We start from the raw sequence: 54,414 nt of genomic DNA on the forward strand, positions 1-54,414 counted from the left end.
CACGACTGCTACGGACCTGCACGCGCTAAATTGTTCATGGCGCGGCCGGAGCTGGACGAAGCTCAAATGAACGACGTGACCTGGATCGGTTCGAGGTTTTTCACGGATACCGGCGGCTACTACGACAGCTACCGTTCCAGCACGGCGCGCGAGTCATGGCCCTATGACGACACCCGCGACGCAGGGCTTGCGCAGGTGGCCAGTGGCGGCGGCTACCCGACCTGCAGGCAGTGGTGGGCCGATGGCAGCAACGGCCTGCGGGCACGGCTGCTGGGCCAGGTGGACCCCAGCCTGTTGAATCGCTTGGCGGGCTGGGCCGGGTTCCTGAGCCGTACCGAGGTGGACGATTCGGTGGTCCGTACCATCGCGTCACCGCGACAGCAGAAGCTCAACCAGGGTTCGGTCTATACCGACTACGGCGGCCAGATCGACAAGACCCTGCCGAACATCGTGACGCGGGCCACGGGGGATGTAGGAATGGCGGTCGGGGCACTTGCCGCATTTCCCGCCATGGACGTGGTGCGCCAGGCGCTGCCCATGGTGCTTGCCTTGCTCAAGATGGCACTGGTCATCTGCATCCCGCTCGTACTGGTCGTCGGAACCTATGACCTGAAGACGGTCGTCACCGTCAGCGTCGTGCAGTTCGCGCTGTTCTTCACCGATTTCTGGTTCCAACTCGCACGCTGGATCGACAGCACCATCCTCGATGCGCTCTATGGGTGGGGCTTCGGCTGGAACCGGCCACACACTAACTTCGATCCGCTGGTGGGGTTGAACAATGCCTTTGGCGACCTGCTCCTGATGTTCGTCATGGGCACGATGTTCCTGGTCTTGCCGGGCTTTTGGCTTGCGAGCCTTACCTGGGTTGGGATTCGGGCCGGGCACGTCATCCAGGGGCTTTCAGATGGCAGCAAGAGCGCCGGCCAAGCAGGCGGTAAGGGCGCTGGGGCCCTTACCGGAGGTAAGCTGAAGTAGCGCGGTGCCGATCAGTCGTCGGTGTACAACTCGTGCGACGTATCGTTGTACAGATTGGGATCGTAGCCGGGTGTCTTGCGCAGTTCGGTGAGGTCGGTGAACGGCCACTCGTCTTCTTCCGATGTATTGGCAGCCGCCGCCCATCCCGCCACCACGACTCCCAGCAACACGAGTGCGAACCAGAAGGCGGCGTAGAGCAGCGCGCCCAGCACAGCCAGCTTGACCACCCACAGCAGCACTGTGGCACCAACCGAAGGCACCCCTTTGGCCACCAACCAATTCGATACCCGCCGTTCGCCACGCGCATAGACGCGCCATCCCCGGCCAAAGGTACGGCCGAGGCGTTCTGCGGTACTGGTGCGGGTCGTCGTGTTCATGGTCGTCTCCTGCTACTGAGGAATGCCTATTCCTGTTTGCTCCACTTCATTCCGTTTCGGGCTTCAATGTGTTTTCTTGCTGCTTCAGGACGCTTCGTCATCCGGTTCCACCGGGCCGGGGTCGGGCTCCACGCCGATGCGGTAGGTGGCAACGAAACGCGGCCAGTCCACATGGTCAACCAGGTCGATGTCCTCGACAACGCTGACCTTCGTTCCCGCACGCTCGAACAGGGCGATGCTCGCGGCGGGATAGTTGTTGCGCGACGGATAGAGCACCCCGTCGAACAGCGGCTGGCCGTCGTCGCCGACCATCGCATGCACCTGGGCGGACACCTGCTGCGTGTGCGTGTAGTCGCGGCTCGCCAACTGCTCCAGATTCAGGCCGAAGTAGCCCGCCATGACGCCCGGCGCCGTGAGGTCGGCCAGGAGCACGTCGTCCAGCACGCCCACGGCGCGGACCATCCGGGCGTGGACCTCCTTCAGGGCGATGGAGCGCTTCGTGTCTTCAAGCCACTGGTGCTTGTGAAACACCGACTCCATCAGCGCCGTGGGCAGGTCGCGCCCCAGGTAGAGCACGCCGTAGGCCCCCGCCGGGTCATCGTAGCGATTCGTGCTGCTGCGACCATAGTACAGCGGGCTGCCCCGATAGACGACGCGGCTCACATGCTGGAGCAGTTCACCGGCATCGATCAGGAACGAAGGCAGCTCGTGGCTCATGGCGATCTCGCTTCAATGCACCTGGACGCCCAGCACGTTGAACACGGCCTCGGCCACGTCATCGATCGTGCCATGCGTCACCGCATCCACCGGCGAGCGCCCACCCAAGCCTTCGAGCGGTTCGGACAGTGCGCGGTAGATCGTCCAGTGATCGATACCCTCGACCTCCTGAAGCACGGTTTGGGTCAACTGCTGTTTCACCGGGTCGAGCTGCCAGTCGGGCAGCTTCTGACCGCGCGGCCCCACGTTCAGCGCCAGCAGCCGACGCGCGAGGATGTCCTTGTAGATCTGCTGGCGCGACTTGTCCGCCAGCTTGGCGAACTCCGCGGGCGGCAGGTTGTGCGGCTGGTTGAAGGTTTCCAGCAGCACGGCGCGGCCTCGCTGGACGTCGGTTTCATTCGGTGCCCAGCGCGTGTCGGCGCGCAGCGCGGCCGCCTTGCGTGCAAGGGCCTGCCCAACGGTCTCCCCCTCCAAGTTGGCGGGCAGTGTCACCGCTTCCACACGCTCGTGGACGAACGCCTGCAACTCGGCCGCGAAAGCCGTGGCATCCCGGATTTCGACGGTATCCGCGAAGCGGCGTACATCTTCCACCGTGACGCGCGGCAGACGGTCGGCAATGAATTCAATGGCAGTGGGCATGGTCATCTCCCGAGTAGGTTTGGGACAGGATTCACTCTAGTCGCCTTTGTCGCGTTTGTCAACTTAGTCGCCTGAATGAGAACAACCTACCTGGGGTCGTCTCAGAAAACGGAAAATAAAGCACGCTAAGCGTGCGTGGAGGCTGGCACCCAGCGGTACAGCGTCGGAATGGACACGCCGAGGTTCTTGGCCACGTCCTTGGGCGGCACCCCGCTGGCCAGCAGCTTCTTGGCCGACTCGATCTTGCTGTCGGTCATCTTCGGCTTGCGGCCGCCTTTGCGGCCGAGCTGCTTGGCGACTTCCAGCCCGGCGCGGGTGCGCTCGACGGTCAGCTCGCGCTCCATTTCGGCAAGGCTCGCCATGACGTGGAAGAAGAACCGCCCGGATGGTGTGCCGGTGTCGATGGAGTCGGTGAGGCTCCTGAACTGGACACCGTGCTTGTGCAGATCGCCGACCAGATCGACCAGTTGCTTGACCGACCGGCCCAGCCGGTCGAGCTTCCAGACGACCAAAGTATCGCCTTCGCGCAGCATTTCGAGCGTCTTGGCCAAGCCAGGCCGGTCTGCCCGCGTGCCACTCACCTTGTCCTCGAAGACCTTTTTACATCCGGCCTTGCTCAAGGCTTCGCGTTGCAGCTCCAGGTTCTGATCCTGCGTCGAGACGCGCGCATAGCCAATCAACATGGCTTGTCTCGCGCCCGGTCGATGCGTTCCTGCATCGCCTGCATCACTTCTTCGTGGGTGTACGATCTGGCGTTGGCGTCGGTGGCTTGCCGCAGGGCTTCCTCAACCTCGCGCGTCATCCGCTCGTAATCCTCCGGCCACAGCGCTTGCTCCATGCGCAGCGACGCCTGACCCAGCAGGTGCAGCAGGCTGAACAGCCGCATGTCGTTGGTGGCGACGATGCGCTCCCGAATCTGCTCCTGAATAGCTTCGCTAGCCCGATGCGCTTGTGGTGTGGCAGTCCCCTCGTAGTCAGCGGGGAATTCCGCTTCCTCGGCAATCCTTGCCCAGGCGCTGGCCAGCGCCTCGATGGTTGACGTGCTCATTTCCGCCGCTCCTGTGCTCTTTGGCGAATCAACCGGCCAAGGGGCCTCGACGCGAAAACCAGCAGCATCACGCCTATCGGATACCAGGTCGAGAAGACCACCAAGGCATCGAAGGCTGGCCGTCCGGTGTTGGTAGGCAGTACGGCGGTCACAGCCATCAACCCGCCGACCGTCCAGATGATGCGCCACACGTAGGGCATCACGCGGGGCACGTAGCCGTCATCGAAAGCGGTCTGGTAGTAGCGGCGCAGGCCGCGCTCGGCAAGCGCCTGGCGCTGCCGCTCCGACAGCGCATCCGTCCGGCCATACCAGCGCCGGAATGGTGGACAGCGCAGCAGCAAAGGGGTGAAGAGGATCATCACCGCCACGATCGCGACACCCCACGCCATGACGGCGCCGGCATCGGGCCGCTTGGCGTTCTCGATCACGGGCGCGAAGACGCCCGGAGCACCGATCATCCAGAACAGCGCAATGTGCTGATGGAAGGAGAGCTTCATTTGCTCATCCACTTGCGCAGCAGGCGCTTTTTCAGGGAGGCGCGTTCTTGCGGGTTGCGTCCCTTGTGATTGGCGATGCGATCCGCCGTGGCGGCCTGGCGCTTGACGGGCCAGTAGGAGCGGCCATCCTTGCCCATCGACCAGACGCTGCTGGCCTGGTTTTCCAGCAGGGGCAGATGGGCGCTCAGGGCTTCGGGCGACGCGCTGGTCAGCGCCGTGCGCTCACGGGTGCGCCAGCGCTGATGCCAGAGCTTCTTGTCCTCGCGCTCGCTGCCGCAGGTCGTGTGCCCGACGATGGGTGTTTTGCGGCGGCTGCGGCTCATAACGTAGTGGTCTCCAAGAACATTCAGGACTGATCCCAGGCGTCGATGGTCAAGACCTGATCGGCAGGACAGGCGGCTACGCGGTCGGGAACTGGATGGTGTTCAGTCTCATGCCGACCCCATTCGATTGATCGCGTCGCTTGCGGCACGCTGCGACGCAAGGAGGTTTGCGACCTGGTTTAGCAGCCGTGTCCGCTGCATGTCTGTTACCTATCTCCCCGACCGCTCATTGGACCAACTCCAGAGATTGGGCTCTATCGCTCAGCCAATACGAAACCGGCATTGGCTGATGCCACAACCGAGACGAACACAAATGGCTCGGTACCTGTATTTCGCGCCCCGTGCACTTGGCCCGGTCTTGCCACGGCTATCTCACCTTCCCTGAGGGCACGAACAATCCCATTGCCCTGAAAGTAATCAGCCATTCCCGACAAAACAGTCCACGTGTCTTGGCCGTGAGGATGAATGTGAGCCGCAATTTCCTGCCCGGGATGGACATGCCAAACCACGATAATTGAGTCTCGGGTTTCAAGCACAACGGAACGAATAGGCTCGCCTTCGGACGGCTGAACATACTCGGCTACAGAAAATATTCTCGATTCAACAGTCATCGGAGATCCCTCTTTCACAGTGCCCCCAGACAGGCTGGATATGAGTTCTAACTCGAATTCTAACTCGAATTTGAACGGGAGGCTGGTCGTGCGGTCGTGCAGTTGCCGATGAGCGTGTCGGCTGCTGCCTCCTTGCCCACCAGCGAACTCTCGTCCGTTGCGGCCATCCAGAAGGTCTTGCCCGAGCGCGGCTCATAGGTCGCGGGATCGAACACGCCAGAGGGGCCGAACATCGGCGGCTTGATTGGTCATGGCTCCATGCCTTTGTCGTTACGGTCTTCATCGTCGGCATCCTGACGCACGGCGGGCAATTGCTGGAGCAACGCCGGCAGCCATTCCTGTACCGTCTCCCACACCACATCGAGGTTGATGTCGAAATAGCCGTGAGCCATGCGATTACGCATATTGCGCATGCTGCGCCACGGCACGTCGGCATGCGCCTGGGTGAACTCGACGTAGCCATCCATCACCTTTGTGGCCGCCTCGCCGATGACGATCAGGCTCATGATGACGGCCTGCTGGGTGCGCTTGTCGGCCAAGAAGTCGTCCTTGGCCATCCCTTCCACGAAGCTGCGCGCATCGGTTGCGGCCTGCTGAATGTGGTCGAGGTAATCGGGCAGGCGGTTCTCGCTCATATCGGTTGCGCCTCCGCGAGCACCTTGGCCCGGAACTTCGGCGGCAGGTCGCCGGGAGTCAGCAGATCGACGTCAACGCCGAGCAGCGATTTCAGTTCTTCTTCCAAATCGCCCAAGTCCAACAACGTGGCACCGGGCAGCGCATCGACCAACAGGTCGAGGTCGCTGCCATCCCGGTCGGTGCCATGCAGCACCGAGCCGAAGACGCGCGGGTTCGCGGCGCGAAAGCGGCCTACCGCTTCACGCACTGCGCTTCGCTTCATGTCAAGCACAACAGACGGTCGCATGGGCATCCTTTCTTATCGAAACTCGTTGAGATGATATGCAATCAAGAATAGAATTTCAAGAACTATTTTCGAGAATCGCAATGCCTTGATTCCCGTGCCGCGCCTGTGAATTTCACCCGCTCGACGAGCGCAACACCGACGCCGCCTACGCCAAGAACCGGCGAATCGACCTCAAACTCACGAACCGCTGAGCGACGCGTCACCGCGCTGCTGCGCCAGCCAGTCGCGCGGGGCGCAGCCCATGCGCACGCGGAAGGCGCGCGCCAACGCGTTCGGGCTGCCGTAGCCGACGCGGTCGGCCACCACCGCCACCGGACGCCCCTGCTTGAGCAGGGTGCAACTGACGTTCATCCGCCAGTCGGCCAGATAGTCGCCCGGCGTGACGCCCACCGCGTCTTTGAACGCGGCGGCGAAGCGCGCGCGTGACATGCCCGCCTGCGCCGCCAGCGCCTCGAGCGACCACGCGGTCTGCGGCGCATCGTGCATGGCGGTTATGGCGCGCGCGAGTTTCGGGTCGGCCAGTCCCGCCAGCAGTCCGGTGGCGCCAAGCCGCCCATCCATCAGATAACGCAGCAACTGGATCAGTAGCAACTCGCACAAGCGGTCGATGGCGGCCTGCCGACCGCACTGGTCGCGCTCGGCTTCGGCAAACAGCAGCTCTAGCGTCGGCCCGAGGCCGGGCAAGTCCGCCAGCGGAATCAGCAGCATCGACGGCAAGGCCATGGCCAACGGATTGCCCGTCGAAGCGCCCAGATCGACCTCCGCACACAACAGCTCAGCGGTATCGCCGGGGGCGGCGACAAAACGATGCGACGCCACGCGCGGATAAAACAGCAGGCTCGGCTCGGTAACCAGCAGATCTTCATGCACGGGCGAACGCGCCGTAATCGGGCCGCGCCGCACCAGATGGATATAGCCATGCGGCGCCGCGTAATGATGCTGCCCACAGAAGGCGCCGCTGTGAAAAACGCGCGCCGAAAGCGAGTAGTGCCGGAGCAAGCCGGCCAGTCGATCCGCCATTCCACTCTCCATATAAGACGATAGGTTACGTATTTGATACTTTACGTGCCATATCGTACCAAACAAAGGGCGATCATGCCCACGTGCTCTTGCACCTCACCCACTACGGAGATAGACATGACCCAAATCGCCCCCCTGACCATCGACACCGCTGACGCCGCTACCGCTGCCACACTCAAGGCCGTCAAAGCCAAGCTCGGCGTGGTGCCGAACCTGCTCGCCACGCTGGCCCACGCGCCGGCAGCGCTCAACGGCTACCTCGGCCTGTCCGAAACGCTGGGCACCGGCCGCCTGAGTGCCACCCAGCGCGAGATCGTTGCGCTGGCTGCCGGTCAAGCCAATCGCTGCCAGTACTGCCTGAGCGCACACACCCTGATCGGCAAAGGTGCCGGACTGTCGGCAGAGGCCATCGCCGCGGCCCGCACCGGCCAGGCGGCCAACGCACTTGACGATGCAATTGCCGGCTTTGCCCGCGCGCTGGTCGAGCAACGCGGCGTGGTGTCGGCCGACGCCATGGCCAACTACCGCCGCGCGGGGCTCGACGACGGCCTGATACTGGAAGTGATCGCCAACATCGCGCTGAACACGCTCACCAACTACACCAACCACATCGCCGACACCACGGTGGATTTCCCCGTGGTCGCCGTCTGATCTCCATAGGCATATAAGGAGAACACAACGAAAATCGCACTCACCGGCGCTCTGCTCGCCAGCGCCCTCGTCCTGCCACTGGCCGTCACGGCCGGCGACTTTTCGCCCTATGTGGACAGCCAGGGCGGCATCAGCCGCCCCACAGACTTCCGCACAAACTTCGTCCACCTGGGCTCATATGCGGTGTTGGACGAAAAATCCGCCTCTCGCGGCCTGCACGATGTGTACACCGAAAAGGCCTCGGCCGAGCACTACCGCAAGACCGGCAAGTTCCCGGACGGCGCCACGCTGGTGAAAGAGATCCGCAAGCTCGAAACCAGCGCCATGACCACCGGCGACCCTGTGGTCTGGGGTTCCGATGCGGCCGTGTGGTTCGTGATGGTCAAGGACGCCAAAGGCCGTTTCGCCAGCAACCCCTTGTGGGGCGACGGCTGGGGCTGGGCGCTGTTCAAGGCCGACGCCCCCGCCAAGAATGTCGCCGTCAGCTACGCAGCCGACTGCATGGGCTGCCATGTGCCGGCGGCCAAGACCGACCGCGTATTCATCCAGGGCTATCCGACACTGACCCAGCACTGACTTGCTTGTCACTTTCAGAAGGCGACAGCACGAAATATCAAAAGTCGACCGCACGGTCTTTTCTGACGTTGGAGTCGCCTCAGAAAACGGAAAATAAAGCACGCTAAGGCGTAGTTCCCTCGGGCTACACCGCGTCCGCACTGCGCGGTTCTTTCTTCCCTTGCAGTGACGCAATCAGCGGGCAGGAAACGTTCCCCTTCCGCGCATGGCAGGCGCACACCAAATCAGACAGCACGGCCTCCATGCGCGCCAGGTCAGCCATCCTCTCGCGCACGTCCTTGAGCTTGTGCTCGGCCAGGCTGCTGGCTTCCTCGCAATGGGTGCCATCCTCCAGCCGCAGCAGCTCGGCGATCTCATCCAGGCTGAAGCCCAACCGCTGGGCTGATTTCACGAAGCGCACCCGCGTTACATCCGTCTCGCCATAGCGGCGAATGCTGCCGTAAGGCTTGTCCGGTTCCGGGAGCAAGCCCTTGCGCTGATAGAACCGGATGGTCTCCACATTGACCCCGGCCGTCCTGGCGAAAACGCCAATGGTCAGGTTCTCCAAATTGTTTTCCATATCGCTTGACTCCGTACATAACTACGGAAGTAAGCTTAAGCTATCCAATTCAGATTCGAAAGGACAAACGTATGTCTGAACCTCAAAACGGGCGCGGCGCGCTCTTCACTGGCGGGCTGGCCGCCATCCTCGCCTCGGCTTGCTGCCTCGGGCCGCTGGTTCTGATCGCCTTGGGGTTCAGCGGCGCTTGGATCGGCAACTTGACGGTGTTGGAACCCTATCGCCCCATCTTTATCGGCGTGGCGCTGGTGGCGTTGTTCTTCGCCTGGCGGCGCATCTACCGGCCGTCAGCCGCCTGCAAACCGGGTGAGGTTTGCGCGATTCCCCAAGTGCGAGCTACTTACAAGCTCATTTTCTGGGGCGTGGCCGTGCTGGTTTTGGTCGCGCTCGGATTTCCCTACGTCGTGCCATTTTTCTATTGATCACAGGAGTTCACCATGAAAAAGCTGCTTTCCGCCCTTGCCCTCGCTGCCGTTGTTGCCCCCGTGTGGGCCGCCACCCAGACCGTTACGCTGTCCGTACCGGGCATGACCTGCTCGGCCTGTCCGATCACTGTCAAGAAGGCGATTTCCAAGGTCGATGGCGTCAGTAAAGTTGACGTGACCTTCGAGACGCGCGAAGCGGTGGTCACCTTCGATGATGCCAAGACCAGCGTGCAGAAACTGACCAAGGCTACCGAGGATGCGGGCTACCCATCATCAGTCAAGAACTGATCATGAAAGACCCGAAGACACTGCTGCGGGTCAGCATCATTGGCACAACCCTCGTGGCGCTGTGTTGCTTCACCCCTGTTCTGGTCATTTTGCTCGGTGTGGTCGGCTTGTCCGCGCTGACCGGCTATCTGGACTATGTGCTGCTGCCTGCGCTGGCGATTTTCATCGGCTTGACCATCTACGCCATCCAACGAAAACGCCAAGCCGATGCCTGCTGCACACCGAAATTCAATGGAGTAAAAAAATGACCGAAATCACCGTGAATGGCATGACCTGCACATCCTGCGCCACCCATGTCAAAGATGCTTTGGAAAAGATTCCCGGCGTGAATGCCGCTGTGGTGTCCTATCCAGAAAGCCGCGCGCAAGTCATGGCAGACACCGCCGTGAGCCACAACCAACTGCTGGCCGCCATCGCCGCATTGGGTTATCAAGGCTCGATCCGGGTTGGTGATTTCAAAGATGAACCAAAAATCCGTGATGCACTTGAGGGCGCCGGTTTGCATATCGCCATCATTGGCAGCGGCGGGGCCGCGATGGCGGCGGCGCTGAAGGCCGTCGAGCAAGGCGCGACGGTCACGCTGATCGAACGCGGCACCATCGGCGGCACCTGCGTCAATATCGGCTGTGTGCCGTCCAAGATCATGATCCGCGCTGCCCATATTGCCCATCTGCGCCGGGAAAGTCCGTTCGACGGCGGTATTGCGGCAACTGTGCCTGCGATTGACCGCAGCAAACTGCTGGCCCAGCAGCAGGCCCGTGTCGATGAACTGCGGCACGCCAAATACGAAGGCATCCTGGACGGCAATCCAGCCATCACCGTTTTGCACGGTGAAGCGCGTTTCAAGGACGACCAGAGCCTGGTCGTCCGTTTGAACGAGGGTGGCGAGCGCGAGGTAACGTTCGACCGCTGCCTGGTCGCCACCGGTGCCAGTCCGGCCGTGCCGCCGATTCCGGGCCTGAAAGAGTCACCCTACTGGACTTCCACCGAAGCGCTTGTCAGCGACACCATTCCCGCACGCCTGGCCGTGATCGGTTCGTCGGTGGTGGCGTTGGAACTGGCGCAAGCCTTTGCCCGGCTCGGCAGCCAGGTCACGATCCTGGCACGCAGCACCTTGTTCTTCCGGGAAGACCCGGCCATCGGCGAGGCCGTGACAGCCGCTTTCCGCGCCGAGGGCATCGAGGTGCTGGAGCACACGCAAGCCAGCCAGGTCGCCCATGTGAACGGCGAATTCGTGCTGACCACCGGACACGGTGAATTGCGCGCTGACAAGTTGCTGGTTGCCACCGGTCGGGCACCGAATACGCGCAGCCTCGCGCTGGACGCGGCGGGGGTCACTGTCAATGCGCAAGGGGCCATCGTTATCGACCAAGGCATGCGCACGAGCAACCCGAACATCTACGCGGCCGGCGACTGCACCGACCAGCCGCAGTTCGTCTACGTGGCAGCGGCCGCCGGCACCCGTGCCGCGATCAACATGACCGGCGGCGACGCAGCCCTCAATCTGACCGCGATGCCGGCAGTGGTGTTCACCGACCCGCAAGTCGCCACCGTGGGCTACAGCGAGGCGGAAGCGCACCACGATGGCATCGAGACCGACAGTCGCACGCTGACACTCGACAACGTTCCGCGAGCGCTTGCCAACTTCGACACACGCGGCTTCATCAAGCTGGTCATCGAGGAAGGTAGCGGACGGCTCATCGGCGTGCAGGCGGTGGCCCCGGAAGCGGGCGAACTGATCCAGACGGCGGTGCTCGCCATCCGCAACCGCATGACGGTGCAGGAACTGGCCGACCAGTTGTTCCCCTACCTGACAATGGTCGAGGGGTTGAAGCTTGCGGCGCAGACCTTCAACAAGGACGTGAAGCAGCTTTCCTGCTGCGCTGGATAAAAAAAGGAGGTTTTCAATGAGCGCCTACACCGTGTCCCGGCTGGCCCTTGATGCCGGGGTGAGCGTGCATATCGTGCGCGACTACCTGCTGCGCGGATTGCTGCGTCCGGTGGCGTGCACCCCGGGCGGCTATGGCCTGTTCGATGATGCCGCCTTGCAACGGCTGTGCTTCGTGCGGGCGGCCTTCGAGGCGGGCATCGGCCTGGACGCGCTGGCGCGGCTGTGCCGGGCGCTGGATGCTGCGGACGGCGATGAAGCGGCCGCGCAGCTTGCCGTTCTGCGCCAGTTCGTCGAGCGTCGGCGCGAAGCGTTGGCCGATCTGGAGGTGCAGTTGGCCACCATGCCGACCGAGCCGGCACAGCACGCGGAGAGTCTGCCATGAACAGCCCCGAGCGCTTGCCGTCCGAGACGCACAAACCGATCACCGGCTACCTGTGGGGCGCGCTGGCCGTGCTCACCTGTCCCTGCCATTTGCCGATTCTCGCCATTGTGCTGGCCGGCACGACGGCCGGCGCGTTCATCGGAGAGTACTGGGGTATCGCAGCCCTCACGCTGACCGGTTTGTTCGTCCTGTCTGTGACACGACTGCTGCGGGCCTTCAAAGATCGATCATGAGCGCTTCCCATTGAGACAAACCACGCTGTCGCTACGTTGCCTCATGCCGGCATCAAATTCGGCTGAGTAGCTTCTCGCCATCTGGACGTAGCTCACCCTTGGGTGAAACATGCCGATACAGGGTCTGCCGCGTGACGCCAAGTTCCTGGCACAGGTCGCCGACCTTGGTCTCTGGCTGACCCATTGCCGCCATCGCCAGCCGCAGCTTGGCGGCGGTCATCTTGAACGGCCGGCCGCCTTTCCGCCCGCGCGCGCGGGCCGAGGCTAGGCCGGCAATCGTGCGCTCCGCGATCAACTCGCGCTCGAACTCGGCCAGGGCGGCGAAGATGCCAAAGACCAGCTTGCCGGCGGCGGTCGTGGTGTCGATGGCCGCGCCGTGCCCGGTTAATACCTTCAAGCCGATGCCGCGCCCAGTCAGGTCGTGCACGGTGTTGATGAGATGTCGCAGGTCGCGTCCGAGCCGATCCAGTTTCCACACGACCAGTGTGTCGCCAGTTCGCAACGCCTTCAGGCAGCTCGTCAAGCCGGGCCGATCCTCGCGCATGCCGGATGCCTGGTCCTCGTAAAGATGTACTGGATCGACCCCGGCGGCAATCAGCGCGTCGCGCTGCAAATCGGTAGCCTGGGAGCCGTCCGCCTTCGATACCCGCATGTAGCCTATCAGCATGTCGTACCTGTCACATATACGTTCGTTTTGTCGAACCATTGCATCGCCCTTTGTGATTGGCGTATAAACACACAAACACCTATTAGCGGAGAACGCTATGAATACCATTCGCTGGAATGTCGCCGTCTCGGCCGACACCGACCAGTCGCTTCGGATGTTTCTGGCCAGCCAGGGCGGCGGCCGTAAGGGCGACCTGTCGCGCTTCATCGAAGAAGCGGTACGGGCACACATCCTGGAGCTGAGCGCTGAGCAGGCCAAGGCCGCTAACGCCCATCTGAGTGAGGCAGAATTGACCAACGCGGTTGACGAAGCGCTCGACTGGGCACGTAAGCGCTGATGCGGGTCGTGTTGGATACCAACATCCTGTTCAGCGCCCTGATCTCGCCACATGGCGCGCCCGATGCGATCTACCGTGCCTGGCGGGCGGCGCGTTTCGAGGTGGTGACCTCGCGGATGCAACTCGATGAAATTCGTCGAGCCAGCCGCTATCCCAAGCTTCAGGCCATCCTACAGCCCGCCAAGGTGGGCGCCATGATCAATAACCTGCAACGGGCTGTGGTACTGGAGCGCCTGACCATCGAGGTCGAAGCCGATGATCCGGATGACTCGTTTTTGCTGGCCATGGCCTTGGCGGGCGATGCGGACTACCTGATAACCGGTGATCGCCGCGCCGGCCTGCTGCAACGCGGGCACATCGAACGCACGCGGATCGTCACGCCCGCCGTGTTCTGCGTCGAGGTGCTGTGATCAATGCCGGTCGGTTTTCTGACTCAAGAGCAACGCGACGGTTTTGGCCGCTATGTTGATTCGCCCAGCCGTGAAGAGCTGGAACGTTACTTCCACCTGAGCGATGAAGACCGTGAAGCCATCCAGGTGCTGCGGGGTAACCATAACCGTCTGGGTTATGCCGTTCTGCTGACCACCGTCCGCTTCGTTGGCGTTCTGCCGGACAAGCCCGCCGCCGTGCCGGTGGAAGTCCTGCAGGTGCTTTGCCGACAACTGGCGATTCCAGACCCCGACTGCCTCCAGCGCTATAGCGATCATCGCCGCTGGATACATGCCACCGATATTCAGAACCGCTTTGGCTATCGTCATTTCACCGATCCGGGCATCGGCTTTCGCTTGAGCCGCTGGCTGTATGCCCTCTGCTGGACGGGCACCGACCGGCCGGGAGTGCTGTTTGAGCGAGCCACCTCGTGGCTGTTCACACAGAAAGTCCTCCTGCCTGGTGTGTCTCAACTAGAGCGCTTTATCGCCCAGTTGCGCAGTCGGGTCGAAGAACGCCTCTGGTTTACGCTGGGCCGCAGCGTGACTGAGGAACAGCGATTGCAACTGCAAGACTTGCTGACGGTGGCCGAAGGCAACCGCAGCTCCCGGCTGGATCAATTGCGCTCCGGCCCGGTCATGGTCAGTGGCCCCGCGTTGATTCGGGCACTGCGCCGGCTCGATGACGTGCGCGGCATCGGCATCACCTTGCCGGCGGCGGCGCACATCCCTCCCAGCCGTATCGCCGCCCTGGCCCGCTTCGCCAACACGGCCAAGGTCACCTCGGGCGTGTAGCCGCGGCGGCGCAGGCCGACGATGGTGGGCATGCGCGGGTCGTCCCAGCCGCTGACTTTCTTCTCGTTCACCAGCTGCGCCAGCTTGCGCTTGCTGGTGATCACGTAGGTCAGGTTCAGGCGCGCAAATTCGTACTGCCGCGGCGGTGGGGCCTTGAGCAGGCCGCCTTCGCACAAACGCTCCAGCAACCAGTCGTAGAACGGGCGCTGGTCTTCAAATTCCAGCGTGGCGATGCTGTGGGTGATCTGCTCCAGCGCGTCCTCGATGGGGTGCGCGAAGGTGTACATGGGGTAGATGCACCAGGCGTCGCCCGTGTTGTGGTGCGTGGCGCGGCGGATGCGGTAGATGGCCGGGTCGCGCAGGTTGATGTTGGGCGAGGCCATGTCGATCTTGGCGCGCAGCACGGCGGCGCCGTCGGCCAGTTTGCCGTCGCGCATCTCGCGGAAGCGGGCCAGGTTCTCTTCCGGGCTGCGGCTGCGGAAGGGGCTGTCCACGCCGGGCTTGCCGAAGTCGCCGCGGTTGATGCGCATGTCTTCGGCTGTCTGCTCGTCCACATAGGCGTGGCCGGCGGTGATAAGGTATTCGGCCGCGCGGTACATGAAGTCGAAGTAGTTCGACGCGTAGTACAGGTGGCTTTCCTGCTTGCCGTTGAAGTTGGATTCCCAGTTGAAACCCAGCCACTGCACCGCGTCGAGGATGGAGTCCACGTACTCCTTTTCTTCCTTCTCGGGGTTGGTGTCGTCAAAGCGCATGTGGCAGACGCCGCCGTAGTCGCGCGCCAGGCCGAAGTTCAGGCAGATGCTCTTGGCGTGGCCCACGTGCAGGTAGCCGTTGGGTTCGGGCGGGAAGCGGGTGCGGATCTTGGCCGGGTCGGGCTGGCCGGCGTCGTGGAAGGCGGCATCACCCGGGCCGCCGCCCCATTGGCGCTGGGCGTAGGTGCCGGTGGCGAGGTCTTTTTCAATGACCTGGCGCAGGAAGTTTGACGTCCTGAGCGCCTGGCCCTCAATTTCTGCGGGAGCTTGGTGGTGTCGAGAGATGCTGGACGAAAGGGACGGGGGGGGGCATGCAGTCATTCTAAGGAGAGGCGGAAGCTCCAAGATAATCAAGGTCTAACCCACAACAGGTGTCACGCGCTTGAACCAAAGCACTCCCTTGCCGAACGCCTCTCTGCTGAACCAGCTGTTACGGTTCACCCCCACGGCGCGCATGTTTTTCTCGGGAAATCTCTGTACCCTGACGCAGGGATCCGAGGCTGACGGCCTCAAGCAGGGGACGATGCACCTGCTGAGTCGCGGCGAGCTGCAACTGACGCGCAAGGGCTTTGCGCCGCTGAACGTGCGGGCGCCCAGCGTGCTGTTGCTTCCCCGCGCGTTGGAGCACTGGGTTCAGGGCTCAGGGCCGCAGGGGGTGGACCTGATGTGCGCCACCCTCAGTGAATTGGCGCCGCCGCTGGACATGATCTTGCCGGACGTCACGGTGATTGACTTGACCGCCACGTCATCGCTGCAGCGACCGGTAGAGCTGCTGTTCGAGGAGGCCGAGGCACGTGCTTTTGGTTATCGGGCAGCGATCGACCGCCTGCTGCAATACACCTTCGTGGTGCTTGTGCGTCACCTGATTGATCGGCAACTGCTGTCCGGCGGTGTGCTGGAGGCCATGGTCGACAGCCGTCTGGGTGTGGTGCTGTCCATGCTGCACGAATCGCCAGAGCACGACTGGACGCTTGACAGCATGGCGGAGCTGGCGCACCTGTCCCGGTCTGCCTTTGCCCTGCGCTTTGTCCAGGTGGTGGGCATACCGCCGTTGACCTACTTGACCCACTGGCGCATGGCGGTTGCCCGCAACCTACTCGCGCAAGGGCAGGCAGTGAAGGCGGTGGCCTCTCAGGTGGGCTACGGTAATGCCACCGCATTCGCGCGAGCGTTTCAACGGGCCTCGGGGCAATCGCCCAGCGCTTGGCAGATGGAGCATCTGAGTCAGCCGTAGGTCCATCGCGCCCTGGTTCTGGACGATCGGTGGCGTGATGCGGACGCCGAATGCCGTTGTGCTGTGCCGAACGGACCCGACTTCAGGTTCAATGCCTTGAGGCAGAACTTTGAAGGAGATCACGATGAACCCGAGCGAAAAAGCAGTCCTGGCCGGCGGTTGTTTCTGGGGCATGCAGGACCTGGTGCGCAAGCTGCCTGGCGTGTTGCGCACCCGTGTGGGCTACAGCGGCGGCGATGTGCCCAACGCCACCTACCGCAACCACGGCACCCACGCCGAGGCGTTGGAGGTGGAGTTCGACCCCACGCAGACGAGCTTTCGCGACCTGCTGGAGTTCTTCTTCCAGATCCACGATCCGAGCACCCCGGGGCGCCAGGGCAATGACCGCGGCAGTTCCTACCGGTCGGCCATTTTCTACACCTCGGACGAGCAGCTGGCCACGGCGCAGCAGACCATTGCCGATGTGAATGCCTCGGGTTTGTGGCCGGGCAAGGTGGTCACCGAGCTCGCGCCCGCGGGGCCGTTCTGGGAGGCCGAGCCCGAGCATCAGGACTACCTGGTCAAGCACCCCAACGGCTACACCTGCCACTACCCCCGTGCGGGCTGGAAGCTGCCGCGACGCGAGATCGGCTGACGGCCAACGCTCAAGAACGGTGGGGGTCGGCGCGCCAGTGGGCGGGCCGACCCGGTGTGTCTGTTTTTTTCCTGAGGAGATGGTGATGCAATCCCGGTGCATTCAACAGGCGCCCGAGCTGCGGGTGCCGTGGTGGATCGACGGCGAAGGGCGCAGCATGGCACCGCTGAAGCTGTCCGATCTGGGCGACGGGTTCAAAGTGATCTTCTGCTTCCAGCACTGGTGTCCGGGCTGCCACAGCCATGGCTTTCCGACCCTGCAGAAGCTGATCAAGGCGTTGGGCGATCGCGGCTTCGCGTTTGCCGCGGTGCAGACCGTGTTCGAGGGCGCCGAGTCCAACACCTTCGAGCGCCTGCGCGAGACGCAGTTGCGCTACGGCTTGAACATTCCGTTCGGACACGACCCTGCGATCGGACGCGCGTCGTCGCTCATGGCGGACTACGGGACGCGCGGCACGCCGTGGTTTTTGGTGATCGATCCGCTGGACGAGGTGCTCTACAGCGACTTCGAGCTCGACGAGCGGCAGCTGATCGGGGCGTTCGGCGCTTCGAACGATGGTCTCAAGGCGGCCTGAAGTCATGCGTGCGTCCACACCAAAGGCCGTGTCGGAGCCGAAGACGCCGGGGACGGGCCCGGCGTTTCGGCTGCCGTTTGACAACAGCTTCTTCCGGGACATGCAGGGGTTCTATGTGCCTTGGAAGCCCGAGCCGTCCCCGGCCCCGGCCTGGGTGCAGTTCAACGACGCCCTGGCGCTGGAGCTGGGGCTGGAGCCGGCGACGCTGAAGTCTGCGACCGGTCTGGCGTGGCTGTCCGGCGTGGAAATGCCGGCTGAGGCGGCGCCGCTGGCGCAGGCCTACGCGGGACACCAGTTCGGCCAGTTCTCGCCACACTTGGGGGATGGCCGCGCCTTGCTGCTCGGGGAACTCATCGACACGGCAGGACAGCGTCGGGACCTGGCCCTCAAGGGGTCGGGCCGTACGCCGTTTTCGCGCCGTCGCGATGGCAAGGCGGCACTGGGCCCGGCGCTGCGCGAGTACCTCATGGGCGAGGCCATGCACGCGTTGGGCATTCCCACGACGCGTGCGCTGGCGGTGATCCGGACCGGTGAGCGGGTGAACCGCGAGGGCTCGCCCCCCGGGGCGATCTTGGTGCGCGTGGCGGCCAGCCACTTGCGGGTGGGCACTTTTGAGTTCTTCGCGGCGCGGGAGGAGGAGGTGATGCTTCGGCGGCTGCTCGACTATGCCGTGGCGCGGCATGACCCCGCCCTCGCCAAGCTTTCCGACAAGCCCATTCCGATGCTGGAGGCCGTCTGTGAGCGGCAGGCGCAGCTGATTGCACGCTGGATGGGCGTGGGCTTCATCCACGGGGTGATGAACACCGACAACATGAGCATTTCGGGCGAGACCATCGACTATGGTCCGTGTGCGTTCATGGAGGGTTTCGATCCGGCCACGGTGTTCAGCTCGATCGACCGTCAGGGGCGATATGCCTACGGCCAGCAGCCGGCCATGGCGCAATGGAACCTGGCCCGTCTGGCCGAAGCGTTGCTGCCGGTTCTGGACGCCCGCGATATCGACGTCGTGGAACGGGTGGAACAGGTGGTGGCCGGGTTTGCCGTGCGCTTTGACCGGCATTGGACCGGGCAGCTGCGCGCCAAGCTGGGCTTGGCCGCTGAAGAGCCGGACGACCGCGCCCTGGCGGACGACTTCCTGCAGCTGCTGCAGCGGGAAAAGGTGGACTTCACGCTGGCGTTCCGCCTCCTGTCCGACGCCATCACGGGGCCGGATGCCGCACTGCACGACCTGTTCGGACGGGAGCGCCCGGCGCTCTCGGACTGGCTGGCGCGCTGGCGCCAGCGCATGGCCCGGGAGGGAAGGACCTTGCAGGACTGCGCCGCAACGGCGTGGTCGGTCAATCCCTTCGTGATCCCGCGCAATCACCAGGTGGAGGCGGCGCTGTCGAGTGCCGTGGACGAGGCCGACCTCGGTCCGTTCGAGCGCCTGCTGGCGGTGCTGGGGCGGCCGTACGAGACGGTGGAGTCCGCGCGGCCATTCACGCTGCCGGCCTCGCCCGAAGTGGCCGCAGCCCACCGCACCTTCTGCGGCACCTGATTGGGGTACCCAACGATTTCTGAAAGGAGACTTCGCATGACCACAACGAAACAGGAACCCGGTGTCCTTGGCGAAGCGGCCGCTCCCCTGGGTGTGACCCGGTGGGTGGACGCGTCGGGCCAGGCGCTGGAACACTTCGACCTGGACCGCATGCCCGGCCGGTTCAAGCTCATCTTCTGTTTTCAGGACGCCTGCCCGGGGTGCCATGCGACCGGCTTTCCGGCGCTTGCCCGGGTGGTCGACGCGTTTCGGGGGAGCGACTTCGTCGGGTTCGCCGCAGTCCAGACCGTGTTCGAGGACTTCGGTTCGAACACCTGGGAGCGCATGCTGGCCAATCACTCCCGCTACGCGCTGGGCATTCCCTTCGGGCACGACGCCGGTGACGAACAGGACGGCGCGGGTTCGGAGCTGATGCGCCGCTACCGCAACGGCGGCACACCCTGGTTCATCCTGATCGATCCCGATGGCAGAGTGGTCTACAACCATTTCCGAATCGACGCCGACAAGCTCGTCACCTTTCTCAAGCGGCTGGAAAACGAACCGGCGGCACCGGAGCCTGGGCCCGACATGTTGACTTGGAAAGGAGTGATTCAACTGGTGGAAACGGGCAACCCGACGCCACCGCGCCGAGTTGAGCGCAGCGAAGCCGAGTGGGCCCAACAGCTGACGCCCGAGCAGTTCCGAATCACGCGGCTCAAGGGCACCGAACGGGCGCACAGCTCCTCGATGTGTACGCTGTTTTCGCCCGGGATCTACCGGTGCGTGTGCTGCGGCACTGAACTATTCGATGCGTCGACCAAATATGACAGCCGCAGCGGCTGGCCCAGCTTCACGCAGGCCATTGCCCCGGGTCTGGTGGGCTATCACGGAGACAACAGCCACGGCATGGTGCGGGTGGAGACGACGTGCAACGTCTGCGACGCCCACCTGGGTCACGTGTTTCCCGACGGACCCAAGCCCAGCGGTCTGCGCTACTGCATCAACGCCCTGGCACTGGAGAAAGCATGAGCAGCGAAAAGGTAGGCTTCGCTGGCAGCAGCCAGGGTCTGCTGGTGGGTGTCTTGGAACGCCCGGACCATGCACCGTTACAAGCCCTGGCGGTGTTTGCCCACTGCTTTACCTGCGGAAAGAACTCTCTCGCCGCGACCCGCATCAGCCGGGCGCTGGCTCAGCAGGGCATCGCCACGCTGCGCTTTGATTTCACCGGTCTGGGCGAGAGCGAAGGCGACTTCGGGCGCGGTGGCTTTTCGTCCAGCGTGGCGGACATTGTGGCGGCGGTGCACTGGATGCAGAGCACGATCGGCATGCCTGCACTGTTGGTCGGACACAGCCTGGGGGGGACGGCGGCCATCGCGGCGGCTGCCCGCCTCGACGGCATACGGGCGGTTTGCACGCTGGGCGCACCCGCGACGGCCGACCATGTGCTTCGTCACTTCGGTCCGACCAAGTCCGAAGAGGATGGGCAGATCCAGGTCGACCTGGGCGGCCGGGCGTTCAGGATCGCGCCGGCCTTCATTGAAGAGCTCCAGGCCCAAGCCCACGAGAACCCGGTCAAGGGGCTTCGCGCGGCCTTGCTGGTTATGCACGCGCCAAGTGACGCGGTGGTGGACATCGGCGAGGCACAGGACCTGTTCAAGGCGGCCAGACATCCTAAGAGTTTCATCAGCCTGGACGATGCGGACCATCTGCTCACGCGCCCGGCCGATGCGCAGTATGCGGCTGACCTGATTGGCGCCTGGGCCTCGCGGTTTCTGCCGATGCGAGCCGAGCGAAACGATGCGCCGTCGGACCTTCGTGCGGGCGAGGTGTGGGTGGGGGAGCACGATCACGCCTTCTGGCGATCGATGCGAGCAGGTCCGCACCACCTCGACGCCGATGAGCCCAAGGAAGTGGGTGGTGGCGAACGCGGGCCCGATCCTTATGAACTTCTGCTGATGTCGCTGGGCGCCTGCACGTCCATGACATTGCGCCAGTACGCCAAGCGAAAAGGCTATGCGCTCAAGGATGTCCAGGTCAGGTTGCGTCATGAGCGCGCGCACGCGACCGATTGCCAGGAGTGCGGGGATCGCTCGGGACAGGTTGACCACGTCACGCGGCAGCTCCTGCTGAGCGGACCGTTGAGTGAAAGCCAGCGACAGGACCTGTTGCGCATCGCCGATCGTTGCCCCGTGCATCGAACGCTGGAGAACCATCCGGTGATCACCACCACACTGATTCGGGACTGATCCCAACCACACACAAACGAAGGAGACGGAGCATGAGAGCCATCTGGAAAGGCACCACCATCGCTGAGAGCGATGACATCGTGGAAGTTGAAGGCAACGCCTATTTCCCACACGACGCGTTGCGCCCGGAACATTTCAAACCAAGCGATACGCACACCACCTGTCCATGGAAGGGGCGGGCCAGCTACTACGACGTCGTGGTCGGCGAAGACGTGAACGCTGACGCGGCGTGGTACTACCCGTCGCCCAAGGCTGGTGCGGAGGCGGTGACCGGCAGGGTGGCGTTCTGGCGCGGTGTCGAGGTGCGGCCATGAGCGGGGAACAGAGGTTCGACGCGATCGTGATCGGAGCCGGTCAGGCCGGTCCCTTTCTGGGCGCGACACTCGTTGCCCGGGGTATGAAGGTGGCGCTCATCGAGGAGCGTGACCTGGGTGGTACCTGTGTCAATCGGGGCTGCACCCCAACCAAGACCCTACGCAAGTCGGCTCGTGTGGCTCACATGGCGCGCCGGGCCAGCGAATTCGGTGTGCAAACCGGGTCGGTCCAGGTCAACTTCAGGGCAGCGATGGAGCGCATGCAACGCCGGGTGGAGGAGGCTCGCTCTGGCCTGCAGGCCTGGCTGGGCCAGTTGGAAGGACTCACCATCATCAAGGCGCGCGGTCGCCTGGCGGGCCGTGAAGGCGAACAGTTCGTGGTGCTGGCCGGCGAGCATCAGCTGGTGGCGCCCAAGGTGGTGCTGAACACCGGCACACGTCCCTTTGTTCCGCCGGTGCCTGGGCTGGACGAGCTGCCGTTCCTGGACAACGAACGGCTGTTGGCGCTGCGTGAATTACCGTCCAGGCTGGTGATCATCGGCGGTGGATACATCAGCCTGGAGATGGCTCAGATCTTTCGGCGGCTGGGAAGTGAGGTTGCCATTCTGGAAACAGGGCCCCGCCTCACGGCCCGCGAGGACGAGGACATTGCAGCCGCTGTGACCGGAATGCTGACAGCGGAAGGCATCGAAGTGAACACCGGCGTGCGCATTGAGCGGGTCGGCAAGGCGGACAACGACGCTGGCGTGCGGGTGCAGTTGGCTGGTGGCCGCAGCGTGGATGGCAGCCACCTGCTGGTGGCCACCGGGCGAATACCGAACACCGACTGTCTGGGCCTGGAAACGGTGGGCCTGGAGGTCAGTGCGCGAGGCTACCTGGTCACCAACGACCGGCTCGAAACCGCGGTTCCCGGCATCTGGGCGCTGGGTGACATCAATCAGCGCGGGGCCTTTACCCACACCAGCTACCACGATCAGGACATCGTGGCGGAGAACCTGGCCGGAGGGCAACGCAGCGCCGCCGCGCGCGTCGGCATTTATGCCATGTTTACCGATCCTCCGCTGGCCCACGTCGGTCTTTATGAGGCCGACGCGCGAAAACTCGTGACCGAAGGGCGACGCATTTCCCAGGCGGTTCACGCCATGAAGGACGTCAGTCGCGCGAAGGAAGAAGGCGAAACCGTGGGCAAGATCAAGCTCCTCATCGATGAGGACAGTGGTCATTTCCTCGGAGCGACCATGCTCGGGATCCAGTCGGACGAGATCATTCAGGCGATCGGTCTGGTGATGGCCAGTGGCGGCACCTGGAAGTTGGTCCGGGATGCATTGCCCGTTCACCCGACGGTCACCGAGTTCCTGCCCACCATCATTGATCGACGCAAGCCCTTGACCGCAAGTTCTGGGTGAGCCGGAGGACCCACACCATGCCCATCAACCGCTCATTCAGCGGCCGCAATCGCGATGTCCACAACCACGGCGGTCGACTTCCGCCAGGACAGTCCCTGACGGAAGGTTTTCCCGTGCTGACTGCGGGCCCCACCCCAAAAGCCTTGGCGCTTGGCGATTGGCGCTTGACCTTGAAGGTCGGTGTGCGGCCGGTTCGCGTTTGGACCTGGAGCGAATTCCAGGCCCTGCCCCAGACCGAGCAGGTGGTCGATATCCATTGCGTTACCACCTGGTCGAAATTCGACACCCGCTGGCGCGGTGTGACGTTGGACACCTTGTTGCAGGCGGCCGGACTGGAAGCGCCCACGCCTTGGGTGTTGGCGCATTCTCAGGACGGCTACTCCACCAACGTGCCGTTGGCCGATCTGACACAAGGGCGCGCAATGATCGCAACGCACTACGACGACCGACCGCTCGCGCCCGAGCACGGGGGACCGGCACGCCTGTTGGTGCCGCATCTCTACTTCTGGAAGTCGGCCAAGTGGGTCAATGCGCTGCAGTTCAACGAGCGCGACGAGGCCGGGTTCTGGGAACTGCGGGGCTATCACATGCGAGGCGACCCTTTCAAGGAAGAGCGCTATGGATGAGGCTGTTGGTCAACACCGGCTGAGCTGGCAGACCGCACGCATCGATGCGTTGCAGGCACTGACTCCACGCGTCATGCGGGTGGTGCTGCGTCCTGACAGATGGGTTCGCCCGAGGCCGGGCCAGCATTTGGATGTCCGACTGACAGCGGAAGACGGCTATCAGGCACAACGGAGCTATTCACTCCTCTCACCTCCTCAACGTACCGGGCTCTATGAGCTTGGCATTGAGCGTTTGGACGATGGCGAAGTATCCACCTGGTTTCACGACAAGGCCCAGCACGGCGAAACGATTGAAGTCCTCGGACCGGTTGGAGGTCATTTTGTGCTTGACGAGTCGAACACACGACCAGCCTTGCTGATTGGGGGAGGATCTGGCGTCGTTCCCCTTTTGTCCATGGCAGCGCAACGCGTGGGTGCATACAGCCAAGCGCATACAACGCTGTTGGTTGCCGCACGCCATCTTGACGAAGTGTTGCTCTGGCCCACCCTGCAGCGATGGGAAGCGTTTACGCCGCGGTTTCGCAGCCGACTGGCGCTCTCGCGGGATACCTGTGCCCCGCGCGCACAGGACCACGTTGGCCGCATTGATGGAGCCGATGTTGCTTGGGCATTGCAGCAATTGGGTGATGTGGCGACCGAATCTGCGCAGGTTTTCATCTGCGGGCGTAATGACTTTGTCGAGTCCATCGTTCATATGGTCACCGGGCTAAATGTGCCCGAGGTCTCCATCCGCACCGAGCGCTTCGGAAGTTGACTCTCTTTTTTCTCATCTGCCGTGACACCTGAAGACATCCGCCTAACCCGATACGTCTCTGTCCGTTCGCGCAGCGAACGTCTGTGTGCCCCTCTGAGTGCCGAGGACCATGTTCCCCAACCGGTTTCCGACGTCAGTCCGCCGAAGTGGCACTTGGCCCACACCACGTGGTTCTTCGAGACTTTTGTCCTCGCGAAACAACAGCCGGACTATCGACTGTTCCATCCTCTGTATGGCTACCTGTTCAACAGCTACTACGAATCGGAGGGCGCTCACCTGGCACGCCCGCAGCGAGGGAGCTTGAGTCGCCCGACGGTGGCTGAGGTGATGGCGTATCGCGCGCATGTGGACGAGTCCATGCGCCGTATGCTGAAGGAACCACTGGAGCCCGCGGTCGCGGCCTTGGTAGAGCTGGGCATGCAGCATGAACAACAGCATCAGGAGTTGCTGATCACAGACATCAAGTACATCCTGGGCCACAACCCATTGCATCCGGCGTATGACCCTCTGGGCATCGGTCCCCAAGATGTGACGGCCGAACATGATGGAACCTGCCCACCACTGGACGATTGGCTTAGCGTCGAAGGGCAGACGATTCGCATGGGCCACCAGGGGCCAGGGTTCGCCTTCGACAACGAGTCGCCATCGCATTTGGCGCTCATTCAAGGAGTAGACATCCGTGTGGCGCTAGTCACCAATGATGAATACCTTCAGTTCATGCGCGACGGAGGATATCAGCGCCATTCGCTCTGGCATGCGGAAGGCTGGGACTGGGTGCAAACGCTTAAATTCCGTGCGCCGATGTACTGGCAGCCCGACCCTAACCAGCCTGACGGATGGGGTCATTACACGCTCCAGGGGGTGATGCCGCTGACCAGTCAGGCACCAGTCACGCATGTCAGTTACTACGAGGCACACGCTTTCTGCGATTGGGCGGGGTGGCGATTGCCCACCGAGTTCGAGTGGGAAGCAGCGGCAAGCCGGTTCGACTGGGGGCGTCGATGGGAATGGACGCGCAGTGCCTATCAGCCCTATCCCGGTTTTGCCCGCAGCGAGGGCGCAGTGGGCGAATACAACGGGAAGTTCATGGTGAACCAGCAGGTCTTGCGCGGAGCGTCCTGGGCCACATCGCCGGGCCACGCCCGTTTGACATACCGGAACTTCTTTCACGCTCCGTTGCGTTGGCAGTTCACGGGCATCCGTCCTGTTCGCTCGCGGGAGTCCGCATGACTGATCGGGACAGACTGACGGAGCATGTTCTGCAAGGGTTGACGCGACCACAGAAGGCGCTCTCATCCGCTTGGTTCTACGACGATGAGGGCTCGCGCCTGTTTCAGCAGATCATGGCGCTGCCCGAGTACTACCTCACACGCCTTGAGCACGAGCTGCTGCGCTCACGCGCGGATGAGCTTTCCCGGTGGATAGATCCTCGGTGCAGCCCGATCGATCTGATTGAACTGGGCAGCGGCGACGGGGCCAAAACGCTGTCGCTGTGCCAGGCACTGGCGCAACGTGAAGTGGATTGCATCTACAGGCCTATGGATGTGTCCGCACACGCCCTAGCGGATCTGAGCCGCCGCTTTGACACGTACCTCCCCCGCATGGCCATCGAACCGGTGCTGGGAGACTATTTCGAGCATTGGCCTCAGATTGCCGAAGGGCGACGCCAGGTTGCAATGTTGCTGGGCAGCAATCTGGGCAACCTCGACGAACACGGTGCCGTCAAGCTGCTGCAGCGGGTGCATTCGCATTTGCGCCCGGGTGACCTTGTGCTGCTTGGTCTGGATCTGGTCAAGGACCCGGCCATGTTGCGCGCAGCATACGACGATTCACAGGGCGTGACCGCTGCGTTCAATTTGAATCTGCTGACGCGGTTGAATCGCGAGTTGGGCATGGACTTCGATCTGACGAAATTTCGGCACTACGCCAGCTACTGTCCGCTGGAACACGTGGCCAGAAGCTTTCTGGTGAGCCAAGTTGACCAGGTGGTCCACAGCAGAACCCTTGACCGAGGGTTTGTATTCCATGCCGGGGAGACCATCTATACAGAGCAATCCCAGAAATACTCCCTGGCTTCAATCGAACACCTCGCACGCCGAAGCGGGTTTGACAACACCTGCACCCTGACCGACCCCCGAGGCTGGTACGCCATCACCGTCTGGCACCGGCTACCGTTCACCCCAACGCAACAAACGTCGACCTGAAAAAGGAGTCCTAATGAGCAACAAGACCCATCTGCGCCAGACCATGCTGGACCTTGCCGAAGGGCGCCTGCGGTTTGCTGAACAGACCTATGCGCAATACCTGGTCGGTGCGGCGGGCCGCGGAGATGAACCCAGTGAAAGCGATGCGGCGTCGCGGGCCGTCAACAATGCCGCTCTGGCGCAGGCGTTCGAATGCCCCATTCACGATCATCAGGAGGCCCTGGAAGTCTTACGTCAGATCGATTTCGGTCCCCGGGATTCGGTGGAGACAGGCGCCGTGGTTCGCATCGACGGGCGTTGGTTCGTGATTGCGGTTGCTAGCGATGCCTTCCAGTGCGACGGCAACACCTACATGGGAATTTCCACCCAGGCGCCCATCTACGCAGCGATCGCAGATGCCCGAGCCGGTGATGTTGTCAGCTTCCGGCAACGCGAACTGCACATAGAGGAAGTCTTGTGATGCACCTCATTCGAGTCTGAACGATGGGCGGCACGCTGCGCGACTTGGTCCGGCGCTTTCATGGCACAGGTCGACTTGGTGCCACTACGGGCTGACCGGCGTCGCGATCTTCGCCCTGTATCGCGCCTTGCCGGACCACCGCGTGGACGAGCAGACGGCGGCGCCCACAGCGCTGGGGCCTTCGCGCGGCATCGTGATCAAACTGGCGGCACTGTTCTCGGTCGATGCCTTCGCCGGCGGGCTGATCGTCAATACCTTGCTCGCGCTCTGGCTGTTCGAGCGTTTCGACCTCTCGCTCGCCGCTGCCGGCCAATTCTTCTTCTGGGCCGGGCTGCTGTCGGCCGGCTCCCAGCTCGCCGCCCCCTGGGTAGCGCGCCGCATTGGCCTGATCAACACGATGGTGTTCACGCACATCCCGTCGAGCGTCTGTCTGATCCTCGCCGCCTTCGCCGACAGCCTGCCGGTGGCGCTCGCGCTGCTGTTCCTGCGCAGCGCCCTGTCGCAGATGGACGTACCCACGCGCTCGGCCTTCGTCATGGCGGTGGTGACGCCGGCAGAGCGCGCCGCGGCGGCGAGCTTCACCACCGTACCCAGGAGCCTCGCTGCCGCAGCTAGCCCCGCCATCGGCGGCGCCTTGTTCGCCGCCGGCTGGCTGGCGATGCCGCTGGTGGCCTGCGGTGTGCTCAAGATTGCGTACGACGTTGCACTTTGGCGCGCGTTTCGGAAGTACGAGGAATCTCCCTCGTGAGAGCGCTCGCGCGCAAGCGCATGGCGCGCCTTAGCGTACGATTTTTTCCGTTTCGTGAGCTGACCCCACCAAGCATGAGCACTACAGCCAGAGGGGTCAGATCGCCGAACTGTTCGGCTACCGGTCGTGGGCGGCTAGCTTCCTGCCGCAACTGGCACAGCAGGCTGAACAGATCGTGCGGCGCGACGTAATGCCAGGATTCGTGGCCGCCGAACTGATCGTTTGGCTCAGCGAGCACAAAATCATCCGGCCCGGCCACACCACCTTACAAGAGCTGGTCAGTGAAGCCCTGTCCACCGAACGCAGGCGCTTGGGCGGCTTGCTGGCAGAAGTGTTGGACGAATCGGCCAAAGCTGCGCTGGGCCAGCTCCTGGTGCGTGACGACACCCTGTCTCAACTGGCAGCGCTCAAGCAGGACGCTAAAGATTTCGGCTGGCGTCAGATGGCAGGGGAGCGCGAGAAGCGCGCCACGCTGAAGTCCTTGCACGGGATCGCCAAGGCGCTGCTGCCCAAGCTCGGCATCTCGCAGCAGAACCTGCTGTACTACGCGAGCCTGGCGAACTTCTATACCGTCCATGACCTGCGCCACCTGAAGGCGGAGCAGACCCGGCTCTACCTGCTGTGCTATGCCTGGGTACGTTACCGGCAGCTCACCGACAACCTGGTCGACGCGATGGCCTTCCACATGAAAAAACTTGAGGACGAGAGCCGCACGGGTGCGAAACAGTCCTTTGTCGCCGAACAGCTGCGACGCCATCAGGAAACGCCGCAGGTTGGCCGCCTGCTGTCGCTGTACGTGGACGACAGCGTGGCCGATCCGACGCCGTTCGGCGAGGTGCGCCAACGCGCCTACAAAATCATGTCCAGGGAATTGCTGCAAAACACGGCGCAGCGCATGAGCGTCAAGCCACTGAACAAACTGGCGCTGCACTGGCAGGCGGTGGACGGCCTGGCCGAACGCATTCGACGCCATCTACGGCCGCTGTACGTCGCGCTCGACTTCGCCGGCACGGCCCCCGATAACCCATGGCTCGCGGCGCTGACTTGGGCCAAGAGCGTGTTCGCCAAGCAGCAGCGCCTATCACAACGGCCACTCGACGAATGTCCGGCGGCAACGCTGCCGAAACGCTTGCGTCCGTACCTGCTGATGTTCGATGCCGAAGGCACGCCGACAGGCCTGCATGCCGATCGTTACGAATTCTGGCTTTACCGTCAGGTCAGGAAACGCTTCCAGGCGGGCGAGCTCTACATTGACGATAGCTTGCAGCACCGGCATTTGTCCGACGAGTTGGTTTCGATGGACGAGAAAGCCGCCGTGCTCGCGCAGATGGACATCCCCTTCCTGCGGCAGCCGGTCAGTGCCCAGCTCGATGCACTGGCGACCGAGTTGCGTGCGCAATGGGTGGCGTTCAATCGCGAGCTGAAACAGGGCAAGCTGACGCACCTGGAATACGACAAGGACACGCAGAGACTGACCTGGCGCAAGCCCAAGGGGGAGAACCAGAAGGCGCGCGAGCAAGCTCTCTACGAGCAACTGCCATACTGCGATGTCGCCGACGTGTTTCGCTTCGTCAACGGCCAGTGCCAGTTCCTGTCGGCGCTGACACCATTGCAGCCACGCTATGCGAAGAAGGTAGCCGACGCCGACAGTCTGATGGCGGTGATCATTGCCCAAGCCATGAACCACGGCAACCAGGTTATGGCACGTACCAGCGACATCCCGTACCACGTCCTGGAGAGTACCTACCAGCAGTACCTGCGCCAGGCGACGCTACATGTGGCCAACGATTGCATCAGCAACGCCATCGCCGCACTGCCGATCTTCCCGCATTACTCGTTCGACCTCGATTCGTTGTACGGTGCCGTTGATGGGCAGAAATTCGGCGTCGAGCGACCAACTGTGAAGGCGCGCTACTCGCGCAAATATTTCGGCCGCGGCAAGGGCGTCGTCGCCTACACGCTGCTGTGCAATCACGTGCCGTTGAACGGCTACCTGATAGGCGCACACGAGTACGAGGCTCACCACGTGTTCGACATCTGGTACCGCAACACGTCGGACATCGTGCCGAGCGCGATCACCGGCGACATGCACAGCATCAACAAGGCCAACTTCGCCATCCTGCACTGGTTCGGACTTCGTTTCGAGCCGCGCTTCACCGACCTCGACGACCAGTTGCAGGAGCTGTATTGCGCCGATGATCTGGCATTGTACGAGAAATGCCTGATCCGGCCGGCTGGCCAGATCGACCGGCAACTCATCGTCGGTGAGAAGGCGAACATCGACCGAATCGTCGCCACACTGGGCCTGAAGGAAATGACGCAGGGCACGCTGATCCGCAAGCTGTGCACCTATACGGCGCCGAACCCGACGCGGCGCGCAATCTTCGAGTTCGACAAGCTCATCCGCAGTATCTACACACTGCGCTACCTGCGCGACCCGCAACTGGAGCGTAATGTTCACCGCTCGCAGAACCGCATTGAGTCCTATCACCAGCTACGCTCGACCATCGCCCAAGTCGGTGGGAAGAAGGAATTGACCGGCCGCACCGACATCGAAATCGAGATCAGCAACCAGTGCGCCAGGCTGATCGGCAACGCGATCATCTTCTACAACTCGGCGATCCTGTCCCTGCTGCTGACGAAGTACGAGGCAGCTGGCAATGCCAAGGCGCTGGCGTTGATCACGCAGATGTCGCCAGCGGCCTGGCGGCACATCCTGCTGAACGGGCATTACACCTTCCAGACTGACGGCAAGTTCATCGACCTGGATGCGCTCGTGGCGGGACTGGAGCTGGGCTGACGGAAATTTCTGGGATTCCGGCGTACAACCCCGTAAAATAGAAGAGTGAGCACTTGATTTGCTGGTGCTTTCAAACAACGGTGTTGTTTTTTTAACAGCCGAACTGGAAAGGGAGGCTGAGCTGCTCAGTGATCACTTTATCCGTTGGCTGATTTACGCCGGCATGTTCGCTACAGGCACTGAACGACAACGCAGATGGTATGGTCTGTGCGTTCTGACTCGTCAAGGATCGGCCAATGGATCGTTTGTCTAATTTGCTCTCGCGGTTCGGCGTGCGGGCCAATCTGTTCTATGACGGCGACCTATGCGGCTCTGCATCTTACGATGGCGCCGAGCGGCGAGGTTATATCCATCTGCTTCAGGCCGGCAGCGTGACGTTGCTTGGTCCCGATCGCAAGGATTTGCAGCTCACTCGCCCTAGCTTGATTTTTATGCCACGCCCCGCCAAGCATCAATTGTTTGCGGGTGAGTCCGATGGCGCAAAGTTGTTGTGTGCTTCCATGGAGTTTGAGGGCGGAATTGATAATCCTTTGTCGGCTTCATTACCGGACTGTTTGGTGCTCGCACTCGATGATCTGCCCATGCTGGCAGACACGTTGGAGTGGATGTTTGCCGAGGCGGCAAATGTGCATTGTGGAAGGGAAGCCGCGCTTGAGCGCTTATTTGAGCTCCTAATCATTCTGTTGCTCCGTTACCTGCTCGATCATCACCAGTTGCGCACCGGAATGATGGCTGGACTGGCCGACATGCGGCTTGCCCGATCGCTTTTACAGATGCACAACTCCCCGGAACATGCCTGGTCAATAGCAGAGCTGGCCAGTGAGTCAAATATGTCACGCGCTGCGTATGCCGTGCATTTCAAGAGTGTCATCGGACAGACGCCTGCTGATTATTTGTTGAGTTGGCGAGTTAGCCTGGCTCAGAAGCTGATGCGAGAAGGGCGCTCGATTACGCTGATTGCAGCTCAAGTCGGCTACGAAAGTCCTTCGGCGCTGTCTCGCGCATTTAGACGCAAGACGGGGTTGAGCCCTCGTGACTGGTTGAAAGATCTGGCGGGGGAAAATGATGGCAAAAAGGCCTAAGGCATTACTGCCTTAAGCCATTGAAAAAATTATGCATTAATTTTACGTTTTTCCAGTTCAACCAGCGAATGGCCTGCCACAAATATCGAAACAGCAAGCAACCCTAAGTCTTTAAGCAGAAACTGACCTGGCGCAACGGAAATCGCCGGAAACCCTAAACTAGGCTCAATGACGCCCGGAGTGGAAAACATAAAGCTAAGGGTTGTGAAGAACAGGCCTGCAGACAGAGCGCCTCCTACCACGGATAGTTTGGGCGACAGCATGCGGCCTGCGATCAGAGTGCCGATCGAAATCTCTAGTATGCCGAGCAGGCTGGAGAACATGTCGACCGAAAAAATGCTATACACCCATCCCAAAAGCGGGCTGTTGCTCACCAGTGGAACCAGGCCCTCGGCCTCGTAGTGGGTAAATTTCATGCCGCCGAACCAGAAGTAAATAATAGCGAGAGCCAAGTACGCGCCATAGATACCTAGCCCCATAGTTTTGGTTCCAAGCGTTAAGTGGGCCTGTACGCTGGACTTCGAGTTTTCAATGCCTATGGTTTTCATGTCTGAGCTTCCAGTAGTGAGTGAGAGTGTGTTGGCTGCCGAACGCCGTATGCGTTGGCGATGAGATGATTATGGCTGGCATCTCTAATCAAGAGGCATCAGAAAGTATTGATTTCAGTGCAGATCGTCTTGGGGTCGTCTCAGAAAACGGAAAATAAAGCACGCTAAGCCGGTTGCAGCGGCCGTAGCGGCCTGAACTTGCCCGCGCCGATCTTGGCGCTGCTGCGCCAGAGGTAATCGCCGGTCAGGTTGATGTGCTCCCAGCCGAGCGGCGACAGGTACTGCAACAGGCCGTCATCGACGGCTTGACCGTGGCCACGCAAGGCGTTCGCGGCCCGCTCCAGATAGACCGTGTTCCATAGCACGATGGCCGCCGTCACCAGGTTGAGGCCGCTGGCCCGGTAGCGCTGCTGCTCGAAGCTGCGGTCGCGGATTTCCCCCAGGCGGTTGAAGAACACGGCGCGGGCCAGCGCGTTGCGCGCCTCGCCTTTGTTCAGCCCGGCATGCACGCGGCGGCGCAGCTCGACGCTTTGCAGCCAGTCCAGGATGAACAGTGTGCGCTCGATGCGTCCCAGCTCACGCAGGGCGACGGCCAGGCCGTTCTGGCGCGGGTAGCTGCCAAGCTTCCTGAGCATCAGCGAGGCCGTCGCCGTGCCCTGCTTGATCGAGGTGGCCATCCGCAGGATTTCATCCCAATGGGCGCGGACGTGCTTGATGTTGAGCGTGCCGCCGATCATCGGTTTCAACGCCTCGTAGGTGGCATCGCCCTTCGGGATGTAGAGCTTGGTGTCGCCCAGGTCACGAATGCGCGGGGCGAAGCGGAAGCCCAGCAGGTGCATCAACGCGAAGACGTGGTCCGTGAACCCTGCCGTGTCGGTGTAGTGCTCCTCGATCCGCAGGTCGGATTCGTGATACAGCAGGCCGTCGAGCACGTAGGTCGAGTCGCGCACGCCGACGTTCACGACCTTGGTGTGGAACGGCGCGTACTGGTCGGAGATATGGGTGTAGAACGTCCGCCCTGGGCTGCTGCCGTATTTCGGATTGATGTGGCCGGTGCTCTCGGCCTTGCTGCCGGTGCGGAAGTTCTGGCCGTCCGACGATGACGTGGTGCCGTCGCCCCAATGCTCGGCGAAGGGATGTCGGAACTGCGCGTTGACCAGCTCGGCCAGTGCCGCCCCGTAGGTTTCGTCGCGGATGTGCCAGGCTTGCAGCCAGGCCAGCTTGGCGTAGGTCGTGCCGGGGCACGATTCCGCCATCTTGGTCAGGCCCAGGTTGATCGCGTCGGCGAGGATCGTGGTCAGCAACAGGTTTTTGTCCTTGGCCAGGTCGCCTGACTTCAGGTGGGCGAAGTGCCGGGTGAAGCCCGTCCATTCGTCTACCTCCAGCAGCAATTCGGTGATCTTGACGTGCGGTAGGATCATCGCCGTCTGGTCGATCAGGGCCTGTGCGGTATCGGGCACCGCCGCATCGAGCGGCGTGATCTTCAGGCCCGACTCCGTGATGATGGCGTCCGGCAGCTCGTTGGCCAGCGCCATGCGGTTGACGGTGGCGAGCTGCGTTTCCAGCAGCGTCAGCCGGTCATGCAGGTACTGGTCGCAATCGGTGGCCACGGCCAGCGGCAATTCGCTGGCCTGCTTGAGGCTGGCGAATTTCGCGGGCGGCACCAGGTAGTCCTCGAAGTCCTTGAACTGGCGCGAGCCTTGCACCCAGATGTCGCCGGAGCGCAGCGCGTTCTTCAGCTCCGACAGCGCGCACAGTTCGTAGTAGCGCCGGTCGATGCCGGTGTCGGTCATCACCAGCTTCTGCCAGCGCGGCTTGATGAACTCGGTCGGCGCGTCGGTGGGCACCTTGCGGGCGTTGTCGCTGTTCATGCTGCGCAGCACCTCGATGGCGTCGAGTACGTCCTTGGCGGCGGGCGCGGCCCGCAACTTGAGCACGTCGAGAAATTCCGGCGCGTAGCGGCGCAGCGTGGCGTAGCTCTCGCCGATGCGGTGCAGGAAATCGAAGTCCTCGGGTTGCGCGAGCCGCTGCGCTTCGGTGACGCTCTCGGCGAAAGCATCCCAGGACATGACGGCCTCGATGGCGGCGAACGGATCGCGGCCCGCTTGCTTGGCCTCGATCAGCGCCTGGCCGATGCGCCCGAACAGCCGCACCTTGGCATTGATCGCCTTGCCGGATGCCTGGAACTGCTGCTGATGCTTGTTCTTGGCGGCATTGAACAGCTTGCCCAGGATGCGGTCATGCAGGTCGATGATTTCGTCGGTGACGGTGGCCATGCCCTCGATGGCGAGCGCCACCAGGGTCGCGTAACGCCGCTGCGGCTCGAACTTCGCCAGGTCGGCGGGCGTCATCTGGCCGCCCTCGCGGGCGATCTTGAGCAGCCGGTTCTGGTGAACCAGCCGCTCGATGCCGGAGGGCAGGTCGAGCGCCTGCCACGCCTTGAGGCGTTCGATGTGTTCCAGCATGTGCCGCGAGTTCGGTTTGACCGGGGATTGCCGCAGCCAGGCCAGCCACGTCGTCTTGCCGTTGTCGCGGCGCTTGAGCAGATCGTCGAGGCGACGGCGATGCACGTCCGTCAGCGGCTCAGCCAAGGCGTCGTAGAGACGCCGGTTGGCGCGGGTAATCGCTTCGGCGCTCGCCCGCTCGACGGCGTTGAGGGCGGGCACAATGACCGACTGCCGCCGCAGGTGCTCGATCAAGGCTCTGGCCAGCACGATGCCCTTGTCGGTTTGCATGGCCAGCTCGGTCAGCAACTGGACAGCCTGCCGGTAGTGGCCAATCGTGAACGGCTGGAAGCCGAACACCGTTTGCAGCTCGACCAGGTGCTCGCGTCGGGTCTGCTCACGCTGCCCGTACTCGTCCCAGCTTTCGATGCCGACCTTGAGCTGGTTGGCGACCAGTCTCAGCAATGGCGGGAACGGTGGCTCATCAGCGCCAAGGATGACGCCGGGAAAGCGCAGGTAGCAGAGCTGCACCGCGAAGCCCAGCCGATTGGCCGGGCCGCGCCGCTGCCGGATGATGGAGAGGTCGCTTTCGCTGAACGTGTAGTGACGGATCAACTCATCCTTGGTGTCCGGCAACGCCAGCAGGCTTTCGCGCTCGGCGGCGGAGAGGATCGAACGGCGGGGCATGCGGTTTCCTTCTTCTTGAAAACGTAGGTTTGTGACAAGCCCGCCAAGGCAACCGGCGCTGTCATTTTCAGAAGACGACTGCACCAGTTGATTGAGTGTAGCGGCTGTTGTGCAGCCAGCTCCTGACAGTCCAATATCAGAAGTGATCTGCACCAATCTCGACTATGCTCAATACTCGTGTGCACCAAAGCGAGGTGAGCATGACGACCGACACCCCACGGATTCCCGAGCAAGGCGTGGCCACTCTGCCTGATAAGGCTTGGGAGCGTGCGCGCCGTCGTGCGGAGATCATCGGCCCGTTGGCGCAGTCGGAGACGGTCGGGCACGAAGCGGCCGATATGGCTGCTCAGGCGTTGGGCTTGTCTCGGCGGCAGGTGTACGTTCTGATCCGGCGAGCCCGGCAAGGCAGCGGCCTCGTGACGGACCTGGTCCCCGGCCAATCCGGCGGTGGCAAAGGCAAGGGGCGCTTGCCGGAGCCGGTCGAGCGCATCATCCGCGAGTTGCTGCAAAAGCGGTTCCTGACCAAGCAGAAACGGACTCTGGCAGCGTTCCACCGCGAGGTCGCGCAGACTTGCAAAACGCAAAAGCTGCGGGTGCCGGCGCGCAACACCGTGGCATTGAGGATCGCCGGCCTCGATCCGCGCAAGGTCACTCGCCGGCGGGAAGGCCAGGATGCGTCCCGCGGCCTGCAAGGTGCTGGCGGCGAACCTCCTGCCGTGACAGCACCGCTGGAGCAAGTACAGATTGACCACACGGTCATCGACGTGATCGTGGTCGATGAGCGCGACCGGCAACCGATTGGCCGCCCGTATCTGACCATCGCCATCGACGTGTTCACCCGCTGCGTGCTCGGCATGGTCGTCACGCTGGAAGCACCATCTGCCGTCTCGGTCGGCCTGTGCCTGGCGCATGTCGCCTGCGACAAGCGCCCCTGGCTGGAAGGGCTGAACGTGAAAATGGAGTGGCCGATGAGCGGCAAGCCCAGGCTGCTCTACCTGGACAACGCGGCCGAGTTCAAGAGCGAAGCGCTACGCCGAGGCTGCGAGCAGCATGGCATCCGGCTTGACTATCGCCCGCTCGGGCAGCCGCACTACGGCGGCATCGTGGAACGGATCATCGGCACGGCGATGCAGATGATCCACGACGAACTGCCGGGAACGACCTTCTCCAACCCTGACCAGCGAGGCGACTACGATTCCGAAAACAAGGCCGCCCTGACGCTGCGCGAGCTGGAGCGCTGGCTCACATTGGCGGTCGGCACCTACCACGGCTCCGTGCACAACGGTCTGCTTCAGCCGCCGGAAGCGCGCTGGGCCGAGGCGGTGGCCCGCATCGGTGTGCCGGCCGTCGTCACCCGCGCCACTGCCTTTCTGGTCGATTTCCTGCCCATCCTCCGCCGCACGCTGACCCGCACCGGCTTCGTCATCGACCACATTCACTACTACGCCGACGCGCTCAAGCCGTGGATCGCACGGCGTGAGCGCTGGCCGTCCTTTCTGATCCGGCGCGACCCGCGCGACATAAGCCGCATCTGGGTGCTGGAACCGGAGGGGCAGCATTACCTGGAAGTCCCCTACCGTACTTTGTCGCACCCGGCTGTCACCCTATGGGAACAAAGGCAGGCGCTAGCGAAATTGCGGCAGCAAGGGCGCGAGCAGGTGGATGAATCGGCGCTGTTCCGCATGATCGGGCAGATGCGCGAGATCGTGACCACCGCACAGAAGGCCACGCGCAAGGCGCGGCGCGATGCGGATCGACGCCAACACCTCAAGGCGTTGGTTCCGCCGGACAAGCTGACTCCGCCAGAAACGGACGTTGCGGCCGCGCAGGCAGACAACTTGCCGCCCGCCAAACCGTTCGACCAGATTGAGGAGTGGTAGCCGTGGACGAATATCCCATCATCGACCTATCCCACCTGCTGCCGGCGGTGCAGGGGCTGGCTCGGCTGCCGGCGGACGAGCGCATCCAGCGCCTTCGCGCCGACCGCTGGATCGGCTATCCCCGCGCGGTCGAGGCGTTGAACCGGCTGGAAACCTTGTATGCGTGGCCGAACAAGCAGCGCATGCCTAACCTGCTGCTGATCGGCCCGACCAACAACGGCAAGTCGATGATCGTCGAGAAATTCCGGCGCACGCATCCGGCCAGCTCCGACGCCGACCAGGAGCACATTCCGGTGCTTGTCGTGCAGATGCCGTCCGAGCCTTCGGTGATCCGCTTCTACGTCGCACTGCTCGCCGCGATGGGCGCTCCCTTGCGCCCGCGCCCACGACTGCCGGAAATGGAGCAATTGGCGCTGGCCTTGCTGCGCAAGGTCGGCGTGCGCATGTTGGTGATCGATGAACTGCACAACGTCCTGGCCGGCAACAGCGTCAACCGTCGGGAATTCCTTAACCTGCTGCGCTTCCTCGGCAACGAGCTGCGCATCCCGCTGGTCGGTGTCGGCACGCGCGACGCCTATCTGGCGATCCGGTCGGACGACCAGTTGGAGAACCGCTTCGAGCCCATGATGCTGCCGCTGTGGGAGGCCAACGACGATTGCTGCTCGCTGCTGGCCAGTTTTGCCGCGTCGCTCCCGCTGCGGCGGCCTTCCCCAATTGCCACGCCGGATATGGCCCGTTACCTGCTCACGCGCAGCGAAGGCACCATTGGTGAATTGGCGCACCTGTTGATGGCGGCGGCGGTCGCCGCCCTGGAAAGCGGTGAAGAAGCGATCAATCACCGCACGCTCAGCATGGCCGATTACACCGGCCCTGGCGAGCGGCGTCGGCAGTTCGAGCGGGAACTGATGTGAAACCGGCAGCACGCTGGCCGCTGCATCCTGCTCCCAGGGAAGGCGAAGCCTTGTCCTCATGGCTCCAGCGTGTCGCCGCCCGCTACCAGATGGACTTGTATGACCTGCTGGAGCACGACCTTGGTCACGGCCGGGTCGATGACCTGGATACTGCGCCACCTCCGGCGCTGCTGACGGCCCTCTCCCTGCGCAGCGGCATTGAGCTGGAGCGGCTGCGTTGCATGAGTTTCGCTGGCTGGGTGCCGTGGCTGCTGGACAGCCTCGATTCCCGGATTCCAGACGCGCTGGAAACCTATGCGTTCCAGTTCTCGCTATTGCTGCCGAGACGCGGCCGCAAGACGAGATCAATCACGAGCTGGCGCGCCTGGCTGCCAAGCCAGCCGATTCACCGCGCCTGCCCGCTTTGCCTGAACGACTCGGAGGATCAAGCCATACTGCTCGCGTGGAAATTGCCGTTGATGCTGAGCTGCCCGCAACATGGCTGCTGGCTGGAATCCTATAGTGGCGTGCCGGGGCAGTTTCTCGGCTGGGAAAACGCCGATGCGGCCCCACGCACGGCCAGCGACGCGATGGTGGCAATGGACCGACGTACTTGGCAGGCGCTGACGACGGGTTACGTCGAGCTGCCGCGCCGACGCATTCATGCCGGCCTCTGGTTTCGGTTGCTGCGCACCCTGCTCGATGAGCTGAACACGCCACTCTCGCAGTGCGGGCCTTGCGTCTGGAGCATTCGCCATGTCTGGGCGTGCTGCGGCCATCTACTGCGCGCTGGACAAAGCCAGTGGCGTCCCTACGAGATTCTGGCCCCGGCGGTGCAGTTACAAATGCTGGAGGCGGCGGCTACCGCCATCGAGCTGATCGAATCGAGCGTGGTGCGTCCACACGGGGAGTTGGGAGCACTGTTCTTGTCGGAGCCGCACACCGGGTTCACCAATGGCCTGCCCGAGAAGAAACGTAAGCCTGAGCCTGTCGATCACTGGCGGGAGGCGGTCAAGGCGCTCAACGAGGCTATCGCCGAGGCCCGACATAATTGCGAAACGGCCCGCTCACTGTTCACGCTGGCGTCTTATGGGCGGCGCGACCCCGAGTCCCTGGATCGCTTGCGCGACACGTTTGCCCAGGAGGGCATTCCCCCGGAATTTCTGTCACATTATGTTCCTCGCGAACCCTTTGCATTCCTTAGTATGAATGACGGGTTAAGTGACAAAATTTGACGATCAGAACTTTCCAACCCACACTGTCACATAATCGAACGTATACGTGACGGGTGAAAAGGTGCTGATCGGCTACATGCGGGTATCGAAGGCGGACGGATCCCAGTCCACCAATTTGCAACGCGATGCGCTCATCGCCGCTGGTGTGAGCCTTGCGCACCTTTACGAGGATCTGGCCTCGGGCAGGCGCGATGATCGCCCAGGGTTGGCTGCTTGCCTGAAGGCGCTTCGTGAAGGGGACACGCTGATCGTGTGGAAGCTCGATCGGCTTGGCCGTGATCTGCGCCACCTGATCAACACCGTGCACTGTTGGCGCCGACCGAAAATTGAGCCAGTTCTGCGGGTAGCGCCGAAGTAAAAGTGAGCCAGGTGTTCAACCTACCCTGCTGTTTATTTAAGCAGCGGGGTTCGAGGAGTGATCACCATGGACATGATTGGCAGGATCCGGCGGCTGCACGTGAGGGACAAGCTGTCGGAGCGCGAGATAGCGCGCATGACAGGGCTGTCGCGCAACACGGTGTCGAAGTGGCTGCGCGCACCGGTTGCCGAGGCGCCGAAGTACCGGCGCGAAGCGCGCCCGAACAAGCTCAGCGCGTTCGAGGAGGCGCTGAAGCAGGCGCTGACGGCCGATGCGCGACGGCCCAAGCACGAACGACGCACGGCCCGTGCGCTCCATGCCGAGATCAAGGCGGTGGGTTACAGCGGCGGTTACTCGGCCGTCACCGACTTCGTTCGAGCGTGGCGCCAGGGCGAGGGGCAGGCGGTCAACGTCACTGCGTTCGTGCCGCTGAACTTCGAGCTCGGCGAGGCCTTCCAGTTCGATTGGAGCGAAGAAGGCCTGGTGGTCGGCGGCATCTACTACCGCATGCAGGTGTCGCACCTGAAGCTGTGCGCGAGCCGTGCGTTCTGGCTGGTGGCTTACCCGAGCCAGGGCCACGAGATGCTGTTCGACGCCCATACAAGATCGTTTGCGGCGCTGGGTGGCGTGGCCCGACGTGGCATCTACGACAACATGCGCACCGCCGTCGACAAGGTCCACAAGGGCAAGGGCCGCACCGTCAACGCGCGCTTCTCGGTGATGTGCGCGCACTACCTGTACGACCCTGACTTCTGCAACGTCGCCTCCGGCTGGGAGAAGGGGCGCGTGGAGAAGAACGTACAGGACAGCCGCAGGCGTATCTGGATCGAGGCAGCCCGGCTTCGCTTCGGCTCCTTCGTCGAACTCAACGCCTGGCTGAGCGAGCGCTGCCGGGCCCTGTGGAACGAGATCCGGCATCCCGAACACAGCCAGTTCAGCGTGGCCGAAATGCTGGAGCATGAGAGGCCTCACCTGATGCCCATGCCAGAACCCTTCGATGGCTACGTGGAGAAGCCGGCGCGCGTGTCGAGCACCTGCTTGGTGTCGGTGGCGCGCAACCGTTACTCTGTGCCCTGCGAGCTGGTGGGGCAGATGGTCAGCACAAGGCTCTATCCGGGCGGCGTCGTGGTCGTCGCCGATGATGCGGTGGTCGCGCGACACGAGCGCCTGAGCGACTCGGGCGGCACCCGCTACGACTGGCAGCACTACATCCCGCTGGTGCAGCGCAAGCCCGGCGCACTGCGCAATGGCGCGCCCTTCGCAGACATGCCCGAGACGTTGCAGCGTCTGCGACGCAGTCTGTTGCGTCAGGCCGGCGGCGACCGTGTGATGGCTCAGGTGCTGGCCATCGTTGCGACGGCCGGGCTGGATGCGGTGATCGTGGCGGTCGAACTGGCGATGGAAAACAGTCCTCCATCCGGGCGCGTCAGCGTTGAGCATGTGGTCAATGTGCTCGGGCGGTTGAACGCACCGGCGGCGCCGCTCAGTGCAGAGACGGCTCTGCAGGTCACAACGCCACCACTGGCGAACACAGCGCGCTACGACAGCCTGCGCGGCCAGGAGATCGATCATGCGTGACGTGCTCGTTGAGCTCAAGGCCTTGCGCCTGCACGGCATGGCAGGCGCCTGGTGCGACCTGCAGGAGCAGGGACCTGCCTCGGGTCTGGATGCCTCGCGCTGGCTGGTCGAGCATCTGCTGCAGGCCGAGACCACGGATCGTGCGATGCGCTCGGTTCAGTACCAGATGACATCGGCGCGCTTCCCGGTGCACCGGGATCTGGCAGGCTTCGACTTCGATGCCTCGGTGGTCGACCAGAAGCTGATCCACCAACTCGCGACGCTGGAGTTCACCGAGGCCGCGCACAACGCCGTGTTGGTCGGCGGACCGGGTACGGGCAAGACGCACCTCGCAACGGCGCTGGGCGTCTCAGGCATCACGCGCCAAGGCAAACGTGTGCGGTTCTACTCGACGGTCGACCTGGTCAATGCACTGGAGCAGGAGAAGGCCCAAGGCAAAGCCGGGCGCATCGCCAGTGGTCTGCTGCGCATGGACCTGGTCATCCTGGATGAACTGGGCTACCTGCCGTTCAGCCAGGCCGGCGGCGCGCTGCTGTTCCATCTGCTGAGCAAGCTGTATGAGCACACCAGCGTGGTGATCACGACCAACCTGGACTTCGCCGAATGGTCGACGGTGTTCGGCGACGCGAAGATGACCACCGCCTTGCTCGATCGGCTCACGCACCACTGCCACATCGTGGAGACAGGCAATGAAAGCCATCGCTTCCTGCACAGCAGCGCGACGGCAAAGAAGCGGATCAAGGCAAGGGAGCAAGCCCGCAAGACCAGCGCCAAAGCCGATTCGACGGACGCAACCGACTGAACCCACCGCGCATGGCAAGGCGCTGCGGGCTACGCCCTTCGCGCCTTGCCACGCGATACCTTCACTACGACCAGGAGGTCAACGAGCAAGGCAAGACATACACTTATCCACAGCCGACCATCACAGCGTCGGCTTCCACCCCTGGCTCATTACTCAATCGGCGCGGTGGCTCACTTCTACTTCGGCGCGGACAACCGTGCACGACCTAACTGCGCGTAGCGTGGGCCTGAAGGTCCTGACCGGTCACGGTGCGGCGGTCGACACGACGACTGCCGCCGGCAAGCTTGTGTTCGGTATTTTTGCCGCGCTGGCCGAGTTCGAGCGTGAGTTGATTTCCGAGCGAACAGTCGCTGGACTTATCTCGGCGCGCGCTCGCGGCAGGAAAGGGGGGCGCCCCTTCAAGATGACCGCCGCCAAGCTACGCCTGGCGATGGCCAGCATGGGGCAACCGGAAACCAAGGTGGGCGATCTCTGCGAAGAACTCGGGATTACCCGGCAGACGCTCTACCGGCACGTGTCGCCCAAGGGCGAACTGCGGCCAGACGGCGTAAAGCTGCTCTCCCTCGGTTCAGCCGCATAAATGGAGGCGACCTGGAACGGGGCGCTGTTCAGTGCGGCAACGATCCGATTACCGGTGTCGACCCTGAACCGCCGTAGAGCTTTTGGGAAAGCTGTCGTTCAACGTTTGGTTAAGGGGCGGGCTTTAGCCCGTCCCAGCGAGCGGAGCGAGCGATTTGAACCTGTTGTTAGACATTTTTCACCAGTCGGATATCTATCTCGCGTTCGACATATTCCCACTCTTTTGATGAGCGTAACTGAGCCAACAGTTTGTTGAATATTGCAGTATGCTCCGGAGCAAACTCGAACCAGGTTAAGAAGTCAAACGGCTCTCCGAGGTCGCGAGAATGATGTAGCTGTCTTGCGATTTCTGGAAGATAAGCCAGTCCAATTTCTGTGTGGTGGGACTTTGCTTCAAAAATTTCGCGCCGTTCCTCTTGTGACATTGCCCACCATTCTGGACTTTTCTTTATGGGAATGAGTGCAGCGCATGATGACGTAGGACGGTTTAATTCCTCCTGTTTTGCGCGAAGTTGATTGATCTCATGCCGTTCGGCGTACCGAACATTGCTTGTAAAGCCTTGAAGCACCCAGGTGCCACGTTCGATCAAATTTGTTGAGGGCATATTAACTACATTGACCCTCTCCACAATCTCAAGAGGTATGCCAATGAGTGTTTCACAACTGGTGACTCGCCAAGAGCCCTCGGAGCCGCCAATAAATGAGTAATGATTATTCATGTGATGGAATGCTCTAAATGTCTAACTTTGTTTTCGGGCGACTGCCCAGCTGCGTAACATCGTTACTGCTCCATAATATCACACATCGACCCACGGCGTAACGCGCTTGCTGCTTGGATGCCCGAGGCATAGACTGTACAAAACAACAGTCATAACAAGCCATGAAAACCAGCACTGCACCGTTACCACCGCTGCGTTCGGTCAAGGTTCTGGACCAACTGCGCGAGCGCATACGCTACTTGCATTACAGCTTACGAACCGAACAGGCGTATGTCCACTGGGTTCGTGCCTTCATCCGTTTCCACGGAGTGCGTCACCCGGCAACCTTGGGCAGCAGCGAAGTCGAGGCATTTCTGTCCTAGCTGGCAAACGAGCGTAAGGTTTCGGCATCCACGCATCGGCAGGCATTGGCGGCCTTGCTGTTCTTCTACGGCAAGGTGCTGTGTGTGGATCTGCCTTGGCTTCAGGAGATCGGAAGACCTCGGCCGTCGCGGCGCTTGCCGGTGGTGCTGACCCCGGATGAAGTGGTTCGCATCCTCGGTTTTCTGGAAGGCGAGCATCGTTTGTTCGCCCAGCTTCTGTATGGAACGGGCATGCGGATCAGTGAGGGTTTGCAACTGCGGGTCAAGGATCTGGATTTCGATCACGGCACGATCATCGTGCGGGAGGGCAAGGGCTCCAAGGATCGGGCCTTGATGTTACCCGAGAGCTTGGCACCCAGCCTGCGCGAGCAGCTGTCGCGTGCACGGGCATGGTGGCTGAAGGACCAGGCCGAGGGCCGCAGCGGCGTTGCGCTTCCCGACGCCCTTGAGCGGAAGTATCCGCGCGCCGGGCATTCCTGGCCGTGGTTCTGGGTTTTTGCGCAGCACACGCATTCGACCGATCCACGGAGCGGTGTCGTGCGTCGCCATCACATGTATGACCAGACCTTTCAGCGCGCCTTCAAACGTGCCGTAGAACAAGCAGGCATCACGAAGCCCGCCACACCGCACACCCTCCGCCACTCGTTCGCGACGGCCTTGCTCCGCAGCGGTTACGACATTCGAACCGTGCAGGATCTGCTCGGCCATTCCGACGTCTCTACGACGATGATTTACACGCATGTGCTGAAAGTTGGCGGTGCCGGAGTGCGCTCACCGCTTGATGCGCTGCCGCCCCTCACTAGTGAGAGGTAGGGCAGCGCAAGTCAATCCTGGCGGATTCACTACCCCTGCGCGAAGGCCATCGGTGCCGCATCGAACGGCCGGTTGCGGAAAGTCCTCCCTGCGTCCGCTGATGGCCGGCAGCAGCCCGTCGTTGCCTGATGGATCCAACCCCTCCGCTGCTATAGTGCAGTCGGCTTCTGACGTTCAGTGCAGCCGTCTTCTGAAAACGACAGGCGCGGCACGGGAATCAAGGCATTGCGATTCTCGAAAATAGTTCTTGAAATTCTATTCTTGATTGCATATCATCTCAACGAGTTTCGATAAGAAAGGATGCCCATGCGACCGTCTGTTGTGCTTGACATGAAGCGAAGCGCAGTGCGTGAAGCGGTAGGCCGCTTTCGCGCCGCGAACCCGCGCGTCTTCGGCTCGGTGCTGCATGGCACCGACCGGGATGGCAGCGACCTCGACCTGTTGGTCGATGCGCTGCCCGGTGCCACGTTGTTGGACTTGGGCGATTTGGAAGAAGAACTGAAATCGCTGCTCGGCGTTGACGTCGATCTGCTGACTCCCGGCGACCTGCCGCCGAAGTTCCGGGCCAAGGTGCTCGCGGAGGCGCAACCGATATGAGCGAGAACCGCCTGCCCGATTACCTCGACCACATTCAGCAGGCCGCAACCGATGCGCGCAGCTTCGTGGAAGGGATGGCCAAGGACGACTTCTTGGCCGACAAGCGCACCCAGCAGGCCGTCATCATGAGCCTGATCGTCATCGGCGAGGCGGCCACAAAGGTGATGGATGGCTACGTCGAGTTCACCCAGGCGCATGCCGACGTGCCGTGGCGCAGCATGCGCAATATGCGTAATCGCATGGCTCACGGCTATTTCGACATCAACCTCGATGTGGTGTGGGAGACGGTACAGGAATGGCTGCCGGCGTTGCTCCAGCAATTGCCCGCCGTGCGTCAGGATGCCGACGATGAAGACCGTAACGACAAAGGCATGGAGCCATGACCAATCAAGCCGCCGATGTTCGGCCCCTCTGGCGTGTTCGATCCCGCGACCTATGAGCCGCGCTCGGGCAAGACCTTCTGGATGGCCGCAACGGACGAGAGTTCGCTGGTGGGCAAGGAGGCAGCAGCCGACACGCTCATCGGCAACTGCACGACCGCACGACCAGCCTCCCGTTCAAATTCGAGTTAGAATTCGAGTTAGAACTCATATCCAGCCTGTCTGGGGGCACTGTGAAAGAGGGATCTCCGATGACTGTTGAATCGAGAATATTTTCTGTAGCCGAGTATGTTCAGCCGTCCGAAGGCGAGCCTATTCGTTCCGTTGTGCTTGAAACCCGAGACTCAATTATCGTGGTTTGGCATGTCCATCCCGGGCAGGAAATTGCGGCTCACATTCATCCTCACGGCCAAGACACGTGGACTGTTTTGTCGGGAATGGCTGATTACTTTCAGGGCAATGGGATTGTTCGTGCCCTCAGGGAAGGTGAGATAGCCGTGGCAAGACCGGGCCAAGTGCACGGGGCGCGAAATACAGGTACCGAGCCATTTGTGTTCGTCTCGGTTGTGGCATCAGCCAATGCCGGTTTCGTATTGGCTGAGCGATAGAGCCCAATCTCTGGAGTTGGTCCAATGAGCGGTCGGGGAGATAGGTAACAGACATGCAGCGGACACGGCTGCTAAACCAGGTCGCAAACCTCCTTGCGTCGCAGCGTGCCGCAAGCGACGCGATCAATCGAATGGGGTCGGCATGAGACTGAACACCATCCAGTTCCCGACCGCGTAGCCGCCTGTCCTGCCGATCAGGTCTTGACCATCGACGCCTGGGATCAGTCCTGAATGTTCTTGGAGACCACTACGTTATGAGCCGCAGCCGCCGCAAAACACCCATCGTCGGGCACACGACCTGCGGCAGCGAGCGCGAGGACAAGAAGCTCTGGCATCAGCGCTGGCGCACCCGTGAGCGCACGGCGCTGACCAGCGCGTCGCCCGAAGCCCTGAGCGCCCATCTGCCCCTGCTGGAAAACCAGGCCAGCAGCGTCTGGTCGATGGGCAAGGATGGCCGCTCCTACTGGCCCGTCAAGCGCCAGGCCGCCACGGCGGATCGCATCGCCAATCACAAGGGACGCAACCCGCAAGAACGCGCCTCCCTGAAAAAGCGCCTGCTGCGCAAGTGGATGAGCAAATGAAGCTCTCCTTCCATCAGCACATTGCGCTGTTCTGGATGATCGGTGCTCCGGGCGTCTTCGCGCCCGTGATCGAGAACGCCAAGCGGCCCGATGCCGGCGCCGTCATGGCGTGGGGTGTCGCGATCGTGGCGGTGATGATCCTCTTCACCCCTTTGCTGCTGCGCTGTCCACCATTCCGGCGCTGGTATGGCCGGACGGATGCGCTGTCGGAGCGGCAGCGCCAGGCGCTTGCCGAGCGCGGCCTGCGCCGCTACTACCAGACCGCTTTCGATGACGGCTACGTGCCCCGCGTGATGCCCTACGTGTGGCGCATCATCTGGACGGTCGGCGGGTTGATGGCTGTGACCGCCGTACTGCCTACCAACACCGGACGGCCAGCCTTCGATGCCTTGGTGGTCTTCTCGACCTGGTATCCGATAGGCGTGATGCTGCTGGTTTTCGCGTCGAGGCCCCTTGGCCGGTTGATTCGCCAAAGAGCACAGGAGCGGCGGAAATGAGCACGTCAACCATCGAGGCGCTGGCCAGCGCCTGGGCAAGGATTGCCGAGGAAGCGGAATTCCCCGCTGACTACGAGGGGACTGCCACACCACAAGCGCATCGGGCTAGCGAAGCTATTCAGGAGCAGATTCGGGAGCGCATCGTCGCCACCAACGACATGCGGCTGTTCAGCCTGCTGCACCTGCTGGGTCAGGCGTCGCTGCGCATGGAGCAAGCGCTGTGGCCGGAGGATTACGAGCGGATGACGCGCGAGGTTGAGGAAGCCCTGCGGCAAGCCACCGACGCCAACGCCAGATCGTACACCCACGAAGAAGTGATGCAGGCGATGCAGGAACGCATCGACCGGGCGCGAGACAAGCCATGTTGATTGGCTATGCGCGCGTCTCGACGCAGGATCAGAACCTGGAGCTGCAACGCGAAGCCTTGAGCAAGGCCGGATGTAAAAAGGTCTTCGAGGACAAGGTGAGTGGCACGCGGGCAGACCGGCCTGGCTTGGCCAAGACGCTCGAAATGCTGCGCGAAGGCGATACTTTGGTCGTCTGGAAGCTCGACCGGCTGGGCCGGTCGGTCAAGCAACTGGTCGATCTGGTCGGCGATCTGCACAAGCACGGTGTCCAGTTCAGGAGCCTCACCGACTCCATCGACACCGGCACACCATCCGGGCGGTTCTTCTTCCACGTCATGGCGAGCCTTGCCGAAATGGAGCGCGAGCTGACCGTCGAGCGCACCCGCGCCGGGCTGGAAGTCGCCAAGCAGCTCGGCCGCAAAGGCGGCCGCAAGCCGAAGATGACCGACAGCAAGATCGAGTCGGCCAAGAAGCTGCTGGCCAGCGGGGTGCCGCCCAAGGACGTGGCCAAGAACCTCGGCGTGTCCATTCCGACGCTGTACCGCTGGGTGCCAGCCTCCACGCACGCTTAGCGTGCTTTATTTTCCGTTTTCTGAGACGACCCCTACCTGGCGGAAGCAGCGTTCCCACAGCATAGGCAGAGGCCAGCGCCGGGTCGCCGTCCAATGCATTCGAGCGGGTTCCACATTGACGCTGGAGCCGCAACCCAGGCCTCGCTATACCGAAACGGTTAAAGGCCAAAGGGCCGAAATGGCAAGGGAATGGGGTGCAAGGGGAAAGGCCCTACCTCGAAAAGGCCAAAAGGCCTCCCGGTCGGCCCGTCATCAGGACACCCACATGCTTTCCCTGTTCCAGCGAAAACGGCCCCCGGTCGCTGCCGCACCGACGCCACCACCCGTCACCGCCCTCTCGAAAGGGCTGCTGCGTCCTGAGTCGGCCGCATCGCTGCTGGCCACCCCACGCCGGCAGAAGCTGCTGGAGCACATCTGGCAGCGTACCTCGCTCTCGCGTAGGCAATTCGCCACCCTGTATCGCACGCCCCTGGAACGCTATGCCGAACTGGTCCAGGCCTTCCCGGCCTCCGAGGCGCATCACCATGCCTACCCGGGCGGCATGCTCGACCACGGCCTGGAGATCGTCGCCTACAGCCTGAAACTGCGGCAGTCCCATCTGCTGCCCATCGGTGCCAGTCCCGAAGACCAGGCGGCGCAGTCCGAAGCCTGGACCGCCGCCGTTGCCTATGCTGCGCTGCTCCACGATATTGGCAAGATCGCCGTCGATCTACACGTCGAACTGGCCGACGGCAGTACTTGGCATCCGTGGCATGGCCCGCTGCACCAGGCGTACCGATTTCGCTACCGTGACGACCGCGAATACCGCCTGCACAGCGCCGCAACAGGCTTGCTCTATCGCCAACTGCTCGACCGCCACGTCCTGGACTGGCTCAGCGACTATCCGGCTCTCTGGGCACCGCTGCTCTATGTGCTGGCCGGTCAGTACGAACATGCCGGTGTACTGGGGGAACTCGTCGTGCAAGCAGACCGGGCGTCGGTGGCCCAGGAGCTGGGCGGCGATCCGGCGCGCGCCATGGCCGCGCCCAAGCACGCACTGCAACGCAAGCTGCTGGACGGGTTGCGCTACCTGCTCAAGGAACAGTTGAAGCTGAACCAGCCGGAAGCCTCCGATGGCTGGCTCACCGAGGATGGTTTGTGGCTGGTGAGCAAGACGGTTTCGGACAAACTGCGCGCACACCTCCTGTCTCAGGGGATCGATGGCATTCCTGCGAACAACACCGCCGTGTTCAATGTGCTGCAGGACCACGGCATGCTGCAGCCCACACCGGACGGCAAGGCGGTCTGGCGCGCGACCGTGACCAGCACGACCGGCTGGTCCCATTCGTTCACCCTGTTGCGTCTCGCTCCCGCGCTGATCTGGGAGTCTGGCGAGCGACCAGCACCTTTCGCGGGCACGGTAGAGATCGACGCGACGCCCGCGGAAAACGACGCCAGCATGTCGGCTCCCGCGCCTACCGTCTCGGTGAACCCAGCGCAGGGAGGTCAAGAGCCTCCGATTTGGGAGGGCGACAGCACCACCATCGTTTCACCGCCCGCAGCCCAGCCCGTGCCCGACGTCATGGAGGATTTGCTCGCGATGGTGGGCTTGGGTGAGTCGGCCGGCGTTGGCCAGGATGCCGAGGAGTTCCTCCACACCCCCGCGCCAGCAACAGCCGCGACGTCCATTCCATCGCCTGCACCTGCACCCGCGCCTACGCCTGGGTCATCGGCAACGAAGCCATCCGGGGAACAGTTCATGGTTTGGCTGAAGCAGGGAATCGCCTCACGACGGCTCATCATCAACGACGCGAAGGCACTCGTGCATACGGTGAATGACACGGCCTACCTGGTCAGCCCGGGTGTGTTCCAACGCTATGCGCAGGAGCATCCCGAAGTGGCCGCACTCGCCAAGCAGGAGAGTCAACAGGATTGGCAGTGGGTGCAGAAGCGCTTCGAGAAGCTGCAGCTACATCGAAAGCAGCCCAATGGCCTGAACATTTGGACCTGTGAAGTCACGGGCCCGAGGAAGTCCCGCCGACTGCATGGCTACCTCCTCGAAGATGGGTCCTTGGCACTCGCCGAAATACCGCCCAACAATCCCTATCTTGCTCTGACTCAGGAAGGATGACGCGATTCGGGCATTGATCGCCACCGTCGTGTGGCGACGATCAATGCCCCGCGAAAATTGGCAACATTTGGCGAACTGAGCTACTCGGCCCGCGCCAACTCCTGTGCAAGGAACGGAGCGGTTCTGCTGCCAGACGTTCGGGCCACCTGCTGAGGGGAGCCCGCCACCACGATGCTGCCGCCGGCAGCGCCTGCACCAGGCCCCACGTCGATCACCCAATCGGCCTGGGCCACCGCGCGCATATCGTGTTCGATCATCACTACGGTATTGCCGGCATCGACCAGGCGCTGCAACTGCACCAGCAGCCGGTCGGCGTCCGACGCATGCAGCCCGGTAGTCGGCTCGTCGAGCACGTACAGGCTTCGGCCGCGCTGGCTGCGCTGAAGCTCGGTCGCCAGCTTGATACGCTGCGCCTCGCCACCGGAAAGCTCGGTGGCCGGTTGCCCCAGGCGCAGGTAGCCCAGTCCGATATCGCGCAGCAGTTGCAGTGGCCTTGCCACAGCGTCTTCACCCGCGAAGAATTCGCTGGCTTCGTCCACGGTCATCTGCAGCACCTCGGCGATGTTGCGCCCGTTCCATTGCACCTTCAGCGTGGCCTCGTTGTAGCGTGCGCCATGGCACGTCGGGCACGGCGCGTACACGCTGGGCATGAACAGCAGTTCCACGCTGACGAAGCCCTCGCCCTCGCAGGTCTCGCAGCGCCCCTTGGCGACGTTGAACGAGAACCGTCCGGCATCGTAGCGGCGGCGTCGCGCATCGGGCGTGGCAGCGAACAGCTTGCGCACATGGTCGAACAGGCCCGTGTAGGTGGCTAGGTTCGACCGCGGCGTGCGCCCGATCGGTTTCTGGTCCACCTGCACCAGACGCTGTACGGCGTCCACGTCGCCCGCCAGATGGCCGCCGGTCGCTTCGATCACTGCCGGCCCTTCGCTGGTGGCGCTTTCGGCTACATCGTCTTCCGGCTCGTGGCCCAGGTGCAGCAGCACCAGCTCCGGCAGGGCCTGCGCGACGAGGCTGGACTTGCCCGAGCCGGAGATGCCGGTGACGGCCGTCAGCACGCCCAGCGGAATGCGCGCATTCACGCCATGCAGGTTGTGGCGGTGAATGTCCTGCAGCTCCAGCCAGCCGGTCGCTTCGCGTGCCCGGCTTCCCGGCGCGGGGATCTCATCGAACAGGTAGCGTGCAGTACGCGATTCGGCAATCTTGCGCAGGCCATCCGGCTCGCCGCTGTAGAGCACGCGGCCGCCACGCTCCCCAGCATCCGGCCCGACATCCACCAGCCATTGCGCGCGGCGCATCAGGTCCAAGTCGTGCTCCACCACGAACACCGAGTTGCCGGCGTCGCGCAGCCGGTCGAGCGCGTCGTACAGGGCCTGGCTATCGGAGGGGTGCAGGCCCGCGGAGGGCTCGTCGAGCACGTACACGACACCGAACAGCAGGGAACTCAATTGCGTGGCCAGCCGCAGGCGCTGCAACTCGCCGGCCGAAAGCGTCGGCGTGGCCCGGTCCAGCGTCAGGTAGCCCAGGCCCAGCCCACGCAGTTGGCGCAGGCGTGCCATCACGCCACCGGCCAGGCGCTGCGCGGCGAGGCGCTTTTCTTCCGATAGCGCCGAGGTGCGGCGCACGTCGGGCGATACCGCATGGACGGCGCGGCCGGAGGCCGCGCGTTCGGCACGGTCGCGTCGGGTCGCTTCCTTGTCCGTAGCCGCCCCCGCTGCATGGGCGCGGAAATCGCCCTGGGCGATGGGTTCGAGCAAGGCCGCCAACTGGTTCAGCGGCATCTGCATGAACGCGCCGATGTCCACGCCGGCGAAAGTGACCGACAGCGCCTCGGGCTTGAGCCGCTTGCCGTGGCAGGTGGGGCACGGTTTGCCCTCCATGAACCGGGACACGCGCTTTCTCATCAACGCGCTCTGGGTGTTGGCAAAGGTGTGCAGCACGTAGCGCCTGGCGCCGGTGAAGGTGCCCATGTAGCTCGGCTCCATCTTGCGCTTGAGCGCGGCGCGGGTTTCGGCGGGCGTGAAGCCGGCGTACACCGGCACCGTCGGTGTTTCCTCGGTGAACAGAATCCAGTCGCGATCCTTCTTCGGCAGGTCCTTCCACGGTCGGTCAACGTCGTAGCCCATGCTGACCAGGATGTCGCGCAGGTTCTGGCCTTGCCAGGCGGGGGGCCAGGAGGCGATCGCCCGCTCGCGGATGCTCAGGGAGGGATTGGGCACCATGATGGCCTCAGTCACCTCGTACACATGGCCCAGGCCGTGGCAGGTCGGGCACGCTCCCTGCGGCGTGTTGGGCGAAAAATCCTCGGCGTACAGCATCGGCTGGTTGGCTGGGTAGGCGCCGGCGCGCGAATACATCATCCGCACCAGGCTGGACAAGGTGGTCACACTGCCCACAGAGGAACGCGCGTTGCTGGAGCCCCGCTGCTGTTGCAGCGCCACCGCCGGCGGCAGGCCGTCGATCGCATCGACGTCCGGCACGCCGGCCTGGTCGATCAGTCGCCGCGCATAGGGGGCCACCGACTCGAAGTAGCGCCGCTGGGCCTCCGCATAGATGGTGCCGAAGGCCAGCGAGGACTTCCCGGAGCCGGAGACACCCGAGAACACCACCAGCGCGTTACGCGGGATGGAGACGTCCACCTCCTTGAGGTTGTTCTCGCGCGCGCCACGCACCTGCACGAGGCCGCTGGCCGCAGCGGTACAAGAGGATTCACCGAAAGAATTGTTTGGCATGTTCTTATCCTGTAGTTCGTCCCGCTCAGGACGGGACTTCCTGAGTTCGGGTGCCGCGGCGGCTGGCTTCGAGCGCTGCGGTGAGAGTGCGGGCGTCGTAGCTGCCGCGCAGGCGGCGACCCTCGACGAAGAACGTCGGCGTGACATGCGCACCGCTGGCGACCGCACTGGCGAGGTCGCGCTCGACACGCTCGATCACCGCAGGGCTGTCGAGATCCGCGATGAACCGATCGACGTCGAGCCCAAGCTCTACGGCGTAGCCGATCAGATCCTCGCGCTCCAGCGCGTGCTGACGGGTGAACACGAAGTCTAGCCACGGCCAGAACATCCCCTGATTCGATGCCGCCTCGGACGCACGCGCGGCGATCGGCCCATGCGGGTGGTGCGGCAACTGGCGCACCACATACCGCAGGTCGTCCCCGAAGTGGGCGCGCAGATCCTCCCAAGAACCGGTAGCGTGCGCACAGTACGCGCACTCGAAGTCCACGTACTCCACCAGCGTGAGCTGCGCGTCCTCTGGCCCGCGAATGTGATCGACCTCGGGATCGACCGGCGGCTCAAGCACCATCGGCAGATCGGCGGTCTCCTCACCCCACCTGCGAGCGGCAACCTTGAAGATGAGCCGCCCGAGCAACGTGGCGAGCATCATCGACACGAGCACGCCGACCGTCGCCTGGCGGCCCAGGTCGGAGGTCGTGCCGAACGCGAGTCCGATGATGAGCAGCGACACGGTGAACCCGATCCCGGACAGTGCCGCACCACCGAACACGCTCCCCATTCCGACACCCGCCGGCAGGCGCCCCAGGCCGAGGCGGACCGCGGCGAGAGTGATGAGCCCGATGCCCAGGAGCTTGCCGAGCACGAGCCCCGCGATGACGCCCCAGGTCACGGGCGAGCCGAAGGCCTCAGCGAGCAGCCCACCACGCATGTCCACCCCGGCGTTCGCCAAGGCGAACACCGGCACGATCAGCAGCGCTGTCGGCAGCCGCAGGAACTCGTGCAGCCGCTCGTTCACCGAGATACCCCGGGACAGCCCGCAGTCCACTGCGCGAGCCGATGCGGCACTCGGAGACTGCCAGAAGTCACGGAACAACTGTCTTGCCGCGACGACCTTGTGACGTTGCGTTGCGTAGGCGGGGATCAGGAGCCCCGCGGCCATCCCGGCGAGGGAGGCATGGATGCCGGAGTACACGGTCGCGAGCCACAGCACGATCACGATCAGCACATAGGGCGTTGCCCGCCACTGGCGGTTGCGCCCTAGCAACCACAACCCGACGAGACTGGCGAGGGCGATCAGCAACGGGACGACCCGGATCTCCTCGCTATAGACGATGCCGATGATGGACACGGCGAGGAAGTCATCGACCACGGTCAGGGTGAGCAA

59 protein-coding genes and 6 pseudogenes (2 of these 65 cut by a window edge) are annotated in these 54,414 nt (G+C 63.0%); 45 read left to right on the forward strand and 20 right to left on the reverse strand.

Going from position 1 to position 54,414, the window contains the following annotated elements:
* Positions 1-975: the 3' portion of a conjugal transfer protein TraG N-terminal domain-containing protein gene (locus G4D77_RS05385; protein ID WP_023103895.1), read on the forward strand. Its footprint begins 546 nt before the window's first position; the window shows 975 of its 1,521 coding nt (coding positions 547-1,521); its start codon lies off the left edge, out of view; it ends in the stop codon at positions 973-975.
* Positions 976-986: 11 nt separating this feature from the next.
* On the opposite strand, the gene G4D77_RS05390 is transcribed toward G4D77_RS05385, so the two are convergent.
* The 12 genes from G4D77_RS05390 to G4D77_RS05445 form a co-directional block, all read right to left on the reverse strand.
* Entirely contained in the window at positions 987-1,352 is a 366-nt protein-coding gene (locus G4D77_RS05390) for a DUF3742 family protein (protein WP_028690953.1), read from the reverse strand.
* A gap of 84 nt (positions 1,353-1,436) precedes the next feature.
* Positions 1,437-2,069, reverse strand: a complete 633-nt coding sequence (locus G4D77_RS05395) for an RES family NAD+ phosphorylase (protein ID WP_028690952.1) — start codon at positions 2,067-2,069, stop codon at positions 1,437-1,439.
* A gap of 12 nt (positions 2,070-2,081) precedes the next feature.
* On the reverse strand, positions 2,082-2,708 hold the full coding sequence (locus tag G4D77_RS05400) for a hypothetical protein (protein ID WP_023657212.1): 627 nt from the start codon (positions 2,706-2,708) through the stop codon (positions 2,082-2,084).
* 125 nt (positions 2,709-2,833) lie between these two features.
* Positions 2,834-3,391 (reverse strand): recombinase family protein, encoded by a 558-nt coding sequence (locus G4D77_RS05405; RefSeq protein WP_003100847.1) that lies wholly within the window; start codon positions 3,389-3,391, stop codon positions 2,834-2,836.
* Positions 3,385-3,756 carry a hypothetical protein gene (locus tag G4D77_RS05410; RefSeq protein ID WP_003100853.1) on the reverse strand — a complete coding sequence of 124 codons (372 nt, stop codon included), beginning with the start codon at positions 3,754-3,756 and terminating at the stop codon, positions 3,385-3,387. Before G4D77_RS05410 ends, G4D77_RS05405 begins: the two co-directional genes overlap by 7 nt.
* Entirely contained in the window at positions 3,753-4,253 is a 501-nt protein-coding gene (locus G4D77_RS05415; protein WP_003100856.1) for a hypothetical protein, read from the reverse strand. Before G4D77_RS05415 ends, G4D77_RS05410 begins: the two co-directional genes overlap by 4 nt.
* Positions 4,250-4,576, reverse strand: a complete 327-nt coding sequence (locus G4D77_RS05420; protein ID WP_003100858.1) for a hypothetical protein — start codon at positions 4,574-4,576, stop codon at positions 4,250-4,252. Before G4D77_RS05420 ends, G4D77_RS05415 begins: the two co-directional genes overlap by 4 nt.
* A 254-nt stretch (positions 4,577-4,830) precedes the next feature.
* The gene (locus G4D77_RS05425; RefSeq protein ID WP_003465043.1) at positions 4,831-5,187 is read right to left on the reverse strand and encodes a cupin domain-containing protein; all 357 of its coding nucleotides are present in this window, start codon (positions 5,185-5,187) and stop codon (positions 4,831-4,833) included.
* Between the two features lie 59 nt (positions 5,188-5,246).
* Positions 5,247-5,420, reverse strand: a complete 174-nt coding sequence (locus tag G4D77_RS05430; RefSeq protein ID WP_166312401.1) for a hypothetical protein — start codon at positions 5,418-5,420, stop codon at positions 5,247-5,249.
* 15 nt (positions 5,421-5,435) lie between these two features.
* Positions 5,436-5,822 carry a HepT-like ribonuclease domain-containing protein gene (locus tag G4D77_RS05435; RefSeq protein WP_003100872.1) on the reverse strand — a complete coding sequence of 129 codons (387 nt, stop codon included), beginning with the start codon at positions 5,820-5,822 and terminating at the stop codon, positions 5,436-5,438.
* Positions 5,819-6,109: a nucleotidyltransferase family protein gene (locus tag G4D77_RS05440; protein ID WP_001247892.1), complete on the reverse strand. Its 291-nt coding sequence runs from the start codon at positions 6,107-6,109 to the stop codon at positions 5,819-5,821. Before G4D77_RS05440 ends, G4D77_RS05435 begins: the two co-directional genes overlap by 4 nt.
* 177 nt (positions 6,110-6,286) lie before the next feature.
* The gene (locus G4D77_RS05445; protein ID WP_079436164.1) at positions 6,287-7,129 is read right to left on the reverse strand and encodes a helix-turn-helix transcriptional regulator; all 843 of its coding nucleotides are present in this window, start codon (positions 7,127-7,129) and stop codon (positions 6,287-6,289) included.
* Positions 7,130-7,246: 117 nt separating this feature from the next.
* On the opposite strand from G4D77_RS05445, the gene G4D77_RS05450 reads away from it, so the two are divergent.
* Together G4D77_RS05450 and G4D77_RS05455 are read left to right on the forward strand one after the other, a co-directional pair.
* Positions 7,247-7,780, forward strand: a complete 534-nt coding sequence (locus G4D77_RS05450) for a carboxymuconolactone decarboxylase family protein (protein ID WP_013521184.1) — start codon at positions 7,247-7,249, stop codon at positions 7,778-7,780.
* A gap of 186 nt (positions 7,781-7,966) precedes the next feature.
* A complete protein-coding gene (locus tag G4D77_RS05455; protein WP_197506363.1) occupies positions 7,967-8,356 on the forward strand; it encodes a cytochrome P460 family protein in 390 nt (129 codons plus the stop codon).
* 124 nt (positions 8,357-8,480) lie between these two features.
* On the opposite strand, the gene merR is transcribed toward G4D77_RS05455, so the two are convergent.
* Positions 8,481-8,915 carry a mercury resistance transcriptional regulator MerR gene (gene merR, locus G4D77_RS05460; protein WP_000429838.1) on the reverse strand — a complete coding sequence of 145 codons (435 nt, stop codon included), beginning with the start codon at positions 8,913-8,915 and terminating at the stop codon, positions 8,481-8,483.
* 71 nt (positions 8,916-8,986) lie between these two features.
* On the opposite strand from merR, the gene merT reads away from it, so the two are divergent.
* Genes merT through merE form a run of 6 tightly spaced genes read left to right on the forward strand, consistent with a single transcriptional unit; the run spans position 8,987 to position 12,134 of the window.
* Positions 8,987-9,337 carry a mercuric ion transporter MerT gene (gene merT / locus G4D77_RS05465; RefSeq protein ID WP_001294667.1) on the forward strand — a complete coding sequence of 117 codons (351 nt, stop codon included), beginning with the start codon at positions 8,987-8,989 and terminating at the stop codon, positions 9,335-9,337.
* Positions 9,338-9,352: 15 nt separating this feature from the next.
* On the forward strand, positions 9,353-9,628 hold the full coding sequence (merP, locus tag G4D77_RS05470; RefSeq protein ID WP_000735441.1) for a mercury resistance system periplasmic binding protein MerP: 276 nt from the start codon (positions 9,353-9,355) through the stop codon (positions 9,626-9,628).
* Between the two features lie 2 nt (positions 9,629-9,630).
* Positions 9,631-9,876, forward strand: a complete 246-nt coding sequence (merF, locus tag G4D77_RS05475; protein WP_000654684.1) for a mercury resistance system transport protein MerF — start codon at positions 9,631-9,633, stop codon at positions 9,874-9,876.
* Positions 9,873-11,519 carry a mercury(II) reductase gene (gene merA, locus G4D77_RS05480; RefSeq protein WP_000136268.1) on the forward strand — a complete coding sequence of 549 codons (1,647 nt, stop codon included), beginning with the start codon at positions 9,873-9,875 and terminating at the stop codon, positions 11,517-11,519. Before merF ends, merA begins: the two co-directional genes overlap by 4 nt.
* Before the next feature lie 16 nt (positions 11,520-11,535).
* Entirely contained in the window at positions 11,536-11,901 is a 366-nt protein-coding gene (gene merD, locus G4D77_RS05485) for a mercury resistance co-regulator MerD (protein WP_003465059.1), read from the forward strand.
* Complete coding sequence (gene merE, locus G4D77_RS05490) at positions 11,898-12,134, forward strand: broad-spectrum mercury transporter MerE (RefSeq protein WP_001087809.1); 237 nt, start codon at positions 11,898-11,900, stop codon at positions 12,132-12,134. The genes merD and merE overlap by 4 nt, the downstream gene beginning before the upstream one ends.
* A gap of 52 nt (positions 12,135-12,186) precedes the next feature.
* Here the strand turns inward: merE and G4D77_RS05495 are convergent, their stop codons facing one another.
* Positions 12,187-12,801 (reverse strand): recombinase family protein, encoded by a 615-nt coding sequence (locus tag G4D77_RS05495; protein ID WP_000904941.1) that lies wholly within the window; start codon positions 12,799-12,801, stop codon positions 12,187-12,189.
* Between the two features lie 97 nt (positions 12,802-12,898).
* On the opposite strand from G4D77_RS05495, the gene G4D77_RS05500 reads away from it, so the two are divergent.
* From G4D77_RS05500 to G4D77_RS05510, 3 genes are read left to right on the forward strand one after another with little or no spacing between them, the layout of a single operon-like run.
* On the forward strand, positions 12,899-13,138 hold the full coding sequence (locus G4D77_RS05500; protein WP_003089107.1) for a ribbon-helix-helix domain-containing protein: 240 nt from the start codon (positions 12,899-12,901) through the stop codon (positions 13,136-13,138).
* Positions 13,138-13,548 carry a putative toxin-antitoxin system toxin component, PIN family gene (locus G4D77_RS05505; protein ID WP_003463562.1) on the forward strand — a complete coding sequence of 137 codons (411 nt, stop codon included), beginning with the start codon at positions 13,138-13,140 and terminating at the stop codon, positions 13,546-13,548. Before G4D77_RS05500 ends, G4D77_RS05505 begins: the two co-directional genes overlap by 1 nt.
* Before the next feature lie 3 nt (positions 13,549-13,551).
* Positions 13,552-14,361 carry a DUF4158 domain-containing protein gene (locus G4D77_RS05510; RefSeq protein ID WP_250134259.1) on the forward strand — a complete coding sequence of 270 codons (810 nt, stop codon included), beginning with the start codon at positions 13,552-13,554 and terminating at the stop codon, positions 14,359-14,361.
* Here the strand turns inward: G4D77_RS05510 and glnS are convergent.
* Positions 14,349-15,434 (reverse strand): annotated as a pseudogene (glnS, locus tag G4D77_RS05515) (glutamine--tRNA ligase); the annotation flags it as partial. The gene G4D77_RS05510 and the pseudogene glnS sit on opposite strands and share 13 nt — an antisense overlap.
* A gap of 61 nt (positions 15,435-15,495) precedes the next feature.
* On the opposite strand from glnS, the gene G4D77_RS05520 reads away from it, so the two are divergent.
* The 16 genes and pseudogenes from G4D77_RS05520 to G4D77_RS05595 all read left to right on the forward strand — a co-directional run bounded on the left by G4D77_RS05520 (position 15,496) and on the right by G4D77_RS05595 (position 31,711).
* Positions 15,496-16,347 (forward strand): AraC family transcriptional regulator, encoded by an 852-nt coding sequence (locus G4D77_RS05520; protein WP_052157284.1) that lies wholly within the window; start codon positions 15,496-15,498, stop codon positions 16,345-16,347.
* Between the two features lie 124 nt (positions 16,348-16,471).
* Entirely contained in the window at positions 16,472-16,981 is a 510-nt protein-coding gene (msrA, locus tag G4D77_RS05525; RefSeq protein WP_008652077.1) for a peptide-methionine (S)-S-oxide reductase MsrA, read from the forward strand.
* A gap of 85 nt (positions 16,982-17,066) precedes the next feature.
* Positions 17,067-17,555 (forward strand): peroxiredoxin family protein, encoded by a 489-nt coding sequence (locus tag G4D77_RS05530; protein WP_034053978.1) that lies wholly within the window; start codon positions 17,067-17,069, stop codon positions 17,553-17,555.
* A gap of 4 nt (positions 17,556-17,559) precedes the next feature.
* Positions 17,560-19,092, forward strand: coding sequence for a protein adenylyltransferase SelO (locus G4D77_RS05535; RefSeq protein ID WP_213757911.1), 1,533 nt, complete (start codon positions 17,560-17,562; stop codon positions 19,090-19,092).
* Between the two features lie 567 nt (positions 19,093-19,659).
* Positions 19,660-20,100, forward strand: coding sequence for a peptide-methionine (R)-S-oxide reductase MsrB (gene msrB, locus G4D77_RS05540; protein WP_034054008.1), 441 nt, complete (start codon positions 19,660-19,662; stop codon positions 20,098-20,100).
* The gene (locus tag G4D77_RS05545; RefSeq protein WP_008647313.1) at positions 20,097-21,317 is read left to right on the forward strand and encodes a bifunctional alpha/beta hydrolase/OsmC family protein; all 1,221 of its coding nucleotides are present in this window, start codon (positions 20,097-20,099) and stop codon (positions 21,315-21,317) included. The genes msrB and G4D77_RS05545 overlap by 4 nt, the downstream gene beginning before the upstream one ends.
* A 32-nt stretch (positions 21,318-21,349) precedes the next feature.
* Entirely contained in the window at positions 21,350-21,631 is a 282-nt protein-coding gene (locus G4D77_RS05550; protein WP_034053981.1) for a DUF427 domain-containing protein, read from the forward strand.
* Entirely contained in the window at positions 21,628-23,037 is a 1,410-nt protein-coding gene (locus G4D77_RS05555) for a mercuric reductase (protein WP_034053982.1), read from the forward strand. Before G4D77_RS05550 ends, G4D77_RS05555 begins: the two co-directional genes overlap by 4 nt.
* Before the next feature lie 17 nt (positions 23,038-23,054).
* Positions 23,055-23,663 (forward strand): sulfite oxidase-like oxidoreductase, encoded by a 609-nt coding sequence (locus G4D77_RS05560; protein WP_008647302.1) that lies wholly within the window; start codon positions 23,055-23,057, stop codon positions 23,661-23,663.
* Positions 23,656-24,417 carry an FAD-binding oxidoreductase gene (locus G4D77_RS05565; protein ID WP_042797684.1) on the forward strand — a complete coding sequence of 254 codons (762 nt, stop codon included), beginning with the start codon at positions 23,656-23,658 and terminating at the stop codon, positions 24,415-24,417. The genes G4D77_RS05560 and G4D77_RS05565 overlap by 8 nt, the downstream gene beginning before the upstream one ends.
* Positions 24,418-24,438: 21 nt before the next feature.
* Positions 24,439-25,647: an ergothioneine biosynthesis protein EgtB gene (gene egtB / locus G4D77_RS05570; protein WP_197022694.1), complete on the forward strand. Its 1,209-nt coding sequence runs from the start codon at positions 24,439-24,441 to the stop codon at positions 25,645-25,647.
* On the forward strand, positions 25,644-26,621 hold the full coding sequence (gene egtD / locus G4D77_RS05575) for an L-histidine N(alpha)-methyltransferase (RefSeq protein WP_034053995.1): 978 nt from the start codon (positions 25,644-25,646) through the stop codon (positions 26,619-26,621). The genes egtB and egtD overlap by 4 nt, the downstream gene beginning before the upstream one ends.
* A gap of 13 nt (positions 26,622-26,634) precedes the next feature.
* On the forward strand, positions 26,635-27,081 hold the full coding sequence (locus G4D77_RS05580; protein ID WP_008647292.1) for a hypothetical protein: 447 nt from the start codon (positions 26,635-26,637) through the stop codon (positions 27,079-27,081).
* An 85-nt stretch (positions 27,082-27,166) separates the two neighbouring features.
* Positions 27,167-27,829, forward strand: a pseudogene (locus tag G4D77_RS05585) (MFS transporter); the annotation flags it as partial.
* A gap of 67 nt (positions 27,830-27,896) precedes the next feature.
* Positions 27,897-30,629, forward strand: a pseudogene (locus G4D77_RS05590) (Tn3 family transposase); the annotation flags it as partial.
* Positions 30,630-30,865: 236 nt separating this feature from the next.
* A complete protein-coding gene (locus G4D77_RS05595) occupies positions 30,866-31,711 on the forward strand; it encodes an AraC family transcriptional regulator (RefSeq protein ID WP_003464995.1) in 846 nt (281 codons plus the stop codon).
* Between the two features lie 29 nt (positions 31,712-31,740).
* Here the strand turns inward: G4D77_RS05595 and G4D77_RS05600 are convergent, their stop codons facing one another.
* Together G4D77_RS05600 and G4D77_RS05605 are read right to left on the reverse strand one after the other, a co-directional pair.
* Positions 31,741-32,259 carry a YkgB family protein gene (locus tag G4D77_RS05600; RefSeq protein WP_003464991.1) on the reverse strand — a complete coding sequence of 173 codons (519 nt, stop codon included), beginning with the start codon at positions 32,257-32,259 and terminating at the stop codon, positions 31,741-31,743.
* Between the two features lie 164 nt (positions 32,260-32,423).
* Complete coding sequence (locus G4D77_RS05605) at positions 32,424-35,390, reverse strand: Tn3-like element ISPa38 family transposase (RefSeq protein ID WP_003100881.1); 2,967 nt, start codon at positions 35,388-35,390, stop codon at positions 32,424-32,426.
* Positions 35,391-35,554: 164 nt separating this feature from the next.
* Here G4D77_RS05605 and G4D77_RS05610 point away from each other — a divergent pair, with 164 nt between their 5' ends.
* The 7 genes and pseudogenes from G4D77_RS05610 to G4D77_RS05640 all read left to right on the forward strand — a co-directional run.
* A complete protein-coding gene (locus tag G4D77_RS05610) occupies positions 35,555-37,270 on the forward strand; it encodes a TnsB C-terminal domain-containing protein (protein ID WP_071579585.1) in 1,716 nt (571 codons plus the stop codon).
* Between the two features lie 2 nt (positions 37,271-37,272).
* Positions 37,273-38,181, forward strand: a complete 909-nt coding sequence (locus G4D77_RS05615; protein WP_020684702.1) for a TniB family NTP-binding protein — start codon at positions 37,273-37,275, stop codon at positions 38,179-38,181.
* Positions 38,178-39,395 carry a TniQ family protein gene (locus tag G4D77_RS05620; protein ID WP_043314372.1) on the forward strand — a complete coding sequence of 406 codons (1,218 nt, stop codon included), beginning with the start codon at positions 38,178-38,180 and terminating at the stop codon, positions 39,393-39,395. The genes G4D77_RS05615 and G4D77_RS05620 overlap by 4 nt, the downstream gene beginning before the upstream one ends.
* A gap of 61 nt (positions 39,396-39,456) precedes the next feature.
* Positions 39,457-39,702 (forward strand): annotated as a pseudogene (locus tag G4D77_RS05625) (recombinase family protein); the annotation flags it as partial.
* A 117-nt stretch (positions 39,703-39,819) separates the two neighbouring features.
* Positions 39,820-41,331: an IS21 family transposase gene (istA, locus tag G4D77_RS05630; protein ID WP_213757912.1), complete on the forward strand. Its 1,512-nt coding sequence runs from the start codon at positions 39,820-39,822 to the stop codon at positions 41,329-41,331.
* Positions 41,324-42,133 (forward strand): IS21-like element helper ATPase IstB, encoded by an 810-nt coding sequence (gene istB / locus G4D77_RS05635; RefSeq protein ID WP_213757913.1) that lies wholly within the window; start codon positions 41,324-41,326, stop codon positions 42,131-42,133. The genes istA and istB overlap by 8 nt, the downstream gene beginning before the upstream one ends.
* A gap of 193 nt (positions 42,134-42,326) precedes the next feature.
* Positions 42,327-42,713, forward strand: a pseudogene (locus G4D77_RS05640) (recombinase family protein); the annotation flags it as partial.
* 166 nt (positions 42,714-42,879) lie between these two features.
* Here the strand turns inward: G4D77_RS05640 and G4D77_RS05645 are convergent.
* Entirely contained in the window at positions 42,880-43,431 is a 552-nt protein-coding gene (locus G4D77_RS05645; protein ID WP_073672967.1) for a chlorite dismutase family protein, read from the reverse strand.
* A 161-nt stretch (positions 43,432-43,592) separates the two neighbouring features.
* Here G4D77_RS05645 and intI1 point away from each other — a divergent pair.
* The 10 genes and pseudogenes from intI1 (at position 43,593) to mobH (ending at position 50,298) form a co-directional block, all read left to right on the forward strand.
* Positions 43,593-44,606, forward strand: a pseudogene (gene intI1 / locus G4D77_RS05650) (class 1 integron integrase IntI1).
* A gap of 306 nt (positions 44,607-44,912) precedes the next feature.
* Positions 44,913-45,203 carry a nucleotidyltransferase family protein gene (locus G4D77_RS05655; protein WP_001247892.1) on the forward strand — a complete coding sequence of 97 codons (291 nt, stop codon included), beginning with the start codon at positions 44,913-44,915 and terminating at the stop codon, positions 45,201-45,203.
* On the forward strand, positions 45,200-45,586 hold the full coding sequence (locus G4D77_RS05660) for a HepT-like ribonuclease domain-containing protein (RefSeq protein ID WP_003100872.1): 387 nt from the start codon (positions 45,200-45,202) through the stop codon (positions 45,584-45,586). The genes G4D77_RS05655 and G4D77_RS05660 overlap by 4 nt, the downstream gene beginning before the upstream one ends.
* Before the next feature lie 15 nt (positions 45,587-45,601).
* The gene (locus G4D77_RS05665) at positions 45,602-45,775 is read left to right on the forward strand and encodes a hypothetical protein (protein WP_166312401.1); all 174 of its coding nucleotides are present in this window, start codon (positions 45,602-45,604) and stop codon (positions 45,773-45,775) included.
* Between the two features lie 59 nt (positions 45,776-45,834).
* The gene (locus G4D77_RS05670; RefSeq protein ID WP_003465043.1) at positions 45,835-46,191 is read left to right on the forward strand and encodes a cupin domain-containing protein; all 357 of its coding nucleotides are present in this window, start codon (positions 45,835-45,837) and stop codon (positions 46,189-46,191) included.
* A gap of 254 nt (positions 46,192-46,445) precedes the next feature.
* Positions 46,446-46,772: a hypothetical protein gene (locus G4D77_RS05675; RefSeq protein WP_003100858.1), complete on the forward strand. Its 327-nt coding sequence runs from the start codon at positions 46,446-46,448 to the stop codon at positions 46,770-46,772.
* Positions 46,769-47,269 carry a hypothetical protein gene (locus G4D77_RS05680; protein WP_003100856.1) on the forward strand — a complete coding sequence of 167 codons (501 nt, stop codon included), beginning with the start codon at positions 46,769-46,771 and terminating at the stop codon, positions 47,267-47,269. The genes G4D77_RS05675 and G4D77_RS05680 overlap by 4 nt, the downstream gene beginning before the upstream one ends.
* Complete coding sequence (locus tag G4D77_RS05685; RefSeq protein WP_003100853.1) at positions 47,266-47,637, forward strand: hypothetical protein; 372 nt, start codon at positions 47,266-47,268, stop codon at positions 47,635-47,637. The genes G4D77_RS05680 and G4D77_RS05685 overlap by 4 nt, the downstream gene beginning before the upstream one ends.
* Positions 47,631-48,188 (forward strand): recombinase family protein, encoded by a 558-nt coding sequence (locus tag G4D77_RS05690; RefSeq protein WP_003100847.1) that lies wholly within the window; start codon positions 47,631-47,633, stop codon positions 48,186-48,188. Before G4D77_RS05685 ends, G4D77_RS05690 begins: the two co-directional genes overlap by 7 nt.
* A 265-nt stretch (positions 48,189-48,453) precedes the next feature.
* Positions 48,454-50,298, forward strand: coding sequence for a MobH family relaxase (gene mobH / locus G4D77_RS05695; protein ID WP_128730095.1), 1,845 nt, complete (start codon positions 48,454-48,456; stop codon positions 50,296-50,298).
* 80 nt (positions 50,299-50,378) lie between these two features.
* Here mobH and G4D77_RS05700 read toward each other — a convergent pair whose 3' ends face one another.
* A complete protein-coding gene (locus G4D77_RS05700) occupies positions 50,379-53,030 on the reverse strand; it encodes an excinuclease ABC subunit UvrA (protein WP_207997093.1) in 2,652 nt (883 codons plus the stop codon).
* 25 nt (positions 53,031-53,055) lie between these two features.
* On the reverse strand, positions 53,056-54,414 hold the 3' portion of the coding sequence (gene nhaA / locus G4D77_RS05705; protein ID WP_128730099.1) for a Na+/H+ antiporter NhaA. The gene runs 507 nt beyond the window's last position; only the last 1,359 of its 1,866 coding nucleotides appear in the window; the start codon falls outside the window, past its right edge; it ends in the stop codon at positions 53,056-53,058.

The organism is Delftia sp. WY8 (assembly GCF_018437695.1).
Classification (GTDB): Bacteria; Pseudomonadota; Gammaproteobacteria; order Burkholderiales; family Burkholderiaceae_C; genus Comamonas; species Comamonas tsuruhatensis.

Excerpts from the sequence above, each read along its gene's own strand:
- G4D77_RS05390 (WP_028690953.1), bottom strand. The coding sequence starts at position 1,352 with ATGAACACGACGACCCGCACCAGTACCGCAGAACGCCTCGGCCGTACC.
- G4D77_RS05395 (WP_028690952.1), bottom strand. The coding sequence starts at position 2,069 with ATGAGCCACGAGCTGCCTTCGTTCCTGATCGATGCCGGTGAACTGCTC.
- G4D77_RS05400 (WP_023657212.1), bottom strand. The coding sequence starts at position 2,708 with ATGCCCACTGCCATTGAATTCATTGCCGACCGTCTGCCGCGCGTCACG.
- G4D77_RS05405 (WP_003100847.1), bottom strand. The coding sequence starts at position 3,391 with ATGTTGATTGGCTATGCGCGCGTCTCGACGCAGGATCAGAACCTGGAG.
- G4D77_RS05410 (WP_003100853.1), bottom strand. The coding sequence starts at position 3,756 with ATGAGCACGTCAACCATCGAGGCGCTGGCCAGCGCCTGGGCAAGGATT.
- G4D77_RS05415 (WP_003100856.1), bottom strand. The coding sequence starts at position 4,253 with ATGAAGCTCTCCTTCCATCAGCACATTGCGCTGTTCTGGATGATCGGT.
- G4D77_RS05420 (WP_003100858.1), bottom strand. The coding sequence starts at position 4,576 with ATGAGCCGCAGCCGCCGCAAAACACCCATCGTCGGGCACACGACCTGC.
- G4D77_RS05425 (WP_003465043.1), bottom strand. The coding sequence starts at position 5,187 with ATGACTGTTGAATCGAGAATATTTTCTGTAGCCGAGTATGTTCAGCCG.
- G4D77_RS05430 (WP_166312401.1), bottom strand. The coding sequence starts at position 5,420 with ATGTTCGGCCCCTCTGGCGTGTTCGATCCCGCGACCTATGAGCCGCGC.
- G4D77_RS05435 (WP_003100872.1), bottom strand. The coding sequence starts at position 5,822 with ATGAGCGAGAACCGCCTGCCCGATTACCTCGACCACATTCAGCAGGCC.
- G4D77_RS05440 (WP_001247892.1), bottom strand. The coding sequence starts at position 6,109 with ATGCGACCGTCTGTTGTGCTTGACATGAAGCGAAGCGCAGTGCGTGAA.
- G4D77_RS05445 (WP_079436164.1), bottom strand. The coding sequence starts at position 7,129 with ATGGCGGATCGACTGGCCGGCTTGCTCCGGCACTACTCGCTTTCGGCG.
- G4D77_RS05450 (WP_013521184.1), top strand. The coding sequence starts at position 7,247 with ATGACCCAAATCGCCCCCCTGACCATCGACACCGCTGACGCCGCTACC.
- merR (WP_000429838.1), bottom strand. The coding sequence starts at position 8,915 with ATGGAAAACAATTTGGAGAACCTGACCATTGGCGTTTTCGCCAGGACG.
- merT (WP_001294667.1), top strand. The coding sequence starts at position 8,987 with ATGTCTGAACCTCAAAACGGGCGCGGCGCGCTCTTCACTGGCGGGCTG.
- merP (WP_000735441.1), top strand. The coding sequence starts at position 9,353 with ATGAAAAAGCTGCTTTCCGCCCTTGCCCTCGCTGCCGTTGTTGCCCCC.
- merF (WP_000654684.1), top strand. The coding sequence starts at position 9,631 with ATGAAAGACCCGAAGACACTGCTGCGGGTCAGCATCATTGGCACAACC.
- merA (WP_000136268.1), top strand. The coding sequence starts at position 9,873 with ATGACCGAAATCACCGTGAATGGCATGACCTGCACATCCTGCGCCACC.
- merD (WP_003465059.1), top strand. The coding sequence starts at position 11,536 with ATGAGCGCCTACACCGTGTCCCGGCTGGCCCTTGATGCCGGGGTGAGC.
- merE (WP_001087809.1), top strand. The coding sequence starts at position 11,898 with ATGAACAGCCCCGAGCGCTTGCCGTCCGAGACGCACAAACCGATCACC.
- G4D77_RS05495 (WP_000904941.1), bottom strand. The coding sequence starts at position 12,801 with ATGCTGATAGGCTACATGCGGGTATCGAAGGCGGACGGCTCCCAGGCT.
- G4D77_RS05500 (WP_003089107.1), top strand. The coding sequence starts at position 12,899 with ATGAATACCATTCGCTGGAATGTCGCCGTCTCGGCCGACACCGACCAG.
- G4D77_RS05505 (WP_003463562.1), top strand. The coding sequence starts at position 13,138 with ATGCGGGTCGTGTTGGATACCAACATCCTGTTCAGCGCCCTGATCTCG.
- G4D77_RS05510 (WP_250134259.1), top strand. The coding sequence starts at position 13,552 with ATGCCGGTCGGTTTTCTGACTCAAGAGCAACGCGACGGTTTTGGCCGC.
- msrA (WP_008652077.1), top strand. The coding sequence starts at position 16,472 with ATGAACCCGAGCGAAAAAGCAGTCCTGGCCGGCGGTTGTTTCTGGGGC.
- G4D77_RS05530 (WP_034053978.1), top strand. The coding sequence starts at position 17,067 with ATGCAATCCCGGTGCATTCAACAGGCGCCCGAGCTGCGGGTGCCGTGG.
- G4D77_RS05535 (WP_213757911.1), top strand. The coding sequence starts at position 17,560 with ATGCGTGCGTCCACACCAAAGGCCGTGTCGGAGCCGAAGACGCCGGGG.
- msrB (WP_034054008.1), top strand. The coding sequence starts at position 19,660 with ATGTTGACTTGGAAAGGAGTGATTCAACTGGTGGAAACGGGCAACCCG.
- G4D77_RS05545 (WP_008647313.1), top strand. The coding sequence starts at position 20,097 with ATGAGCAGCGAAAAGGTAGGCTTCGCTGGCAGCAGCCAGGGTCTGCTG.
- G4D77_RS05550 (WP_034053981.1), top strand. The coding sequence starts at position 21,350 with ATGAGAGCCATCTGGAAAGGCACCACCATCGCTGAGAGCGATGACATC.
- G4D77_RS05555 (WP_034053982.1), top strand. The coding sequence starts at position 21,628 with ATGAGCGGGGAACAGAGGTTCGACGCGATCGTGATCGGAGCCGGTCAG.
- G4D77_RS05560 (WP_008647302.1), top strand. The coding sequence starts at position 23,055 with ATGCCCATCAACCGCTCATTCAGCGGCCGCAATCGCGATGTCCACAAC.
- G4D77_RS05565 (WP_042797684.1), top strand. The coding sequence starts at position 23,656 with ATGGATGAGGCTGTTGGTCAACACCGGCTGAGCTGGCAGACCGCACGC.
- egtD (WP_034053995.1), top strand. The coding sequence starts at position 25,644 with ATGACTGATCGGGACAGACTGACGGAGCATGTTCTGCAAGGGTTGACG.
- G4D77_RS05580 (WP_008647292.1), top strand. The coding sequence starts at position 26,635 with ATGAGCAACAAGACCCATCTGCGCCAGACCATGCTGGACCTTGCCGAA.
- G4D77_RS05595 (WP_003464995.1), top strand. The coding sequence starts at position 30,866 with ATGGATCGTTTGTCTAATTTGCTCTCGCGGTTCGGCGTGCGGGCCAAT.
- G4D77_RS05600 (WP_003464991.1), bottom strand. The coding sequence starts at position 32,259 with ATGAAAACCATAGGCATTGAAAACTCGAAGTCCAGCGTACAGGCCCAC.
- G4D77_RS05605 (WP_003100881.1), bottom strand. The coding sequence starts at position 35,390 with ATGCCCCGCCGTTCGATCCTCTCCGCCGCCGAGCGCGAAAGCCTGCTG.
- G4D77_RS05610 (WP_071579585.1), top strand. The coding sequence starts at position 35,555 with ATGCTCAATACTCGTGTGCACCAAAGCGAGGTGAGCATGACGACCGAC.
- istA (WP_213757912.1), top strand. The coding sequence starts at position 39,820 with ATGGACATGATTGGCAGGATCCGGCGGCTGCACGTGAGGGACAAGCTG.
- istB (WP_213757913.1), top strand. The coding sequence starts at position 41,324 with ATGCGTGACGTGCTCGTTGAGCTCAAGGCCTTGCGCCTGCACGGCATG.
- G4D77_RS05645 (WP_073672967.1), bottom strand. The coding sequence starts at position 43,431 with ATGAATAATCATTACTCATTTATTGGCGGCTCCGAGGGCTCTTGGCGA.
- G4D77_RS05655 (WP_001247892.1), top strand. The coding sequence starts at position 44,913 with ATGCGACCGTCTGTTGTGCTTGACATGAAGCGAAGCGCAGTGCGTGAA.
- G4D77_RS05660 (WP_003100872.1), top strand. The coding sequence starts at position 45,200 with ATGAGCGAGAACCGCCTGCCCGATTACCTCGACCACATTCAGCAGGCC.
- G4D77_RS05665 (WP_166312401.1), top strand. The coding sequence starts at position 45,602 with ATGTTCGGCCCCTCTGGCGTGTTCGATCCCGCGACCTATGAGCCGCGC.
- G4D77_RS05670 (WP_003465043.1), top strand. The coding sequence starts at position 45,835 with ATGACTGTTGAATCGAGAATATTTTCTGTAGCCGAGTATGTTCAGCCG.
- G4D77_RS05675 (WP_003100858.1), top strand. The coding sequence starts at position 46,446 with ATGAGCCGCAGCCGCCGCAAAACACCCATCGTCGGGCACACGACCTGC.
- G4D77_RS05680 (WP_003100856.1), top strand. The coding sequence starts at position 46,769 with ATGAAGCTCTCCTTCCATCAGCACATTGCGCTGTTCTGGATGATCGGT.
- G4D77_RS05685 (WP_003100853.1), top strand. The coding sequence starts at position 47,266 with ATGAGCACGTCAACCATCGAGGCGCTGGCCAGCGCCTGGGCAAGGATT.
- G4D77_RS05690 (WP_003100847.1), top strand. The coding sequence starts at position 47,631 with ATGTTGATTGGCTATGCGCGCGTCTCGACGCAGGATCAGAACCTGGAG.
- mobH (WP_128730095.1), top strand. The coding sequence starts at position 48,454 with ATGCTTTCCCTGTTCCAGCGAAAACGGCCCCCGGTCGCTGCCGCACCG.
- G4D77_RS05700 (WP_207997093.1), bottom strand. The coding sequence starts at position 53,030 with ATGCCAAACAATTCTTTCGGTGAATCCTCTTGTACCGCTGCGGCCAGC.